General features: G+C 42.9%; 69 protein-coding genes, 15 tRNA genes, 3 rRNA genes and 1 pseudogene (1 of these 88 cut by a window edge). 6 read left to right on the top strand and 82 right to left on the bottom strand.

The genetic code is table 11. From position 1 onward, the window contains the following. From galT to LRC_RS03900, 51 genes and pseudogenes are all read right to left on the bottom strand, one after another. Positions 1-500: the 5' end (the start) of a UDP-glucose--hexose-1-phosphate uridylyltransferase gene (gene galT / locus LRC_RS04125; RefSeq protein WP_014073258.1), read on the bottom strand. It extends 967 nt beyond the left edge of the window; only the first 500 of its 1467 coding nucleotides appear in the window; it begins with the start codon at positions 498-500; the stop codon falls past the left edge of the window. 27 nt (positions 501-527) lie between these two features. After that, entirely contained in the window at positions 528-1694 is a 1167-nt protein-coding gene (locus LRC_RS04120; protein WP_014073257.1) for a galactokinase, read from the bottom strand. A gap of 83 nt (positions 1695-1777) precedes the next feature. Next, positions 1778-2056: a hypothetical protein gene (locus LRC_RS04115; RefSeq protein WP_167317013.1), complete on the bottom strand. Its 279-nt coding sequence runs from the start codon at positions 2054-2056 to the stop codon at positions 1778-1780. A gap of 756 nt (positions 2057-2812) precedes the next feature. Next, positions 2813-3016 carry a hypothetical protein gene (locus LRC_RS11560; RefSeq protein WP_041819940.1) on the bottom strand — a complete coding sequence of 68 codons (204 nt, stop codon included), beginning with the start codon at positions 3014-3016 and terminating at the stop codon, positions 2813-2815. Between the two features lie 122 nt (positions 3017-3138). Then, complete coding sequence (locus LRC_RS04105) at positions 3139-3339, bottom strand: CPCC family cysteine-rich protein (protein WP_035171032.1); 201 nt, start codon at positions 3337-3339, stop codon at positions 3139-3141. Next, positions 3308-3691, bottom strand: a complete 384-nt coding sequence (locus tag LRC_RS04100) for a hypothetical protein (protein WP_014073256.1) — start codon at positions 3689-3691, stop codon at positions 3308-3310. Before LRC_RS04100 ends, LRC_RS04105 begins: the two co-directional genes overlap by 32 nt. Positions 3692-3798: 107 nt before the next feature. Then, entirely contained in the window at positions 3799-4002 is a 204-nt protein-coding gene (locus LRC_RS04095) for a hypothetical protein (RefSeq protein WP_022281017.1), read from the bottom strand. A gap of 191 nt (positions 4003-4193) precedes the next feature. Beyond that, on the bottom strand, positions 4194-4400 hold the full coding sequence (locus tag LRC_RS04090) for a hypothetical protein (protein WP_014073255.1): 207 nt from the start codon (positions 4398-4400) through the stop codon (positions 4194-4196). A 119-nt stretch (positions 4401-4519) separates the two neighbouring features. Continuing rightward, a pseudogene (locus tag LRC_RS12265) lies at positions 4520-4945 on the bottom strand (phage tail tape measure protein); the annotation flags it as partial. Positions 4946-5213: 268 nt separating this feature from the next. After that, positions 5214-5339 (bottom strand): transposase domain-containing protein, encoded by a 126-nt coding sequence (locus LRC_RS12195; protein ID WP_022281020.1) that lies wholly within the window; start codon positions 5337-5339, stop codon positions 5214-5216. Further along, positions 5311-5484, bottom strand: coding sequence for an IS66 family transposase (locus tag LRC_RS12190; protein ID WP_167317012.1), 174 nt, complete (start codon positions 5482-5484; stop codon positions 5311-5313). The genes LRC_RS12195 and LRC_RS12190 overlap by 29 nt, the downstream gene beginning before the upstream one ends. 8 nt (positions 5485-5492) lie before the next feature. Then, positions 5493-5660 (bottom strand): hypothetical protein, encoded by a 168-nt coding sequence (locus LRC_RS11555; RefSeq protein WP_014073254.1) that lies wholly within the window; start codon positions 5658-5660, stop codon positions 5493-5495. A gap of 435 nt (positions 5661-6095) precedes the next feature. After that, complete coding sequence (locus LRC_RS04075) at positions 6096-6833, bottom strand: hypothetical protein (protein ID WP_041819939.1); 738 nt, start codon at positions 6831-6833, stop codon at positions 6096-6098. After that, complete coding sequence (locus tag LRC_RS10240) at positions 6830-7342, bottom strand: Panacea domain-containing protein (protein ID WP_014073253.1); 513 nt, start codon at positions 7340-7342, stop codon at positions 6830-6832. The genes LRC_RS04075 and LRC_RS10240 overlap by 4 nt, the downstream gene beginning before the upstream one ends. Before the next feature lie 129 nt (positions 7343-7471). Further along, complete coding sequence (locus LRC_RS04065) at positions 7472-8695, bottom strand: LysM peptidoglycan-binding domain-containing protein (protein WP_014073252.1); 1224 nt, start codon at positions 8693-8695, stop codon at positions 7472-7474. Continuing rightward, on the bottom strand, positions 8685-9068 hold the full coding sequence (locus LRC_RS04060) for a phage holin family protein (RefSeq protein WP_014073251.1): 384 nt from the start codon (positions 9066-9068) through the stop codon (positions 8685-8687). The genes LRC_RS04065 and LRC_RS04060 overlap by 11 nt, the downstream gene beginning before the upstream one ends. Before the next feature lie 47 nt (positions 9069-9115). Continuing rightward, positions 9116-9361 carry a hypothetical protein gene (locus LRC_RS04055; RefSeq protein WP_003698230.1) on the bottom strand — a complete coding sequence of 82 codons (246 nt, stop codon included), beginning with the start codon at positions 9359-9361 and terminating at the stop codon, positions 9116-9118. A gap of 2 nt (positions 9362-9363) precedes the next feature. After that, positions 9364-9510: a hypothetical protein gene (locus tag LRC_RS11550; RefSeq protein ID WP_014073250.1), complete on the bottom strand. Its 147-nt coding sequence runs from the start codon at positions 9508-9510 to the stop codon at positions 9364-9366. Further along, positions 9510-9824 (bottom strand): hypothetical protein, encoded by a 315-nt coding sequence (locus LRC_RS04050; RefSeq protein ID WP_014073249.1) that lies wholly within the window; start codon positions 9822-9824, stop codon positions 9510-9512. The genes LRC_RS11550 and LRC_RS04050 overlap by 1 nt, the downstream gene beginning before the upstream one ends. A gap of 16 nt (positions 9825-9840) precedes the next feature. Then, positions 9841-14364, bottom strand: coding sequence for a phage tail spike protein (locus LRC_RS04045; protein ID WP_014073248.1), 4524 nt, complete (start codon positions 14362-14364; stop codon positions 9841-9843). Next, a complete protein-coding gene (locus LRC_RS04040; RefSeq protein WP_014073247.1) occupies positions 14361-15101 on the bottom strand; it encodes a distal tail protein Dit in 741 nt (246 codons plus the stop codon). Before LRC_RS04040 ends, LRC_RS04045 begins: the two co-directional genes overlap by 4 nt. Positions 15102-15114: 13 nt before the next feature. Then, the gene (locus LRC_RS04035) at positions 15115-17322 is read right to left on the bottom strand and encodes a phage tail protein (protein ID WP_014073246.1); all 2208 of its coding nucleotides are present in this window, start codon (positions 17320-17322) and stop codon (positions 15115-15117) included. Then, positions 17312-17692, bottom strand: coding sequence for a DUF5361 domain-containing protein (locus LRC_RS04030; protein WP_338034092.1), 381 nt, complete (start codon positions 17690-17692; stop codon positions 17312-17314). Before LRC_RS04030 ends, LRC_RS04035 begins: the two co-directional genes overlap by 11 nt. Before the next feature lie 17 nt (positions 17693-17709). After that, positions 17710-17967 carry a hypothetical protein gene (locus LRC_RS04025; protein WP_014073244.1) on the bottom strand — a complete coding sequence of 86 codons (258 nt, stop codon included), beginning with the start codon at positions 17965-17967 and terminating at the stop codon, positions 17710-17712. Beyond that, the gene (locus LRC_RS04020) at positions 17967-18548 is read right to left on the bottom strand and encodes a phage tail tube protein (RefSeq protein WP_014073243.1); all 582 of its coding nucleotides are present in this window, start codon (positions 18546-18548) and stop codon (positions 17967-17969) included. Before LRC_RS04020 ends, LRC_RS04025 begins: the two co-directional genes overlap by 1 nt. A 1-nt stretch (position 18549) precedes the next feature. After that, complete coding sequence (locus LRC_RS04015) at positions 18550-18894, bottom strand: hypothetical protein (RefSeq protein ID WP_014073242.1); 345 nt, start codon at positions 18892-18894, stop codon at positions 18550-18552. Continuing rightward, entirely contained in the window at positions 18887-19135 is a 249-nt protein-coding gene (locus tag LRC_RS04010; protein WP_014073241.1) for a hypothetical protein, read from the bottom strand. The genes LRC_RS04015 and LRC_RS04010 overlap by 8 nt, the downstream gene beginning before the upstream one ends. Continuing rightward, positions 19128-19469 carry a hypothetical protein gene (locus LRC_RS04005; RefSeq protein ID WP_014073240.1) on the bottom strand — a complete coding sequence of 114 codons (342 nt, stop codon included), beginning with the start codon at positions 19467-19469 and terminating at the stop codon, positions 19128-19130. Before LRC_RS04005 ends, LRC_RS04010 begins: the two co-directional genes overlap by 8 nt. Then, positions 19459-19851, bottom strand: coding sequence for a phage Gp19/Gp15/Gp42 family protein (locus LRC_RS04000; protein ID WP_003693353.1), 393 nt, complete (start codon positions 19849-19851; stop codon positions 19459-19461). Before LRC_RS04000 ends, LRC_RS04005 begins: the two co-directional genes overlap by 11 nt. A gap of 32 nt (positions 19852-19883) precedes the next feature. Further along, positions 19884-20783, bottom strand: a complete 900-nt coding sequence (locus LRC_RS03995; RefSeq protein WP_014073239.1) for a phage major capsid family protein — start codon at positions 20781-20783, stop codon at positions 19884-19886. A 20-nt stretch (positions 20784-20803) separates the two neighbouring features. Further along, complete coding sequence (locus LRC_RS03990; RefSeq protein ID WP_014073238.1) at positions 20804-21256, bottom strand: capsid assembly scaffolding protein Gp46 family protein; 453 nt, start codon at positions 21254-21256, stop codon at positions 20804-20806. 78 nt (positions 21257-21334) lie between these two features. Continuing rightward, the gene (locus LRC_RS03985; protein WP_014073237.1) at positions 21335-22747 is read right to left on the bottom strand and encodes a DEAD/DEAH box helicase family protein; all 1413 of its coding nucleotides are present in this window, start codon (positions 22745-22747) and stop codon (positions 21335-21337) included. Between the two features lie 83 nt (positions 22748-22830). Beyond that, the gene (locus tag LRC_RS03980) at positions 22831-23121 is read right to left on the bottom strand and encodes a hypothetical protein (RefSeq protein WP_041819938.1); all 291 of its coding nucleotides are present in this window, start codon (positions 23119-23121) and stop codon (positions 22831-22833) included. Beyond that, the gene (locus tag LRC_RS03975) at positions 23099-24343 is read right to left on the bottom strand and encodes a hypothetical protein (RefSeq protein WP_014073236.1); all 1245 of its coding nucleotides are present in this window, start codon (positions 24341-24343) and stop codon (positions 23099-23101) included. Before LRC_RS03975 ends, LRC_RS03980 begins: the two co-directional genes overlap by 23 nt. Continuing rightward, positions 24336-25622 (bottom strand): hypothetical protein, encoded by a 1287-nt coding sequence (locus LRC_RS03970; RefSeq protein WP_041819937.1) that lies wholly within the window; start codon positions 25620-25622, stop codon positions 24336-24338. The genes LRC_RS03975 and LRC_RS03970 overlap by 8 nt, the downstream gene beginning before the upstream one ends. Positions 25623-25683: 61 nt before the next feature. Then, positions 25684-26031: an HNH endonuclease gene (locus tag LRC_RS03965; protein ID WP_014073234.1), complete on the bottom strand. Its 348-nt coding sequence runs from the start codon at positions 26029-26031 to the stop codon at positions 25684-25686. Between the two features lie 196 nt (positions 26032-26227). Then, positions 26228-26641 carry a hypothetical protein gene (locus LRC_RS03960; protein ID WP_014073233.1) on the bottom strand — a complete coding sequence of 138 codons (414 nt, stop codon included), beginning with the start codon at positions 26639-26641 and terminating at the stop codon, positions 26228-26230. Between the two features lie 23 nt (positions 26642-26664). Continuing rightward, a complete protein-coding gene (locus LRC_RS03955; protein WP_014073232.1) occupies positions 26665-27198 on the bottom strand; it encodes a transposase in 534 nt (177 codons plus the stop codon). 83 nt (positions 27199-27281) lie between these two features. Next, the gene (locus LRC_RS03950) at positions 27282-27572 is read right to left on the bottom strand and encodes a hypothetical protein (RefSeq protein WP_041819936.1); all 291 of its coding nucleotides are present in this window, start codon (positions 27570-27572) and stop codon (positions 27282-27284) included. Positions 27573-27730: 158 nt separating this feature from the next. Next, positions 27731-27871, bottom strand: coding sequence for a hypothetical protein (locus LRC_RS11545; RefSeq protein ID WP_154236503.1), 141 nt, complete (start codon positions 27869-27871; stop codon positions 27731-27733). A 343-nt stretch (positions 27872-28214) separates the two neighbouring features. Next, positions 28215-28287, bottom strand: a tRNA-Ile gene (locus LRC_RS03945). 41 nt (positions 28288-28328) lie between these two features. Next, positions 28329-28784: a DUF1064 domain-containing protein gene (locus LRC_RS03940; RefSeq protein WP_014073231.1), complete on the bottom strand. Its 456-nt coding sequence runs from the start codon at positions 28782-28784 to the stop codon at positions 28329-28331. Between the two features lie 9 nt (positions 28785-28793). Further along, on the bottom strand, positions 28794-29240 hold the full coding sequence (locus LRC_RS10235; RefSeq protein ID WP_258414848.1) for a DnaD domain-containing protein: 447 nt from the start codon (positions 29238-29240) through the stop codon (positions 28794-28796). A gap of 61 nt (positions 29241-29301) precedes the next feature. Further along, on the bottom strand, positions 29302-29655 hold the full coding sequence (locus LRC_RS12185; protein ID WP_338034090.1) for a helix-turn-helix domain-containing protein: 354 nt from the start codon (positions 29653-29655) through the stop codon (positions 29302-29304). A 114-nt stretch (positions 29656-29769) separates the two neighbouring features. Further along, complete coding sequence (locus tag LRC_RS03925; RefSeq protein WP_014073229.1) at positions 29770-30135, bottom strand: PD-(D/E)XK nuclease-like domain-containing protein; 366 nt, start codon at positions 30133-30135, stop codon at positions 29770-29772. A gap of 73 nt (positions 30136-30208) precedes the next feature. Further along, positions 30209-30445 carry a hypothetical protein gene (locus LRC_RS03920; protein ID WP_014073228.1) on the bottom strand — a complete coding sequence of 79 codons (237 nt, stop codon included), beginning with the start codon at positions 30443-30445 and terminating at the stop codon, positions 30209-30211. Between the two features lie 4 nt (positions 30446-30449). Beyond that, complete coding sequence (locus LRC_RS11540) at positions 30450-30608, bottom strand: hypothetical protein (RefSeq protein WP_014073227.1); 159 nt, start codon at positions 30606-30608, stop codon at positions 30450-30452. Further along, positions 30605-30817, bottom strand: coding sequence for a hypothetical protein (locus LRC_RS03915; RefSeq protein ID WP_041819935.1), 213 nt, complete (start codon positions 30815-30817; stop codon positions 30605-30607). Before LRC_RS03915 ends, LRC_RS11540 begins: the two co-directional genes overlap by 4 nt. 94 nt (positions 30818-30911) lie before the next feature. Further along, positions 30912-31229 carry a hypothetical protein gene (locus LRC_RS03910; protein ID WP_014073226.1) on the bottom strand — a complete coding sequence of 106 codons (318 nt, stop codon included), beginning with the start codon at positions 31227-31229 and terminating at the stop codon, positions 30912-30914. Positions 31230-31240: 11 nt separating this feature from the next. Continuing rightward, positions 31241-31564 (bottom strand): DUF771 domain-containing protein, encoded by a 324-nt coding sequence (locus LRC_RS03905; RefSeq protein WP_014073225.1) that lies wholly within the window; start codon positions 31562-31564, stop codon positions 31241-31243. Between the two features lie 11 nt (positions 31565-31575). Next, a complete protein-coding gene (locus LRC_RS03900; RefSeq protein WP_014073224.1) occupies positions 31576-31773 on the bottom strand; it encodes a helix-turn-helix domain-containing protein in 198 nt (65 codons plus the stop codon). 130 nt (positions 31774-31903) lie between these two features. On the opposite strand from LRC_RS03900, the gene LRC_RS03895 reads away from it, so the two are divergent. Beyond that, a complete protein-coding gene (locus LRC_RS03895) occupies positions 31904-32134 on the top strand; it encodes a DUF2188 domain-containing protein (protein WP_041819934.1) in 231 nt (76 codons plus the stop codon). Here LRC_RS03895 and LRC_RS03890 read toward each other — a convergent pair. From LRC_RS03890 to LRC_RS03880, 3 genes are read right to left on the bottom strand one after another with little or no spacing between them, the layout of a single operon-like run. Continuing rightward, positions 32131-32310 carry a hypothetical protein gene (locus LRC_RS03890; protein ID WP_014073223.1) on the bottom strand — a complete coding sequence of 60 codons (180 nt, stop codon included), beginning with the start codon at positions 32308-32310 and terminating at the stop codon, positions 32131-32133. The genes LRC_RS03895 and LRC_RS03890 overlap by 4 nt on opposite strands. Positions 32311-32321: 11 nt before the next feature. Then, the gene (locus LRC_RS03885) at positions 32322-33110 is read right to left on the bottom strand and encodes a phage antirepressor KilAC domain-containing protein (protein ID WP_014073222.1); all 789 of its coding nucleotides are present in this window, start codon (positions 33108-33110) and stop codon (positions 32322-32324) included. Between the two features lie 14 nt (positions 33111-33124). Continuing rightward, on the bottom strand, positions 33125-33316 hold the full coding sequence (locus LRC_RS03880; RefSeq protein ID WP_041819933.1) for an antirepressor: 192 nt from the start codon (positions 33314-33316) through the stop codon (positions 33125-33127). A 301-nt stretch (positions 33317-33617) separates the two neighbouring features. On the opposite strand from LRC_RS03880, the gene LRC_RS03875 reads away from it, so the two are divergent. The 5 genes from LRC_RS03875 (at position 33618) to LRC_RS03855 (ending at position 36831) form a co-directional block, all read left to right on the top strand. Further along, positions 33618-33944 (top strand): helix-turn-helix domain-containing protein, encoded by a 327-nt coding sequence (locus LRC_RS03875; protein WP_003698194.1) that lies wholly within the window; start codon positions 33618-33620, stop codon positions 33942-33944. A 15-nt stretch (positions 33945-33959) separates the two neighbouring features. Beyond that, on the top strand, positions 33960-34337 hold the full coding sequence (locus tag LRC_RS03870; RefSeq protein WP_041819930.1) for a DUF6782 family putative metallopeptidase: 378 nt from the start codon (positions 33960-33962) through the stop codon (positions 34335-34337). 13 nt (positions 34338-34350) lie between these two features. Beyond that, the gene (locus LRC_RS03865; RefSeq protein ID WP_041819929.1) at positions 34351-34791 is read left to right on the top strand and encodes a DUF6978 family protein; all 441 of its coding nucleotides are present in this window, start codon (positions 34351-34353) and stop codon (positions 34789-34791) included. Between the two features lie 29 nt (positions 34792-34820). After that, positions 34821-35609, top strand: a complete 789-nt coding sequence (locus LRC_RS03860; protein ID WP_014073220.1) for a DUF1828 domain-containing protein — start codon at positions 34821-34823, stop codon at positions 35607-35609. 124 nt (positions 35610-35733) lie between these two features. Then, positions 35734-36831 (top strand): site-specific integrase, encoded by a 1098-nt coding sequence (locus tag LRC_RS03855; protein WP_014073219.1) that lies wholly within the window; start codon positions 35734-35736, stop codon positions 36829-36831. A gap of 57 nt (positions 36832-36888) precedes the next feature. Here the strand turns inward: LRC_RS03855 and LRC_RS11880 are convergent, their stop codons facing one another. From LRC_RS11880 to LRC_RS03715, 28 genes are all read right to left on the bottom strand, one after another. Then, the gene (locus LRC_RS11880; RefSeq protein ID WP_041819927.1) at positions 36889-37344 is read right to left on the bottom strand and encodes an IS66 family transposase; all 456 of its coding nucleotides are present in this window, start codon (positions 37342-37344) and stop codon (positions 36889-36891) included. Positions 37345-37370: 26 nt separating this feature from the next. Further along, entirely contained in the window at positions 37371-38447 is a 1077-nt protein-coding gene (gene tnpC, locus LRC_RS10510) for an IS66 family transposase (protein WP_258414672.1), read from the bottom strand. Between the two features lie 118 nt (positions 38448-38565). Continuing rightward, a complete protein-coding gene (gene tnpB / locus LRC_RS03840; protein WP_014073218.1) occupies positions 38566-38808 on the bottom strand; it encodes an IS66 family insertion sequence element accessory protein TnpB in 243 nt (80 codons plus the stop codon). Between the two features lies 1 nt (position 38809). Beyond that, a complete protein-coding gene (locus LRC_RS03835) occupies positions 38810-39010 on the bottom strand; it encodes a hypothetical protein (RefSeq protein WP_014073217.1) in 201 nt (66 codons plus the stop codon). A 189-nt stretch (positions 39011-39199) separates the two neighbouring features. Beyond that, a tRNA-Leu gene (locus tag LRC_RS03830) sits at positions 39200-39284 on the bottom strand. 52 nt (positions 39285-39336) lie between these two features. Beyond that, positions 39337-39407, bottom strand: a tRNA-Cys gene (locus tag LRC_RS03825). A 32-nt stretch (positions 39408-39439) separates the two neighbouring features. After that, positions 39440-39511: transfer RNA gene (locus LRC_RS03820), tRNA-Gln, on the bottom strand. Between the two features lie 6 nt (positions 39512-39517). Beyond that, positions 39518-39590: transfer RNA gene (locus LRC_RS03815), tRNA-His, on the bottom strand. Between the two features lie 5 nt (positions 39591-39595). Further along, positions 39596-39669 (bottom strand) — tRNA-Trp (locus LRC_RS03810). A gap of 9 nt (positions 39670-39678) precedes the next feature. Continuing rightward, positions 39679-39761 (bottom strand) — tRNA-Tyr (locus LRC_RS03805). Between the two features lies 1 nt (position 39762). Continuing rightward, a tRNA-Phe gene (locus tag LRC_RS03800) sits at positions 39763-39838 on the bottom strand. Positions 39839-39883: 45 nt separating this feature from the next. Continuing rightward, a tRNA-Asp gene (locus LRC_RS03795) sits at positions 39884-39956 on the bottom strand. A 12-nt stretch (positions 39957-39968) separates the two neighbouring features. Beyond that, a tRNA-Val gene (locus LRC_RS03790) sits at positions 39969-40041 on the bottom strand. A 5-nt stretch (positions 40042-40046) separates the two neighbouring features. Then, positions 40047-40118: transfer RNA gene (locus tag LRC_RS03785), tRNA-Glu, on the bottom strand. A 14-nt stretch (positions 40119-40132) separates the two neighbouring features. Next, positions 40133-40223: transfer RNA gene (locus tag LRC_RS03780), tRNA-Ser, on the bottom strand. Between the two features lie 9 nt (positions 40224-40232). Continuing rightward, positions 40233-40305, bottom strand: a tRNA-Asn gene (locus LRC_RS03775). 8 nt (positions 40306-40313) lie between these two features. Next, a 5S ribosomal RNA gene (gene rrf, locus LRC_RS03770) occupies positions 40314-40430 on the bottom strand. A 74-nt stretch (positions 40431-40504) separates the two neighbouring features. Further along, a 23S ribosomal RNA gene (locus LRC_RS03765) occupies positions 40505-43421 on the bottom strand. A gap of 167 nt (positions 43422-43588) precedes the next feature. Beyond that, positions 43589-43662 (bottom strand) — tRNA-Gln (locus tag LRC_RS03760). 9 nt (positions 43663-43671) lie between these two features. Beyond that, positions 43672-43745: transfer RNA gene (locus tag LRC_RS03755), tRNA-Ile, on the bottom strand. A 90-nt stretch (positions 43746-43835) separates the two neighbouring features. Then, positions 43836-45398: ribosomal RNA gene (locus tag LRC_RS03750) — 16S ribosomal RNA — on the bottom strand. The 16S, 23S and 5S rRNA genes sit together here with 14 tRNA genes alongside, the layout of an rRNA operon. A 1466-nt stretch (positions 45399-46864) precedes the next feature. After that, positions 46865-48925 (bottom strand): LTA synthase family protein, encoded by a 2061-nt coding sequence (locus LRC_RS03745; RefSeq protein ID WP_014073216.1) that lies wholly within the window; start codon positions 48923-48925, stop codon positions 46865-46867. Positions 48926-49044: 119 nt separating this feature from the next. Then, positions 49045-49278 (bottom strand): YkuJ family protein, encoded by a 234-nt coding sequence (locus tag LRC_RS03740; RefSeq protein ID WP_003692695.1) that lies wholly within the window; start codon positions 49276-49278, stop codon positions 49045-49047. Positions 49279-49441: 163 nt separating this feature from the next. After that, entirely contained in the window at positions 49442-50461 is a 1020-nt protein-coding gene (locus LRC_RS03735) for a lysylphosphatidylglycerol synthase transmembrane domain-containing protein (RefSeq protein WP_014073215.1), read from the bottom strand. Continuing rightward, positions 50458-51486, bottom strand: a complete 1029-nt coding sequence (locus LRC_RS03730; RefSeq protein ID WP_014073214.1) for a glycosyltransferase family 4 protein — start codon at positions 51484-51486, stop codon at positions 50458-50460. Before LRC_RS03730 ends, LRC_RS03735 begins: the two co-directional genes overlap by 4 nt. 11 nt (positions 51487-51497) lie before the next feature. Next, positions 51498-52673 (bottom strand): glycosyltransferase family 4 protein, encoded by a 1176-nt coding sequence (locus tag LRC_RS03725; RefSeq protein ID WP_014073213.1) that lies wholly within the window; start codon positions 52671-52673, stop codon positions 51498-51500. 171 nt (positions 52674-52844) lie between these two features. Further along, entirely contained in the window at positions 52845-54566 is a 1722-nt protein-coding gene (gene ptsP, locus LRC_RS03720) for a phosphoenolpyruvate--protein phosphotransferase (protein ID WP_014073212.1), read from the bottom strand. Continuing rightward, positions 54566-54832: a phosphocarrier protein HPr gene (locus LRC_RS03715; protein ID WP_014073211.1), complete on the bottom strand. Its 267-nt coding sequence runs from the start codon at positions 54830-54832 to the stop codon at positions 54566-54568. Before LRC_RS03715 ends, ptsP begins: the two co-directional genes overlap by 1 nt. Between the last annotated feature and the right edge of the window lie 189 nt (positions 54833-55021).

The following is a 55021-nucleotide window of genomic DNA, read 5'->3' as shown; positions in this document are numbered from 1 at the left end:
TGACACAAAGGATATCCTGACGGCGCGAGTTTTTTAGCCAACGCGATCTGTTTTGGATCCTTTTCCGGCTTGGAAAGGTTGATCGTAATTTCAAGATTGCCGTAGTCAGTCGGCGTCTTGAAATAGATATTTTTAGCAATTGCCTTCGTCTTGACGTAATCATTTGCTTTGCTGAGCTCGTAAAAATCAGCGATTGCTCGTTTTTTGTCCTGAGCATACATTTCATTAAAACGCTGATTCAAAACGCTTGGAATCGGCGTTATCAGATTCATCAGCTCGCATCCCAAAGAATCCTTTGAAGAAGACAAGTCATCAATTTTTTGATTCAAAACAGCCTGTTCGACCAAAGCATCCTTTACATCGATAATGCTTGCTTCCTGACACTCTTTCTCGCATTTGCCAACCAGATGCAAAACGTGATTATACAAATAATACTTATCAAGTTCAGTATAATCAGACTTATCAATTACTTGTTCAACAAATTTTCTAATCAAATCCATTTCAATTCACCGCACTTTTCACTCTGATTAATCAAGCACCTTTGTTCCGTCAGCAACTTCTGCAATGTAAAACGACGGCGCATACCCGATTTTTTCCTCATATACCTTGCCGACATTTTCTTTGAAATCTTCAACACAATCCTTATCAACGATTGTAATGCCGCATCCGCCAAAGCCTGCGCCGGTCATTCTTGCGCCAAGCACGCCCTTTTGCTTCCAGGCCTCATGTGCCAGCGTATCAAGTTCAACACCGGTTACTTCATAATCGTGTTCGAGTGAAACATGAGATGCGTTGATAAGCCGGCCAAAACGCTCAAGATCACCGGCTTCAAGGGCCTTTTCAGCCTTTAAAGTGCGTTGGTTTTCAAGCACGGCATGACGAGCGCGCTTCAAACGTGCTTCATCTTCAATCAGATAACAGTATTCGTCAAACGTTGACTCGTCAAGTTCACCCAAAGACTTGACATCAAGTTTTGTTTGAAGCTCTGCCAAGGCTTTCTCACATTCTGCGCGACGTTCATTATATTTGGAATCCGCAAGTTCACGACGCTTGTTCGTATTCATGATTACGATGACGTTGTTTTTCAAATCAAGCGGAACCGGCGTATATTCAAGCGTATTCGTATCAAGCAATAATGCTTTGCCTGCTTGACCCATTCCAATTGCAAACTGGTCCATGATGCCGGAATTTACGCCGATAAACTTGTTTTCAGTCTTTTGTCCAAGCTTTACGAGATCGATTCGCTCCGTATCAAGTTCAAAAAGTTCCTGACAGATGATGCCGATTAAAAGTTCAAGCGAGGAAGAAGAGGAAAGACCTGATCCGTTTGGAATATTGCCTTCAATAAAAATGTCCATTCCGGCATCAATGTCATAACCGTCTTCCTTCAAGAACTTGATCATGCCTTTTGCATAATTTGTCCAATTGTCTTTTTCATCATAAACAAGATTATTTAAATCGACTTCGATTATGCCCTTGTCTTCAAAATTGGCCGAATAAAAATTAAGCTTTCTGTCATCACGCTTCGAAGCTGCACCGTACGTTCCAAGCGTAATTGCGCAGGGAAAAACATGACCACCGTTATAATCCGTGTGTTCTCCGATCAAATTGATGCGACCCGGGGAAAAGAACGTCTTTTCCGGTTTTGCTCCAAAAACTTTTTCAAATTTTGTTTCTAATTCTGCCTTTTCCATAATTCATGCACCTCATTAAGTAAATACGTTATTTTCTACTCTTTCAGTTTACTATATTTTACTAAATTATGCAAGCGCTGTTTTTACTGATTTTTTATTTTTTTAGTAAAACTTGGATGTTCACCACTGTCTATAAATCCATCGAAAGCAAATCCCACTACTAGCGAAAATGAGTTCCTGCCGCCGCATTTCTCAAAAGCGGTTTTTGTTCCATGAAAATACGGTAAAGATAATCGTTCGAACAAAATTTTATCTTCGTTTAGCGATTTAACTTGCCTCAAATCATTTTCCTCATAAATTATCGTGCCGTCAACGACCAAACGTTTTTCCGTTCGCTGATAATATATTTTGCTGAAATACAAAACAGAGGCTTGGAAAAACTATGCCTCAAATTAAAACCCGGATGATTTGCATCTGCGTGACAATCGCCTACTACGGTGGAAACAGCCTGAGAAAGTCTGTCGGCAAATTTGACTGAGACCTTTGCGCGCCGATTTAGTAAGCACTGCATTTGGCAAAAAGAGTAATTTCCTGCGTGTCAAAATTGAAAAAATGCCGAACAAAGTCAGTCGCAAGTCGACCGCATTTATTCGGCATTCAATTTAACGCAAAAGGGAAACGGGACTTTTTTCCCGCCGCACAGAACCAAATCATGCTGTTTTCAGCATCTAAAAATTCTTAATTTTTTGCTGTTAATTGCTTAAAATAAGAGTTACAATGCATTTGACCTCTTGGAAGGATGAGGCACGGGTAATCCAGCGTTTACACTAAAGGGGCGAGAATGCCCCACTTCTCTAAGTGGGGGGATGAATCGCCTCTTTTGAAGCGCTCAGTGCTTCTTTTTTCTTGATTTATTTTAAATCAGATATAATTAGTGTATAAATTGTAATCAGAAAATCTAGTTTAATAATAAACGGGTATGGGACGTACCTTGGTAAAATAGCGGTGACCTCTACCAACTTAGTGAAGAACTAGACTGGCAAGTTTGCCGTGTTCCTGGAATCCCCAACTTCAAACCGTTAAAAAATGAAGTTTTAGGTTAAGTTGGGGTAGTTCAATCCATATCCTTCCGTACATAATATTAATGATGCATACATAGACAAGCGGTAAGCATCACGCTACCCTTGATTGTCGCGTATGCGTTTTTTGTTTTCTAAAAAAGGAGAACGGTTTTCGATTTTTAACGGAAAAACATTAAAACAGCCGCCTGCCAATCTCGAAAAAGGTGTAGGCGGTGTACCACTTACCGTTCCGTCGCGGAATGGAAGAATTGCCGATTGAGTAGGATCCTGATTGCCAAGCCGTTTTTCTTTTTCGACCATAACATTTTTCCTTTCAATCTGTAATCGCATGATAACCCTATCGCTGGAAGGTGTTAATCATTTTTTACTCCTATTTTTGGGTATAAAAAAGCACCCTAACCTATTTGTTTGTTAGTGTGCTTTTAATAAATTTCTAAGCCTTTAGCATAAGCCTCTTTAGCTTCTGCTAACGTCATTTTATTGGGACCACCATCAATATTTGTTTCACCTGTATTTTCCCAATTGCATTCACAGACGTCGAACAATTGAACTAGTCTTCCACAAACAGGGCAATGGATACATTCTTCTCCATCAACCATTATAATCTCTGTCGTAATTTTCATTGTAGTATTCTTCTCCTTTTTCTGGTCGCAGCATTGTATTGATTCTGATTTTACCACTAGTGGTGCAATTCCCGATAGCCATGATATTGTTCTTTTTATCATATCTTACTCTCCGACCTTCCTCGGTTTCGTAACCGACAGTAGCATCATCAACTGGTTGTGACAACAGACTTGCAGCAGCTTTCTGGTAATCTTCCTTGGTCATACTTTGTACAAATTCTTTAGCATGTTTCTCAAAATGCCCATTTAAAGATTTTTCGCTTGGAAACTTAGCTTCACTCCAAACGACACGGTCTTTTAACTCCTTGTATCTTTCAACGTCATTATACTTCAAATCTTGAAATTCATCCAACGAAATGGGTGATTTTTCTACCCCTAAAACATCAACGATTTTCCTGTATTCCAGAATATCGCTTTTCCTATGGTACTAAAAAAGCGAGTCTGTAAGGACTCGCAAAATTATTTGAACAACCAACCGATAAATGAAATAAATCCACCAATAGAGAAAATAATAAAAACAAAGAAAATACTACCAATGCCATCTATTATTTGACTAATAGACGGTACACCCAGCGCAACTAGGATGACTGCTACCACTGCACTTCCAAGGATATCGATAAACATTTTTTTGACTTCACCCTTTTGCGGCTTATATAATTTCATCTTTATCACTCACCTCAGTAGTTTTTTCATTATATCTATCGTTATTATACCATTTTCAAGGAGCTTTGCTTTCGCGGAAATTTCCGCATGAAAAAAGCGAGCCTTCAGAGACTCGCTTGATTTTTAGCTTACTTTTTCTAGTCGTTACACCTTCCCGCCGTTTCTGACGGGCTTGGCTCGGGATCAACATGTCATTTGAATAACCTATTTATAAACGAAATTACGCCGGAGACAGCAAGAAAAATGAATATTAATGCAAATTCAGCAGCTCTTTTAAAAATATCATCAATCGACGGTAAATCGCATATGTCCCAAATAAAGCCTGCGACTGAACCAATTACGCAGGCGACTACAAGAGCCACCATTGTCTTACCATCGCCCTTCTTCCACTTGTACATGCTATCACCTCCGTAAAAACGTTTATCATCTCGAGATTATTATATCATGATTTAGCCTTCCCCAAATTAACAAGGTTGTTTTGCAAAGCAATTTCTCGCTAAGCGGCCAGTTTTACCAAAGCCTTGTCCGCTTCCAAACCATTGTTTCTCAAAACGCCCATTGCACTTGCCGTTTCCGTCAAACTGAATCCGGTTTGATGTGCAGTTGATGAAAACGTAAGACATTCCTATGCCTAGAGACTGAAACGATGTTGATGTTACGTCAGATGAATATGCTAACGAATTGACCGCCTTTTTAGTTCTAGCCGTCATTTGTGTAGTATCCCGTTCTTGTTAACCGTCATTCCAAAGCCTTCAAAGATTTGCGACGCAATTTCAACAACATCAGAAAACTCATCACTTGAAGCAATCGAGCCTTGCAACTCAGTATTCATTGAACCTATTGCCTGCTTGCTTGTATATCCGCGTTTCACAAGTTCAAGATAAGCATCAGCAATGTCTTTTTGTGATTTGCCGTATTTTAAAGAGTATTTCTCACCATCAGCTTACATAATAGCAACTGCTTTAGCTTTCTGATTCTGATATTCACGAGATGTTTCACCAGACACTATAGCAGTTGCTTGAAGAAGTGCTTTCTCTTGCTACAACTGTATTCCTAAAGAGCCAGACTTTTTAGTTCAGCAACGGCTGCTTCGTGGTAAGCGGTCGTTAAAACAGCGGTATGTACACAAATAACCCGAGATAGTATCATTATCTCAGGTTATTGCGTATGCATCGTTTTTATTTTCTTATTTACGAGTTAAGATTGATGTTTCATGGGAGAAGATGGCGTAACCTTTCAGGATCAAATACCTCAATGTTGGTAATCTTCGTTAATACTTTTCTCAAGTATTTTTCAGGATCCAACTGATTAAGTTTGGCCGTGTATACCAGCGGCATTAGCCCTTGCGCCTTCAAAAGTTGATGAAAACAGCCAGTTTTTTCTCCCCATCACGCTCTCTTTGACAGCGCGCTCTGCGCTGTTGTTGGACAATTCAAAATATCCTTTTTCAAAGATGTTCAGAATATTCATTTCTTGGCCCAAGGCGTAGTTTAAAGATAGTTATTCAAATTTTTGAGAATCTCTCTCGAAGCTCCGTTGTAAATTCGGATTTCAACATCTTCTATAATAATTTTCGCAGCCATTTCACTGACCGATAGATATGTTTCTTTATGGCTTCGGTCAACAAGGTTGACTTCCACGACGTCATCCAATTTCATATTTAAACCTCCGATATACTTGATGTCTAAAGCATACTAAGATATCGGAGGTTTATGAAGAACGCTTATTTAATGACCGCTTACGGACAACAATTGGCCAACAACTTCACGATTTTTAACGAAAATTAACGCTAACTATAAAACAAAAACCCCGTCAAAACGGGGTTTAAGCAATTTAACGATAAATTTTGATACCGGTGATCGGGGTTATCATTGCTATAATACCGCCGCTTTTGACGACCGATTGCAACATCATTGCAACAACCGTTTCAATTGCAACAACAGCGCTTTTGACCGATTCTCAAAAAGAATTTTTATGCAACGTTTTGAATACAAGGCTCTGTCAAAATGCAGAGCCTTTATTTTTTTACACAAAAAACACCCTCACAAAAGTGAGGGTGAATAATTAATACATATTAACTTTAGTAGCCAAAGTTAAAGCACAACCATCCAAAAGCCAGAAATTATTAATATAGCTGATACTGAAATGACAACACGAGTGAAAGTGTCGTTCAAATCATATTTACTATTGCCTTCAAAAACTTTTTTCATACCTATAAAAAGCATCGATACCACTAAGTAAATCAAAAGAAGGTACGCTCCTGCTACAACCAGTACATAACCTATTGTCCTTATATTAGGATTGCTTACATTGCTCAAAAGGTTTCCAAAAACCTGGACAGATCCCATCAATGCAAATGACAAGGCTGTAAAGACCCCAAGAATACCAACGAACTCAGAATAAACTTTTTTAATTCTATCACTTGCTTCGTTAGATTCTTTCTTAGCGATTGCGGCTTCTTTTCTAGCCCCACTTGCAACTTTATCCATATAATCCCTTTGCTGACAACTCAACCTTACGTGACGTTCAAAACGCACAAGGTTATCAATTCTCTTAGAATCATCAATCCAATCAAAAGACTGAATCATATTTTCAAATACATTATCGTGATTGTTCTCAGATACTCCAAAAAATATTTTCAACGATTCAAATCTTAAATAATCCATATTATATATTTTATTGCTTATCTCAGGATAGTCTCTGCATTCTTTTCCAAATCTACTAAATTTTTCGAAAAAACATAATAACTCTTGTATATCAATTTCACCACTAACATGATAGATAATTTTATCAATGGCAGCATCTGTTAAGCTTTTCTTATCCTCTTTCAACTGGTTATCAATTCCTTTTGGTTATATTCATAACAACTTCGTATTTCATCCAAAGAATAATCGTCAGCCGAATGAGTATAAATATCACTCTTGTACATGTCCCAACTGTGATGCTCATGAGTTAATTCGACTAAACGCCATACCTGCATATCAAGTAAATGATCGATGAACTTTTTAATTTCTCGAAGTGCATCATCATCAAAATCATCAGGATTGATTTCATCCACTACAATCTTATCCTTCAAAATACTATAATATGCTATTTTATCTTCAATGGGAGCTGAGCCTAAATTCTTTAAGCTATCGTATACTACCTTTTCTACTGGACCGTATTTCCATTTCGAAAAATTACCGTCAATTATAGGCCCTCCGTAATATTTCAAACAATATCCTTGCAGGAAAAACATTACTTTTTGCAACTTAAGATTGGTAATAGACTTTTTTTCTTTATTTGCAATGTCAATTACAAAATTAGCAACGGCAATAGGGCTTTGACTAACTATTTCCATAAAATACACCTCCCCTGATAAAATCTTAACCGTATGCTATACAAAATTACAAGCCCTTTTTGACAATTTTATAAAAAATATCATTAATTTATTAAATTTACTTGTTGCGAAATTCAATATATTTAATTTTTAGTATGTTAAATTATCACCTAAATAAATTCTGTTAGGGTTGATGATACTATTTTTACGCGCCAGATAACCGACCGATACACCCAGTCTGCATGCGATGGCGCTCAGCGTGTCTCCGCGTTTAACTGTGTAGGCACATGTGGCAGTGGCAGTTCGTCCGCTGATGGTCAGACGGTCGCCCGGGTGGATAACAGTATAGATAGTCTTGCCGTTGCGCTGCGCCAACGCATACATAGACAGTCCATGCTTAGCCGCGATGCTCCACCACGAATCGCCAGGCTTAACAAGATAAGAGCTAGTATTGTTATTTTTAATTGGTTTTGCACCGTTTTTGATCGTGCCCTTAACTTTAATTTTTTGACCCGGATGAATAACGTTGTTAATCGACATGCCATTAAGCTGTGCCAACTGATACATGTCCATACCAAAACGATTTGCGATTGACCACCACGAATCACCGAACTTAATGGTATAGTAGCTCCCAGAAACAGTAACAGTTGGCTTAACCGCCACGTTGTTTTTAACATCTCCTTTAATAACAGAAACAAGTTCCACGTTTCCATCAGTACCATGCCAATTATCCGCAAATTGCCACATCGCTACATAGTTCATTGACGGGAAATAAGCAAAATCCGGAGCTAACTGTAATCCGGTTGTCTTATAGCTAGCAACCCACAGACACGTTCCAAACTGCTTACCAATACGCTCAATATCTACATATCTTTTCATATAATAGGCACCGCTATATAGTAGCGGTTTATACCCCGCGCTTTTAACGGCTGACATAAACTCAATAATTGCATCGGTATTGGCTGTTCTTGACATCGATGCACCCTGCTCGTAATCCAGCGCAATAGCAGCGCCCTGTTTTAACCCTGTCCTGTGCGCATCCGCTACTGCATAGCCGGCCATCTTTTGCGCCATCAATCTATCTGATCCAAACTGTCCCCAGAAGTAGCCTGCAACGTCCTGACCACTTTTTGACGCATTGGTCAACTGTGCCGAAGCTTTTGGATTTTGATAATGTTCTCCTTCAAAGCCGCCGGAACCGCCTAACTTGACAATGGTAAATTCAGACCCTAGCTGTTTACGTTGTAGCATGTAACCGAAATCACTCAATTGATAGCTAGATACGTCCTGACCTAATCGATTTGCCTGCACGTTTTGACCGCATAAAAAAAGCCCTGCACATACTGCAAAGCCTAGTATAATTTTATTTTTCATCGCTATCCCCCTTGTTGTACTCGTCTGATAGCTTGTAGATATACTTTTTAAGCCAAGTCGGGATTGGGATCCCCATTTGACCTAGATTCTCGATGATGGAAATTCCGTAAAAAAGAATATAGAAAATCAGAAGAGTATCGGCCATCCCGCTTGCTCCATAGATGTCACAGAACGGATATAGCATACATACGATCAACAACAAAGTCGAGTGCTTGATAAGTCCACCGATCCCCTTACTAGACGTTGTCTTTTTGTTGACCAGTGATTTGACGAACCCCGTCATGACGTCGATTAGAACTGCTAGGAAAAACGCGAAGAAAACAGGGTTATCAATCAGCGCCGACAGATGTTTAATGTATTCTATATGCAACATTTAATCACTCCTTTTTTTATCCTCCCACCCTCCCGCAGCTATAGTTATTATTCTGTTTCAGTTTCTGAGTAAACCTGGTCTTGCACAGCGTAAACAAATTCTCTGAACGAATTTGCATCATCTCTTACAGCTTTGGAATTTTTGCGATAAAGATCAACGTTGGCAATTGTTGTAACGATATCTTGACTCAACGCATCATTAGATGATACTTGCGCCGAAAAACGTGCCACCAATTCATCTCCTATTTTTGATTCTCCAGAAAGGTTGACTGTCTTCTGTTTTGTAAGTGCCATTGCTACTCCTCTTCTTTCTTTTGATTTGCTTCTGCTACCATTTGTTGCAATTTTTCATTTTCAACTGCCAAGTTAGCTAATTTGATATTAAGATTACCAATTTCAGCAGCAAGGTTGCTGATGATTTTTTGTAATTTTTCAGTATCCATTACTTATCCTCCTTATTTTCTGCGCCAATGATGTTAACTAATGACGGATCTACACCGTTTTGTTTGCAGAAGTCCTTTTGCTCTGCAATCGCGGCTGCCATAAATTCCTGTTGACGTTTCTCAATAACCTTATCATCTTGCTCAGGCAAAATAGCCCTGCCATCATCAGAATAACCGATTGGCTCTGATAACCCCATTGTTCTAACGACAGGTGTACTACCATCACCCGTTAAGTATGTTTGCATTTCAGCAATTTCGTCACCGTTAGCATTTTCGATTGTATCCGTAAGAATGATTGTTTTCTTCAAAGTCATATTATTTCCTCCTATTTTATAAATCGCGAACCTTGGACCCGGCAAACTCTCGGATTCCGCCTGAAGCAAAGGCAATCCCGGATGTTGGCGACGTCCGATTGGAAATCGCAGGTATCTTCCATTGCTGATACCAGTTGGACCACTGACACCACGTAAATCTCAGCTTGTTAGAAGCGCCACAGGAAATTTCCACATTTTCCATGTTCATAGTTCCCCACGGCTTTATGTCATCCCAACGAAACGCGATTCCTGATGATGATTTAGTATTTTCGTTGTAACCAACCTGTATAGATGGATAATAGTAGCCACTGTTACCCCAGCGTATGTTCCTGATATAGAAGGGATCCTTTCCTCCCGTATAAATTGTGCGTGCTTTGTCATTTTCCAATGTACACGTATCGTACCAGTGAAAGCCTGAGCCGAAACCTCCATAACCTGTCGCAGACCACTTCATCGAAGCGTTCCATTCATAACCGCCGTCAAAATTACCTTTAACAACCTTGCCAATCGAGATTTCATCCCCATTACCGCCGCTGCTACTTGGGCAGACTATCAATCCTAATCCGTTCAAATTAGTGTTTGCCGTATTTTGACTATAAACTAATCCACCCGTCCAACGATAATCGCCCGATTTTGGTTCTTGGCACTTAATACGATACCCTGTGCTGCCAAGATCAAATGTCCACTGATCCTTGTTGGCGGCTGTGCCGCCCTCAGCGTGTATTCCTGACCCGTCTAAGCTCATCCACGAATTGTTGCTACCTATCAGCTTTGCGATTTTAGCCGTCAGCGTACCGGTGGTGATTTTAGATGCATCAATGTTGATGACGTTGATTTTGGCTGCATCGATAGTGCCAGCCAGCATCATGTCGGCCGTAATACCAGATGCTTTGATTTTTTTTGCAAAAGTCGTCCCGTCAATCGCAACATCGCCATTCAGCAGGATATGCTTTGAATCAATCTTGACTGCCGCACTAGTCATGTCGAATTTCGAAATATCTGATCCACCGACTAGTTGGGCAACTTTTAATCCAATGCCATCTGATGACTGTTTGATTGACGTCATGTTTGACTGAGTGTAATCATCAAGCTTTTTAAAACTAGCATATGCTACATAACTTGCGCCACTTTTGCCATTCTTATCTTTAGTTGCTATGCATGGCAGAACTCGCGTGACATTATCCGGCACCGTTACGATGCCCTTTACCCATCCCCAGTGGTCTGGAGTGATAGTGGCACTTGGCCCCATCGCCCAGCGCCTTTTTCCACCTTGTTCATAGTGCAAATACGCGGCAACTGTAATGTTCAGCCCGTTATATACACTCTTCATATTGGGGCACAGTGCCTCAACGTAGAATTTAGTGCCCGGTTTGACAGGTATCCATGAGGTTCCATAGTATAAGTCACCACCGGTCGAGGAGTACACCCAGTTATAGAATCCGTTAACCGGCCCGCCTTTCTGAAGGGTTGCCGGCGTTTTAAAATCAGCACAGCGCCAATTCCCAACTGCCGAATCCTCAAAACTCTTCTTTCCGATAAGCTCACTGCTCGAATCCAGATTGTATTTCCACGCTTGTTGTTGGAAACCCGTTGCGTCTTGGATCCAGCTTGAGTTTTGATTAATCTTAATCAACTTTTTCCAATCATCAGTAGCCTTCAAGTCATTGATCGTCGAGTTCTTAAGCGCATTCTCTCTAGTTTGCGTTTCCGTTTTGGTATAAACCGACGATGATAAAGCATAAGTCCGCTTTACTTCGGCTTGATAAGCCGTGAGTGCATCGGCCTGAGTCTGTATGCGCTTGTTAATGTCCCCGTCCGACATGCACCAGTCGGTGGCTTTGTTGCCTTTTTCGAGTTTGACATGGCGGATGGCAACTTGGCCCACAAAATCACTTTTTATGAGGAACTGCACTAACACTTGCATAGGCGACTCTTTAGAAAAAGTGGCAACGCTAGAGGTTATAGCAGTTAGTCTTACCGCTTCCCCAACTTTTAGCAACTGCTCACCACTGGACGCGTAAGCTCTATAGTCTTTGCCACTCCGTATCATAAGCTCAGCAAGCGGTGTTCCGGACGTACAACTAAGCAGCTTGACATCCATGCTGAGGGTATATAATCCATCTGCTAGTGCATCAACAGGCATAAAGTATGCCCAGTTTGGGCGACCCGTTGAAGCTTTATCTTGTGTACAAATCGTCCATCCGTCCTTGGTTCCCCTGTGATTAAAATACACGTCACCCAAAAGGTTAGTGTCTCCCGAGCTGTCATCCAGTAAGTTTGTCCCCCCAATCTGCAACCCGTCAATCTTGCCGTTCAGCGATTTATACGCTTCTGTCGTACCATAGGCATCAGCAACTTTTTTGGCAAATCCGCTGCCGAAAGATCCAGTCGATGTGTTGTAGTCAAGCGCACTGATTAGATTGGTTGTTTGCTTTTTTGTTTGACTGGTTTCATTGCTGTAGGCAGATACTAACGTGTTCAAGTCACCGGTCGTACCATCCTTGCCAATCAGCTTTCTAATAGTAGTATCATAACCGGCTACTTTCATATCAATTCCGCTTGCCTTAACCACGCTGTTGGCGAAACTTGTCGAATTCATAGTCGTTTCAATAGTGTCAGCTTTGGTCTTTACAGACTTGACATCGCTTGCGAGCGTGTCAACTTTATCTGCCGTCTGTTTAAATTGTGTCCCTGTTACATATCCGTTCAGGTCAGTCTTATTGGCTTTTTGACCAAGTTCGGTTGACGTTTGTCGCTTAAACGTGTTGTACTCACTGTCATCGACTTTAGAATCAACGAGGGATTCAATACGATTATTTTCAGCTTTAACACTGATCAATCCGCCTTTCCCGTCGCTCAGTGCTGCTTCCAGAGCACCCGCTCGGGCCGATGCTGATGTAACTTTGCCATCGAGCGTGGCAAACGTGGCTTTAACACCATCGACATCGGTTTTAATTTCCCCGATTGCTTTGCCGTTTGCTTTAGCGGTCTTGGCAACGTCATCAACTTTAGCACGCGCTTCGCTTGCACTGTTATTTGCCTCTGTTGCGCTTTCAACCGCTCCATCAGCTGCACTTTTTGCCGCCCTCGCTGTTTCAGAAGCTTTATCAAGAGAGGTGGTCAGTGCTTGTTTTTCTGTCTGATAAGTTTCGTTTGGTACGTACTTGTCATCGATTTCTTTGAAATGCGCGTTGACGTCTTTGATAACCTGATTAACTTCTTTCTGCACATTATGCAGTTCGGCGGTTGATGTGATTAGCTCCCAGTTTCCGTTTTTGTACTGGTACATTTCAGTTTCGCCGTTGCCCAGATCTTTGTACCATAAATCACCTTCGACGGCATACAATGGTTGACTAGTGCCATAGAAGTTGGTGTTCTTGCCGTTTGCCGATTGCAGGGCAGACTGTGAATACTCTTTAGCTGATTGCACCGTATCTTGAACTGCGCTGATTGTTGACGTTATGCTGGCGGCTTGAAAATCATCCCCCAGTTCGATCGTGTTGTTCTGCGCATTGAGCAAATCGTGAGTGACCTTATATACACGCGTCAGGTACTCTATTTTTAAATCATGTCTGATAATTGCAACGGTATCGCCCAAATTTAAACTACCAACGTCTGTAACAGATGCTTTAAACGACACTTTAGGCCGCTTGAGTTCTTGCAGCTTATCGTATGTTGCCTTTATCAATAAATTTTTATCATCGATTTTGTCAAATTCGACAAAGCCGATTCGAGGTTTACCATCGGAAAAGCCATATACGGCCGTTGCGGACGGGTCTTCAAGATATTCTTGCCCAGCCGGTTTATCAAGCGGGTCCCCTGCAGATTTCTTCCATACAACGTCGGCAAAGGTAATTTTCCGACTGTATCCATCAGGACTTCCATCAGTACCTTCGCTGACTTGAACGCTCGAACCTCGACCAACCAATGCAGTTACCAGTTCATCGCTAGATTGTTCACGTGTTACGCTCAACAGTTTGTCGCCGTACTCAAACCGCCGCCCCGTCCTAGCTCCTTGTTGCTGATACAGGTTGACCATGCGCCTTTTGACCTGATTGTCAATCGGATCAAAAACAACGTCAAAAGTGACTTCAAGGTTAAACAAGTTGACCACGCTCTGCAGACTGGCTAACACGGTCGTGTAGTAAAAATTGGTTGTTTGCACGCCTGTGTCAGCAACGTAACCAACCGAATATCGTGTTTGTGCAAGAATTTGCTGCAGCATTTCCTTGGCAGTACGATTCTGTGGTCGCATGTCCTTGATGTATGAGTATGCGCCCAGTTCGTCATATGCCGATTCAACTGCAGTATAACTGACCTGATTGTCTTCTTGAGTTTCAGTCAGAATCTTAAAACACATATACGTTGTTGCACTTGGTCGTTGGAACAGTACGTACAGACAGTCATCACGCAATTTTTTAGCAACGGTAAACTTCAGACTGCCGGCCGTGTTGATCTGCTCTTCAAATGTTGCACTTAAAATATCTGATGATGATATGCCGATAACATCCTGTTTTTTGTTCAGCTGATACAAAATCACAATTTTTTCACCTCGAATCTGACCGTATATTCACCGCTTGAGTTAAACGTCAGTGCCGTATTCTTATCGATCGTAAAATCGGCAAAGTTGCTGTTAAGCGATACGCTCGACAATACGTTTGCACCATTGACGGTGCATGACAACGTTCTAAAATCAACCACTATCTTTTTGCCGACTGAAACTGACTGATTTAACGTAAACTGTTTGCCTTGATTGCTCGTCATCTGAAAAGTAGAGATGGCTGAACTAGGCGTAAATTCAACCGAAAGAGGGGTATTAGAAAATTCACTATCGTAATCGGCAAAAGCAACCGTTTTGCCAGTGCCTGTTTTTTGCCGTGCGATTGAATAGCAGTATGGGTCGCTCAACATCACTTCGATTGAACCTGTCGGGTGTAGCGTAGTATCGTCAAGCGTAACCGATGTCACTGTGCCCACATATTTATACAGTGGATCATCGGCAAATGAAACGACAGTATTCTTAGCTGCAGTAATTTGTTTGAGTTTACCCATCTTGGCCATCAAATCGGCTAGGCTGACAGATTTAAGGAAAAACTTAATCGTCAGCTTTTTTGACTCTAGACGTGAACTCAGATACTTGGCACCATCGCTGGCCAAATCCGTAGCAGTTACCGCACGGGTAAACCCGCCTCTGCCAGATACAGAAAGCGTGGTGAACCCATCTACGCTACTATCCAAGCATTGCCCATTATAGCTAAATGCCACCTGTGATCTCATCTAACCCCTCCTTCTAAAATTTGTAGTTGCGTTGGAACTGTGCTTTAGTCCCCTGTGCTTTGGAAATGTCATCAACAAATGCAGAAAAATCACTGTTTCCAAGCGTCAAATTGATTACAACAGGTGTAGCACCACCCGGGGCAGTACCTGTTTCAACGTTCCCGGAGGTAGCTAATGTAGCAACCGGATTGCACGTCAACGTGTCTGCGATAGTGCTGCTCATGCCTAAAACGGTTGATTTGACGTTTTCAAAACCGGAAACCAGTCCGCCGTTCAAACCGGACATGATTGCATTACCGGCCGGAATCAGCAGTTTTTTATCGTAACTGATAGGCCCCTTATGCCTCTTAATCCACTTGGCGATACCGCCGACAAAATGCTTGACGCTTCCCCAAGCTGATTTGAGACCGCTCAGAAGACCGTTCATGATAGCTGCACCGGCATGCCATAAATTGATGTTCCGCAATCCGTTAAATGCAGACCTAACACCACCCAAAACACCCTTGACGCCGCCAGACACGTTGGAGACGCCACGGCCGAATGCGCTAAATGCTGCCTTAGCGCCACTGACGGCTCCGCGTACACCGCCGGATACGCTGGAAACAACGCTGCCTAATCCATGCCATGCTCCTGATACTGCACTCCGCAAGGCATTACCGGCAGACTTCAAACTGTTCCATGCGATTTTCAAACCGTTGACTACACCCTTGACGCCTTCACCAGCGAGCTTTACACCATCCTTGATTCCGTTCCACGCAGTGCTGACAACGTTCTTCATCGTTTTAGCCGCACCGCCCAGACCACCGAACTGACCGACTAACTGACCAATAAACGAAGCAAGAGCTGTCAAAACCGGTGAAAATGCCTTAAAAGCTGCAACAACGACATTGACAATCGGCGTCAACACTTGAATGGCAACTTTAACAGCATTAACCGCAAACGTGATTGTGCTAAGAACGCCCTTGAAAACACCGCCAAGAAATGCACCCAGAACTTTAAAAGCCGGGGTCAGCGCTCCAGCGATTGTTTTAAGCAGCGGCTGGCATGCGTTCCATAAGCTGGTTACTGCTTTGATCAGCGGGCTGACTGCCGGCAATGCGACGCTCGCAAATGTTTCAAACCCTGCCTGAACTGCCGGAAGTACAGCAGAAGCCAGTGATTTCAAGCCGCTGAAATCAAGATTGTTTATACACGTCTTAATCGTGTTTATTACGGGCGTCAATGCCTGCTGAACTTTGCTAATGCTGCCCGAAACGCTGCCGAAATCTATTTCAATGCCAAGATTCGAAAACATCCCTTGAAGTCCCTTTTTCAGTTCCGGAATGGCAGCCTGTATAAATGTCGAAAGAGCACTCGGCAACGTCGAAATCAAGCGGCCTAGCATTGGTACAAAATTGCCAAAGAAGAATGTTGATGTAGTCTTCGCCAGCGCGTTCAATGACGGAGTTATGTCTAACTCGCCGTCAGATAGATTGCCAAGAACATCCTGAAACGAAGCCTTCATCGAGTTGAACGACCCCTGAAGCGTAGTTGATGCTTCCTTGGCCGTTGTACCTGTAATCTTAAGATGTTCCTGAACCGCATGGATTGCCTTGACAGTATCGCCAAAATCGCCGACAGTGTAGTGTTCCCCCGTCAGCTTTTCAGCGTCCTTCATCAGTCGTTCCATTTCGGATTTAGTACCACCGTAGCCGAGTTTCAAGTTATCCAACATTTCATAGTTGCCACGGGCAAGAGATTGATACGTTTCTTGAACTAGTTCCATGTCAGTGCCCATTTTATTCGCATTATCGCCCATGTCAGTCATTGCGGTATTGGCCAGTTTTGCGGCCTTTTTCGTGTTACCACCGCACGACGACACAAGGGACGCCGCAAAACTGGTTACGTTTTCCATGTATGAGTTAGCCGACACGCCAGTTGTCCGGTACGCTTCCTGCGCATACTGCTTAACCATACCCGCCGAGCTCTTGAAAAGCGTCTCTACACCACCGATTGACTGCTGCAGCTTGCCGCCTTCTTCAATCGAAGCTGCGATTGCCTTACCGATACCGGCAGCCGCAATTGCAGCTGTTGCAACCGCAGCTAATCTTTTACCGAGGTGCAGTCCACCAGTGGAGCCGGCTTCGTCAGCAGCAGGAACAACTTGATTTGTGATTCCGCCTGAAATTCCTTTGGCGGAAGGCACGATTTGCACATAAGCTTTGCCGAGCTCAATCGCCATCATCTTCCATCCCTTTCAAAATTCTGTTGCGCGTTTCTTCAAACTCCTTGCCGCTCGCAAACGATACATTTTCGGTTTCAGATTCTTGTGCGTTGCCTATCAGCAAATCCACTATGCTCGTTGGCCTGTTCTTGCCGGTTTGCGCATCCTCCGTTTTTTGCCAAATGAGAATGCTCAGCCTGTCAAGTATGCCGGCTTGTAACAGTGTGTTTAACGGCAATGTTGTATCGGCCATTGCCATTTTTATCCTAGAATCATCCCTCAGCCCATACGCAAAAACAGCTACCCGGTGCGCAGGTAGCTGTCTGTAATTGTAAATGCCGTACGTTTCAGCCAGGTCGCACGTCAAAGCATCTTCATCAGCGCTGATTGCGGCGGCAAGGAAAACTATTTTTTTAACTCGGCTTGAGTTGAGAAAATATCTTGAAACTCAGTCAACATCTTCTCGATATCAACAACCCCGTCTGCATCTCTGACATGATCTTTAAGTTCCTCAACTCGATCACCTAGTAACATCTTAAAGATTTTAGGCAAGACGAGTGGGTCATCGTCAACTTCTGCCAGTAACTCGACAAGTTCATAGTTTTTCAAGATTTTTTCATCAAATTCGTACTGGAAACCAGTCTTGGTTTTACCCTTCAGCATTAGTGACCACCTCCTGAAACTGCCGTTTTAGGCTTAACAATGTATTCATAGTGCGTATTTGAGTTGTCATCGGGGAAGCAGGTAACGGTGGTTTCGTAACCAACGTTATCTCCGTCCTTATATTTAATTTCGCCGACGTCCGTAACCTTTGCGGACGGGAGAACAATGCGTTTAAGCACGTCGTTACGCAATACCATTTCGATTACAATTACGTGTTCATCGAGTTCTGTTGAGTTCGATTTGACCGTGATGCCCGTATCGAGATTGCCCGTTACATTAGAATCACCATAAATTTCTTTGAGAACGTCAACGTTCAACGCTTCAATCAACGTATATTTAAACGTGTCTGTTTTTTCCGTTTGAACCGAGTTAACGATGTCACCGCCCCAGCTCTTGATGTCAGTAGTTTTGCGGTCATCCGAGTTCTGCACGCCATCGTCGGACACGTACCCCAAGCATTTAAAAGCCGTATTAAGTGCGGTGGTTGCATCAGTCGGCAGTGCCGTGCCGATTGGTGCGCTATAGATACTGCCGCCTACCTTTGGTTTGGCAGACGTAACATATTTAGGTTGATTTGCCATGTTATACCTCCTGTAAATAATTAATGTCAAAAACCGCTTGATAGCGATAATTCTTTGTTTCTGTATCAGAATAGTTATAGTTACTATTTAGATGCGCGCCAGTGATGTTTTCGATTTCGTCGAATTTATCCATTGCCTGCACAACTTGATTGTTTAGCAAAGCTGCATTATACAACGATGCGGCATATGATTGGATAGCAATGGTCGCTTTATGCAAATGGTTATTGCTACTGCCGCCCGTCTTTTCGATAATGACAAACGGGACATCCGTGCCTGCTTTATGCTCAAACAAAACGGGGACATCTAACGCGCCATTCAGATACTGTTTCAAAATGAGTTCAATCACGTGCCGCATTCACCGCCTTTAATAGCACATTATGCTTCGCATTACTGCGTTTTGCCTTGATGGAATCGGCATATACCATAGTGTTTGCGCGATTCTTGCCGACATATATATCCTGTTCGTATCCATCGCCGCACCGTTCCCGAATAATTGTAGCCTTAGCCTTGAGTGCCGACTGCATTTCGTTAGATTTAAGCAGCTGTGCAACACCTGAACGTTTTAGTACAAAACGGTTCTTACTCATATCGTTCCACCATCACTTTCTTATTCCAATCAAGCGGTATCAGGTCCTCAATGCCTTCTTGCGGGATTCCGACCGTTTTCCACTTTTCGCCAAAAAATTTGACTGTTTTATTAGTCCAGTCATGGATATCTCCCTTGGGGATTGCCAATTCATATACGATTTTCTTGCCGGTCAAACTCAGCTCTGCGGTAACATCATCCGTCGATGCCGGTGCAACCAACACGTTTTCAATCGGAATTTCGTTTTTTTCAACAACCGGTTGACCAAACGGATCTTCACCTGTGTTTGTTTCGTCAACAAGCATAACCGTAATTCCGTGTAATCTACTCGTCATATAAATTCATCACCCCGTATCGTTGCCTTTTTAAGCCTAAGCGTCTAAGTTCACTGTCTTTAATAAACAAGCCACCACCTGGCACCAGGAATGACCCGCTATACGAATATCCAAGCGCGCTTTCAGTTACTTGCGTCATCGGTTCCTGGTCAGTTGCAGTCATAAGTGTTCTAGCTACCACATCGACCGTTACCGATTTAGCAACGTTGGCATACGATACGCTTTCAGCGACCATTGCATCTAAATCCTTGCCGACCTTGTTCGCCTCGACGCGCAAAGAATCGGACACTGTTTCTAACAGATTCTGCGCCCGTTCGCGTTCAGTCGGCTTTAATACGCGCCATAAATTTTCAACATCTTCAACGGTTGCAAAGTTTGCCACCCCCTACCACCCCCTAAACTAATCTATAGTGACTAAGCTGCCGGTGCTTTGATACGTGCAAACGCCTTCGCGTCAAGCACGCCCCAACCGATAAACGACTCGGCACGAAGCAGCACTTCGTTGTTTGCCTTGAGGTCACGGCCTGTCTGATCAGGGTCACCGTATTCGATAACTTCAAGCGGGATTTCTTCTGAATATCCCCACTTGAACGCATTCTGAAAATCGCCTGCAATCACGTAGTCGTTTTCGGACGTAGCGCCTTTTGTTGCTAGCGTTTTGTTGACATCAGACGTCATACCGTAAAATGCATCAGGGTTTTGTCCGAAACGGAATTCTGGATATTGCACTACACCGTTGACCTTGACCTGTGCCAAAGCTTGACCTGCGGCTGGAGAAAGTGCAAGACCGGTTACATCATAGTCATTTGCAACAACCGTTTGAACAATTGCGTCAATCTGGTCATCGAGCTGTTTCTTAGCGTCAAAATCAACGCCCGTTACCAAACCGTCAAGAGAATTTGTCGCCTTGAATGAAGCATCAGTGAGCGTTTTCGGTTCAAGGCCATGGATTGCCGCTAAGTCAAAAGCAACCGCAATCTTCTTCGCAAAGCCATCAGAAAAGGCCTGAAGGTAATCTACCTGCTTGGCCTCAGAGCAGTATTTGAACTCGTCAGTAATGCGAGCCTGGTAAACAAACTTCAACGGGCGAATAACCTTAGATTCAAGAGTTGCCTTGCCCGGCTTTTTTGTTTCGCCTTCGCCGACAATTTGAGCGTTGCCTTCGAGGTTAAAAACAAACTGCTGCGACCCGTTGAACGGAATTGGCGTCTGAGCGCTCAGCTTGGCAAGGGTTGAATAGCCCTTGACCTTGTTCATGAGTTCTGTGACGAGTTCCGGCGAAAATGTTGTGCCGCCTTTTAATGTGTCAACCATAATATCAATCTCCTTTTAAATTAATGTTCTGTAAGCTGGCGCGTCATCTGCGCCCAGCCTTTATCATCAGTTACTGTCGGCTCCGTTGATTTTAGCGGAGCTTTTGGCTCATTTGCGTGCATGAGCCCCGCCAAATTTTCCGCATCCTGTTTCAATGCTTCTTCATCATCTCCGCGCAAACGACTGGCCAGGTCGAGGGGCAAACCATATTGCAGAGCCACGCGTGTTCTCGTCTTTTCCGTTTCATAGTCGGAAATTTTGGATTGCAATTCGGCAATTTGGCTTTCCTGCGCGGTTTTATCTTTAGCAGAAACATCAGCAGCAGTATGCAGTTCTGCGTTTTCATCTTCCAATTCCTTCACGCGCGATTTCAATGCATCGTAATCCGCGTATTTCTCTTTTTGGCGAGCTAAACGCTCTTTTACAATACGATCCAATTCTTCTTGCGTTTCAATTGTTTTAAATTCTGACATATCAAAATGTCTCCTTTCTCCGCGATTTCCCGTGCGTTCGGTAATTTTGAGCATAAAAAAAGCACCAAAACGGTGCATTTAATAGCTTATTTTCTGCTTTTTCTTGGGTTTGAGCGTTGCGCAAGCCCAGTGCGCCAGCAGAGCGCTATCCATCAAACTAATATCCATATCGTCAAATTGCGATTGATAACCAAAACCGCCGCTTGAGCCGATATTACGCTTGTCACAGTTTGTCGCAACCTTTCTAAGCGACGCCTGCCCCGCGTGGCACAACGTTTTCTGATAAATCGCCTGTTCCCACATCGAATTGGCCATGATGATTTCCTTGACGGTCGGCAGTACCACGTTTTTGACGTGATAGTCCTTGAGTTCGTCGGCTAAAATTTTCTGACGGCTAGCTCCATCAATCACGATTTGCTCCACATCAGCAGTTTTTAGGAAATTAACAATCCACTGATTGCCATTGCGAACCGATTGACAGTCGATAGTTTCGACAAACACCCGCTTGTCTGCGGTATGCACCGCAATGCTCAACGCAGCGTTTGCCCCGTCTTGACCATATTTGACACCGGCAAAAAGTTTGCCTTGGAAGGTTGGCAAACTGTCAACTTTTAGTGCATCCCATTCGGTTGCTGCAATTGCAGATTTCTGATTGTACGATGGCCAAAAACCTAAACGCTGAACATTGTGGTCAAGCTTGTCTTCACCCAGTTCGGCTTCGATTTTGCGTTCAGTCAGGTGGAAACCGAGTGACGGATTTGAGTTGTACCAGGCATCGATGTCGTCGATTTCCTTTTCCTCAGACACCGACCACTCCGCCCAACCGGAATATTTGGCCTTACCGAAAAGGCAAGTTTCACGGTATTTTGTGAACACGGTACCGCTTGAAACGGGCGTAGGCGGTGTACCACACATCACGGTCATCGGATTTTCACTGTCGGTAACAGTATACTTGAGCGCCGATTCTTGCTCCGTGGTGTATTCCTGAGCTTCGTCGATGATCAGCAAATCAAAGCCTTCGCCGAGACCACCGTTAGAAGTTCTGGTGCGGAATTGAACCACTCCGCCTGTTTCATACAGTTCAATGCGTTCTTGACCTTTTGCTCTGATTGAGTTGAAATCCTCGCCATCAGCCAACCCCATCTTTTCAAGATATTTCTTGACCTTCTCAAAAGATGAATGAGAAGTGCTGATTCTGTGCGCCGTATGCAGCATGTTAAGCCCGTGCTTAAGTCCCCAAAGTTCAAGAATGTATATGATTTCCGTTTTGCCGTTACGACGCGGAATAGAGTAGCCAAACTTTTGGTGAACCCACAAACCGTCCTCATCGACCGCCATAATGTCTTTGACAAGATTTTTTTGCCAAGGATAACTCTGCAGACCGGTTTTTTCATAAATCGTAATCGCTTCATCAGATAAGGATTTAGAAAATGGAAGAATTACCGATTGAGTAGGATCCTGATTGCCAAGCCGTTTTTCTTTTTCGACCATAACATTTTTCCTTTCAATCTGTAATCGCCCAGTTTAACGTCATGTGACAGGACAAAAAAAGCACTCTGATGAGCGCTTAGATTTTATTTTTGGCTTTCTTTATATAAAAAAGGTTCAACTTTGTTAATCTCCTTAGATATAGCATTCTTAAAATCAAGAATTTTATCAACCGACATACCAGGTTCTGCCGTTGCACAAATATCTGGGACTTCTTGACTTAAACGATAAGTTACTTCGGGGTTTTCTTTATATAGTTTATCATAATCGTCCACAAGTTTATCTTCAAGCCAAATAGAAAATTCATAAGTATTTCTAGCATCAGTTTTCGGTGTTGAAATAAAATCACTAATTTTATTCATCATCTCTAACAACATCTGACCATCCTTCTTTCATGTATTTTCTTCTGACAATTGAAACAATATCATTTGTCTCCTTATTCTGAATAATTGCCAATTGTTTTTCAGGATTAAAATAAATATTTTTATTAGTACCTTCTACGTAGTTCGGACCACTTTTTATAAAATCAATAACCTCATTGTCTGTAATAAGAACATTCTTCCCATTATTCAGCCTAGGAAGTCTTGAAACTGCATGAACAGATATAGAAATGTCATTTTTTTTGAATTTATTAAACGCTTCAATAACACGCTCCTTGAAAACATTTGACCACTCTTTAACAGCCAATTCTTTCATAAATCTTTCTTCGCGTTTCAGCCAACTATATCTTTCACTGTCATTATACTTCAAATCTTGAAATTCAGCCAACGAAATGGGTGATTTTTCTACCCCTAAAACATCAACGATTTTCCTGTATTCCAGAATATCGCTTTTCCTGTTGTTATCTCGAATATCAATATTCATTTTGCGACGCCGTTCAAGTTCAGAACGATCTGACCGGTACCACTTCTTTGACCATGAATTTTGCTTTTTGCCGTTTTTCGGGTCATATTCAATAGTGCATCGACAACGTTGGTGACGATGATAAAAATCCTCGGGAACATGCGGATAGTTATATGTTCCCGATAAGCTTTCGCACCACTTGCAGCACTGGCCAAAAGTTCGTCGTTCGATGGTCGGATTAAGCCCGGCGCTGTACTGAAATTCAGCATTGATTTTGATAGTATCATCAATAACTGCCTGCGTAAAATTGACCACCGGCTCATCAAGGATCCATTTCACTTTATTAAAGTCATCTTCAGAAGATAATCGATTAATCAAGCCATCAATTCTGTCTTGATTCAAGACAGGCTTTTTTACGTTCAAACCGATTTTTGCTTTCTTGTTTAGATCAGACTGCACTTTGACCGCATAATCGGCAACTGTTTTATAATTGTTGCCTAAAACCGGTTCCAACAAACGCTTTGCAATGTTGTAATACATCTTGCCATCAGGCAATCTATCCGCCGTCACTACCGATTGCAGCGCTCGCGCGAGTATTTCGCCAACTTCAATCGCAAAATTGTTTGCGGTAGAATAGGTTGCCTTTTTGGCTTTCAACTTTTTAAAAGTATCTTCAACGACCTTGCTTTTTCCAAATTCGGCTTCAAATTTCGCCTGAACTTCCTTAAGCAGTCCTGGCAAAACATCATCATTCATCACTCGCCGCCTCGCTTTCAGCAGGCACAGCAGAAGGATTGCCGGCTACACCGGTCAAATCACGAATTGTTTCGCCGGTCACATAGCCCGGCAATGCTTGATTGAGTTTGATTGCGCCATCACCGATCAACGTCAGCGTGTTTGCGTCAGCCTCGAATAACGGCTCCCATTTAACCGTAGTATTGACAAATTGCTTGCGCAGATAATGGAAACCGTCTCTTAAACAAGCCGATACGTAAGCCACGTTAAGCAATCCACTGCCAAATGATCGTTGCGCTTTTCTGCCGGCCAACCTTAAGTTTTCGTGGCTTGCTTTGATTGCTTCAACTGAAGCCGGATTGTCGGACGCAAAGCCCAAATCATCTAACGTCAGCCCCATTTCGCCCGCAAATCCGGCGGCGGCAGTTTTAAGCTGCTCGGTAAACGGCGACATGCTAGCGGTGGTAAACTGACCGACTACCGGATGACCACCCTCATCATCTTTGTCGATTCTAAGCAACGACGAAACAGTCGCTTTCCAGGTATCCATCTGTTCGGCATCCGGATCCATACCCAGAATGTATTTTTGTGGATAACTATAGAACTCTGCGGTGATGTCGGCACGTTCAAGCGTGCGTTTAGCGTACAACTGATAGTACATCCCCGACCGCGTGATTCGGCTGCGGCCAAAAGGACGAACCGCATCAGGCCTGTGAATAACCGGAACGAGCAATGGAACGCCAACCGGATTAGCGATACTGTATGGCTCACCGCCCTTAGGATAGTACCATGTTTCGTCGGGGGTGAAATACGCTTCCAAAACAGGCGAATCGGTATCGTTGTCACGTTGTAAAACCGCGTAACCTTCGGTAAGAAGGCCTGTAATCGGGTCGATAATGCCTGTTGCGTTGCTGGCCTCGATGACCTGCAAGCGGACCGAATCGTCTGCGCTCGAAACATACACGAAGCAGCAGGAGCCGATGAGTGCCGACAGAACCGCACTGTCAAAAAAGACGTCGGGGTTATTCTGCTTAAAAATTTCATTAACGTTAAAATCGTCGTTGCCAAACTCACGAAACACCAATCTGTCGGCCAGACTGTCAACTCCCTTTGCGTTCCAACCCAAGACAGCACGATATCTGTCGCGAATCTGTGGCGGAATGGTCAACCCGACTGGCGGATCATAGTGCTTCATCGCATACTGCTTATATCTCATCAAAACGCGCGGCCGGACCGTTGCCAGCTTACGCTTGAGATAAGCAATGCCTTTCAATTCATTCAATTCATCTACTCCTTTCATTCCTCACGAGAAAAAACGTGCAGTGACGGCGGGAAACTCCGCGTGACGCGAGGGTAGGGGGTTATCCCCCCTCTCTGTACGCTGCCCAGTTGATTGACTGAGGAAGATTGCGATTGCCGATTACTTGAGGCTTCTTTTTGAAACCGTCAGCATAAAGCTTGTCAGACTTCTGCCGATTGCACGTCCAATGTGCCAGCTGCAGATTGTCTATACTTGACGGATGCCCACCTTTGCTGATTGGTACGATGTGATCAACAACCGGTGACATTGGATCAGGTGGCTTTAGTGATTTGTCAATCGGCATACCACAAATTCCGCATGTGTTCTGTGTCATCAACAAGCGTTTCTTGTTCTTCTCAAACGCTGTCCTGTGTTGTCCTTGCCTATCCGCTCTAACCGTACTGACCACCTCCCCAGGGGGATTAAAAAAACATAGGGGGGGGATGCTGAAAACCGTATCGACCCCAGGGTATTAAAAAAGACAAGGTAACAGGGGGGACTGTTCCTTGCCTTCTTTTCAACGATACTATAATAGCATGGTCCAATGGTTACTATCAGTACACTGTTTATATACTCTTTGTACACTGTTTGTATACTGTTGGTTACTACACCACGATGACTGACTGTACCCCTTGGACGTACAGTTTAGTTACGTAGCTGCGACTATATCCGATGTCATCTGCAATGTACTCCAAGGATTGAGCACTGATGAAATAACGGTCCAGTACCAATGCCTGCTTCTGATTGTCAAGAGCGTCAATGCATCGGGATATATCCGACCGGTTTTTTCTGGCATGCGTCAACAGAGTGTTGATTTTGCCTTCCAGCTCGTCGCGCTGTATCAGCTTATCGTCAAGCGTGATACGGATGGATGCCTTCGGCATACCATCGCTTACCGGCGATTTGAGCGATATGATGTCACCATCGATTTGCGCCAGCTTATCTTCCAACCGCCGAATTTTTTCCATCTTCTTTCGATACTGAAAAAGATATGCTTTATTTGTCTTAAAGTCATTCACTGTCAATCACCCCCTCCTGCTTATTATCTGAACCTTCCGGTTGCGATAATATGCTTCCTACGCCCTAGATTCCATTCCCTAATCCAGTACTTGACCCGACTGACGGTCATTCCTAATTCCGCACCTATAGCGGCATCGGTGGCTCCGTGATCAATCAAAGACTTCAGCTCAGCTTTCCTCTGCTCAACTAACTTGCGATAGGGATCTGATTTGATGAGATTGTACATGCCATGCGCAAACCAGTATCTTTCTGACAACCCATACCTCCTGACAGTCTTGCTTGCCGCTTCGGGAGTGGAGCCGATTGCCTCTCCAATCTCGGCATAAGTCATTCCCTTATCAACCATTTTCTCGATTTTCTCGCGTGGCGGACGTGCATGGCGCAAGTTTGCACCAGTTTTATTCGCATGTATATCGTCCTTTTTCTTCCTGACCTTCCGAACCATTTCAACATCCTTGCCAAGATCCGGATCATTAATTGCACTCAAGTTGTCAAATGCACTCCAGCCATATCTTTCCACAATCATCGTAACCGCTTTTCCAAACTTCAATGCCATCGTCTCACCCCTCTAACCACTTGCAAAACAGATACATAACAACACACCAGGCAAAGAATGCTGCAGAAGCAATGCATCCTAATTTATTCATCTCTTTCATCGGAATTTTCCTTCCCCTTCCTCTTCTGATCTTTTAACTTTTGTCTGATTTTTTCATCATGTTCTTCGGCTTTTTTGTCCCATAAATATTCAAGCATTCCTAAATTGGTCATTACGTCTTGGCCAGATATTCTTGCTAGTCCTATTGCTGTTTTATAACTCCAACTTAAATGCTGATCTTTATCATCTTTATACTCTTTAAAGATACGTCTGTAATCTTTAGCAAATATCACCAAATTGTGTTTCAGTTGTCTGAGTAATTCTTCCTCATTCATTTTGTTTCATCTCCCATAATTTCATTTTCGTCCTCCTAAACTCTGACCATGCCACGCATGACTGTACTTTCTTCCAGGTCTTACCACCGACACTTTCTTCCTGCGTTTTCTGGCATCAGCCCTCATGCTTTTGTCGATGCTCGCGAGCAGGTCATGCTCTAGCTTGGAGCTTGTAAGTCCGTAGTCTCTTGTGATGCGCATCTAAGCGCCTCCTTCTCTGCTTCTTCAGCAGTTTCAGCTTTGACCAACTTGTTTGTGATGACCTTGCCGATTTTAATGGTCACTAAGTAGTTTTTCATCTTCTTCCCTCCTTACAATGCGCCGGCGGAGGACTCGAACCTCCTCATCATGAGATGGACCGTTTCCGGCACACTTGAGCCTGATTATCCGTACGTTACAACTAATTTCTTAAAGGAGTTATGCCTAGCAACGGCTAACCAACCAATTATCGACTCAAGAACAATCAGTCGGCTATGCACGCGTTACGCTTTGAGCGCTGACCATGATGCCCGCGTGCTATCTATGACCCGATTTGCGCTACACTTCAGGTTTTCAATTGTGAGTATCCAAACCCGTCAATGCTTGCGTTCTCAAAGTCAAAGACTAATATCTTTTTTTTCGCCCCGGAGCATATAGGGGCGATGGACCCTGCAGGGCTCGAACCTGCGACCGGACGGTTATGAGCCGTCTGCTCTGCCGACTGAGCTAAGGGTCCGTGCCCATGGCAAATACAGTGTTTGGTTTGCCATGGTGTGATTATCTGATAATGTCTTGCCAGTCATAATCGATGTTGACCATCGGCACTGGCTTGACTTTTTTCGTAGTGCCCAGAATGGCGACATTGAAGTAGTTCTTACGCATGACAACCACTTCAACCGGAACACCGTACTTTCTCGCAAACAACGAGAACTTGAGCTTGGACTTCGGGTCTATGGCATACTCGGTATATCCGTTCTTGACGTCATATACATGCTTGATTGAGCCGTTCTTGTCATACACCACGAAATCGCTCTTATATACCGTCTGACGAAGCTTGACTAATTCCAGGGGGAATGTCTCAAGCAACGTAAATCGTTCCTGTGTGGTAAACTGGTAGCCACTAGGCTTGATATATCGTTGGTAGAACGTCGCTTCTTTTAGAGAGTCAAACTTGAATCCGTCAAGCACGACTTTTTTTCCAAAGTGAGAAGCAGCATGCGTTCTTTTGTACATAACAATCTCCTATCCGTAAAGTTGATTCTTGAGAGATTCGATATCCGACAAGGTTTCGCTCATGTCAATGCCTGCGTTCTGCTTGTTCGCCAGGTCATCGAAGTTCTCCATCGTTTTCTGTTTTTCTGGTTTAGCGTGTTTTGATTTAGCAGTTCTGTTGTTTTTGTGCTCCGCCTCTAGCGCTTCGACATCTGATAAACTTTGCGGTCGCTTATCCTCCCAGGTTCGCAGAACGGCGCATGCGTATTTCCAGTTGCGCACGTTATTGCTCAAGGCTATCTGCATCGCCTTGATGATGATAAGATCAGGCTCCTTTGATTGTTGCTGCCATTCGTTATACGTCTGCCTGATGTCATCGTAAAGATAGCTGCTGAGCATCCCAAAATTATCTTGATAAAATTGGGTTACTTTGGCGAAGCCGCCGCAGTCGGTTGTCTGTTTCTGCTGATCCTCTATGTTAACTACATTTGGTTCAACGGCTTTCTCCTGCGTACTTGCTCTTTCAGTATTTAATTCTTTAGTATTTAATTGTGGCTGGTTTTTCCGTGCACGGTTCCACTGTAGACGGTGATACCGTGCACGGTTCTACCGTGAACGGTTTTTCCGGTCGCGGTAAAGTGTGTTGCGGTTGCTCGTATACATCGTAGTTATATCCGATATGTCCACTTGAGTCTCTGGTCATGGTTCGAACTAAATAGCCGTTTTTCTCAAGTTCCTTAAGTGCTCCTTGTATGATGTTCTTGCTTTCCTGGCAGATAGCAACCAACCCAGGAACTGAGTAATCCCAGTCATCAGGCAACGACAGCATCTTAGATAAGAGCCCTATCGCTCTAAGCGACAAGTTCCTGTCCCTTAGATGATGGTTACTCATGACCGTGTAGTCTCGGTTCTTATTAACTCTGAAATATGCCATGATTATCTCTCCTTCCTTTCCGATTCGGGCATCCCACCCGTCCGGTGTCATAAGGCCACTGCCCAAGCTTCCTTACTCAACTTCAATATCCGCAGCACTTGTGAACGCCGTGATTTGCTTCGTCGCCCTGCAGTATTCGCAATGACCGCACCGCTCCGGTTCAGCTCTGCCGGCAATCAGGTCAGCTATATGATCCTGATGTTCCTTGACGTCTTCCAAAGCCTCCTTGAGATATTCCTGATCCTGTTCGGAATTGAAACTGAAAGCGTCATGGTCGCATGGTGTCTGCTTTGACACCGCAAAGATGAACGGCTGGCACTCAACGCCAAACGTCTGCTTGATGAGCTCGGTGTATATCGCCATCTGAAGGTAATATCCGTATGCCTTGAATGTAATGCTTCTTTGTGTTTGTTGCTTCTGCAATTGATTTATTTCCATTTTTATTTCCTCCCAAAGTGTGCTATACTTAGCACGTGCTAATTTTGTGCCGCCCTTATATCGGGCGGTTTTTTTAATATCCGAGCTTGTCTAGCTCGTTTAACGCATCCCATAATTTTTGCCTTGCCGGGTCCCATTTCCGCCAGTCTTTATAAGCCAGCTTATCCAAGGCCCAAAGCAAACTATTAGGTTCCTTGGCTTTCTTAAAGAAAGCCTTCACGATTTGCTCCGGTTCTTTAGGCTGTTCGACCAGCTTTGTAGCTCCTGTCACAGGGTCAATCACCAGAAAGGCATCCCTCTTACAATCCATAACATCACCCCCTTACAATGGCATCTTTTTCGCCATCTAACTCTTCCAGAAAAGCGGCAATGCAGGCAACTCTTTCCGGTGCCCAGTTTTCCGTGATGTCTCCGACAGTCCAGTATGTCAGGACATCTTTGCGTTCTTTTCTGATATCCAGTAAGTTTTTCATTTGTTCTCCTCCTCGATTCGCTCGATTTTATACACCAAATTAGCATTGATGGCCATATCAGGTGTAGCGCCTTTGTGGCTATCATCAATCCAAATGCCAACAAAGCCTTCGTCAATTTCGATATCATAAACGTCTAAAATGGTAAGCCGACTTTCGAGAGGATAATGCTCCTCATTGAGTTCTTTGTACGTAATTTTGAATTTTCTCATTTGATTTTCGCCTCCAATTGTTTGTTTTTGATCTTCATCAAAACTTTGTGGTTATGCTGTGTTAACCTCAATGCGATTAACAATTCCTTTTCAGTCATTTTCTCTTTCTCCTTACTATTTCGATTTCTTCGAGCTTTGTAGATGTCGCTTCAAGTCCGTCAGCACCAAATTCTTGCGTCAGAACATCTATGATCTTTCCAGTGTCTCCACCGCGCTTACGCACTTCTCGCAACTGGAATGCGGCAACATAGCCAATTAGGTCAAGGCCTGCTTTATAGCCGTATTCTTTAAACGTTTTTGCCATGCAATAAGTGGCGACGTTCTCTTCGTTTTCTGTCTCCCAGTCAGCGTCTGTCACCATGGCTAGCAACAGTCCCAACATGTCCAGGCTGATGGTGATTCCCTTTTCCATTCCGATTCCTCCTATCTTGGTAACTTGGCCCGCCAGTCAATCCGCTGACGGTTCTCTTCCATCCACTCTTTGGCAGCCTTGGCAAAGATTATGTTTTGCTGACCACGGGCGTTGGCACGGATCAGCCAGCCATCAGGCCCGGTAATTTCGTCGTTAAACCGTGAGAAGATGTAGAGCGCTACCCACGCTCGGCTTTTGTTTCCGCAGCACTTTTTGCGGAATTCGTCAAGCGACCACGTAATGCCCAACAAATCTTGATTAAGCAGATCATCAATTCTGCTGTTGACCAAGTTTTCGACATATTTTTGGTCAACAGTTATTTCTATTGGTGACATATTAAATCCTCCTATTCTTTGAAAATATCTAAACTGACATCCAACGCATCTGCTATTTTGCACATGAGCTCAAAACTAGGCTTTTTTATCTTCCCGTTCCGCAACTGATACATTGTCCTGTTGTTTTTAGACAGCCCCATCTTCAATGACAGCTGATTAATACTCATTTTCTTTTCCGACAATATCTTTTGTATCTTATCCCACAACATATTGTGTTCCTCCTTGCTTAATTGTCTATATATTGACATAAATTGTTATTTCTGATATATTGTTTTTTAGCAAATAAGCAGCCTCCTAAAATTGTTTATTTGCAATATTTATCAAGAAAGGAGTGATTTTATGAGAAGAAATCAACACGTCGTTCCTGCCAAAGACGGCGGTTGGAACGTAAAAGGAGCCGGTTCAAAAAGAGCTACAGTCCATACTGAAACAAAACAAGAAGCTATCAAAATTGCTCGTAGCATTTCTCAGAATCAGCATTCCGAACTCATTGTCCATGGTAAAAATGGTCAAATTCAAAGCCGCGATAGCCATGGACACGATCCTTTCCCTCCTAGGGATAAGAATTAATTTTCGCTAGGCAATAATCGTATTCTGAATCCTTTTGCCAATTCAAAATTATCGTTAGTGATAACTGCTATTGGCTTAGGATTCTTTTCTTCTGTTTCGATAATTACTCTTGTCCAATTGTCCATTGGATTTTTTTCGTCACGTGTTTCAGATATGAATTTTTCCAGATTGTTCATAAGAAAACCTCCTATGCAATATCTTCACGTTCAATCAAAGGCAGGATACCATTAGCTTTGAGCAGTTCGTACAGGAACAAACGCCCTTTTTGTGTCCAAACTGTGTTGATCTTTGCGTGGTTCTTGCCGGTTGAATCTGTGTAGGTGAAGGTCTTGCTTGCAATGTAGCCCTTACCTTGGTACTTGGCGTATAAAATCCATTGTTCGTTGACCTTGCGTTGAACTCCTAATGCGTTAAGCAAAGCGTTGAACTTCTTAGCCGACAACCCGTAGTCTTGAGCAACCTGTGTAGCTGTCATACCGTCCTTGGTTTCCACAATCAAGTCCAGGTAAGTGGCTTTCTTGTTTGAAACCTCCAATTCAGCTGTTAGACGTTCAATCTTAACGTCCTTTTCTTTGAGCTGATCTGCCGCTTGTTGAAGCAAGTCAGCCAGTGCATTCTTGTCAGTCACAATTGCCACCGCCTTTTGGTCCGTCATGTATGCTCCGTGTTTGCGGATTGTTGGAAGCACCTCCGACGTGACCCAGTGTTTGAATTTTTTGGCATCCGGTAATTTGCTTGATAAAATCAAGCTGTAAAGACCTGATTCATTGATAATGATAGTTTCTTTATCTTGGTTACCATCAAAGATCATGGCTTTGCGTCTGTCCTCTTCATCTACATGGCGGTTAATATCTCGGCTACCGTTTCGGTACCCGAGAATGTCTACTACATCTTTGCCGACAAAATAAGGCTTCTCTTCAATTGTCAAGGCTCTGATTTGTCGGCCTTCAAAACTAAAATTCTTTAATTCATTCATTTAAAACATCCTTTCTAGGAAAGCTTAAAGTCAGAGATGATCTTTAAAATCACCTGATTTGCCTTAGGATTCTTTTTCCTGCCTGCTAAATAGTCTGACAAATCTTGTTTAGACATCCCGTACATCGTTGCCAACGATGCAATGGAGATATCGTTGGCACTGAGATATGCTTTGATTTTCTCTCTGCCGTTAATTGTTTCTGGCATTTTAATCGCCTCCTTGTATATTCCTCCCTCCCACCCGTAAGCAATTTCGATAGAAAAAATCATATAAAATTATTGACTATTTTTATACGAAGGTATAAAATAAAATCGTACTTAATTAAACAAAAACAAGCGATTACTCTTAATTTCTTGGCGGAGATTAAATGTTTTGCCTTTGTTTTTGTCTTTTGATTTTTCTTTTGAATTAACTTACAAGGATATCTTATTACGTTTCGTATAAACTGTCAACAGATTTTTTATACTTTCGTATAAATTTCTTGTAGAAAGCGTGAGGAATGTTGATATGACAACGTTTGAGATAATAAAAAAACTTGCCCAAAGACATGATAAGTCTTTGCAACAAGTTGCTGAAGATTTAGGCTTTAGCAAAAATCTATTTTATAGATGGAAAACTGCGGACCCTAAAGCTAAAGATTTGGAAAAAGTCGCCGACTATTTCGGCGTGACAATTGATTATTTGCTAGACAGGAAACCCGCGGCTCAGACAAACGCTACCATCGAAGAAGCGCTCGATTCTGTTATGAGCTATGATGGCAAGCCTATCACGGACAACGATCGCGAAGTGCTGCGCGGCATAATTGAGGGATATCTCAAGAACAAGAAAGATTAGTGGTGATGCGCTCTGTTGAAAAGTATAGAAAAAGAGTATGGCGTTAAAATAGTCTACTCTGATTGCATAGATGGCAAAGGGTATTATGTCCCCGCATGCAGAATTATCGTAATCAATAATGCGTTGCCTGAATCAGAACAAACCAAAGTGTTGCTGCATGAGCTGGGCCATGTCCCGCAAACTGATTATGCGGGTTTGTACAATTGCTCTAAACCGTCGCACTACAAGATGGAAGCTGAGGCTACCGAGTACATGCTTAAAGAAGAAGTAGAAACCTATTTGATGGAAAATGATTTGGATTGTAAAAGCATTAATCCGGTTGTTTTCTTAGAAAACAGGCACTTATCGCTACGTTATGCCCCGGTGGTCGAAAAAATATTATCGGAAATATAAAAAGGAGAAACAAATGGATTTAGATGATTTAACGGACGACCAAGTCAATATTTTAATTGATTCAATCAAGAGCAGTTTGGATGAATTGCCTAAATTTTTTCCAACCATAACACTTTATAAGGTTGATGGCGATTATAAGATTGTCGATGAAAAATATGAAATAGAGTATGTCTTGCATGTTTACAGAGGTAAACATGATCTTCATCGCTACTCCATGCACATTAGGTTTAAGCAAAATAATTTACATCTTGTCAGGTTATGTATAAATGCAAACAATAATCACATTAACAAATCTGATGGTACAAACGTTGGAAGAAATCATATTCATATTTACAAGAGTAGTGAACCAGATGGTCTTTACGCTTACGAGTTAGAAAATCATATTTTCGAAGCATCTGATGAGCTTATCGAATCTTTTCAAAAATTTATCAAGTTTTTGAATATAAAGGAATAAAATAACATACAAGGAAGGAGGGATTTATCATGATTACCGCAAAAATTCTAAAAAAAAGACACCTTGATTGGGTAAAAGAAGAATTTCAGTATAGTCAATTAGAGAACGGTATCATTAGAATTGATACGCCTTTTATCGATAGCTCTTCTGATGGTGTCGTTATATACGCTATTGCCAATAATAATGATGAAATTACGCTAACAGATGATGGTTGGACTTTAGATGGTTTGAAGTCTCATGGCATTTTTCTTAATCGTTCAAAACAAAGGCTTGATTTATTCAAACGTCAGCTCAAAATTTATGGAGTAAGCGAAGACGACGGAGAACTATATATCGTCACCGATTTAAAAAAATACGGTGAATCGAAACACCGTTTGCTGCAAGCAATCTTGTTTGTTAACGATATGTTTATGTTGTCTAAAAAGACTACTTCCAGCCTTTTTCTAGAGGATGTTAATGATTTCTTCATCAAAAACAAAATTCGTGTTATCAGAGACGCTTCTTACATCGGCAATAGCGGATTAACTCACAAATTTGAGTATAGCATCCCAGGTTTCGGTAATGACATCCCACAAAGATTGATTAAAGTTATGACATCTCCAAATAACCAAATATACGCTCAGTCGATTGTAACAGATGTCGCACAAACTAGGGAAACACTTGGATCTGACAATACAGATTTTTATGTTTTCATCAACGATAAGGATAAAGACATAAATAGTATTAACAATGATATCTTGCATCTTTATGAAAATTCATCGATCAATTCCATCCTATTCTCCCAGAGAGATAACTATGTTCCTGAATTTCAAAGGTAATCTTCAAAAAAATCGCATCCCCTCCACCAACGCCAATCGGATAGGGAATGCGAATCAAAAAAACAACGCCTAAAAGGTGCGCTATTTGTATACTCTATTTTATCATTTAAAAGGAGGAAATACCATGGCTAGTTACAAAAAAACCAAAACTGGTTGGTCAGTACGTGTCTCCAGACGCGAAAACGGAAAACTGAAACAAGTTTACAAAGCGGGGTTTGCAACAAAAAACGAAGCCAAAGCTTTTGCCCAAGAAATTGAATCTGAGAATTCAATCGAGAAAAAAGGAAAACTGTTCGCAGACTATTTTACTGAATGGCATGAGACGTATAAAATCGGCAAAGTTGCCCCTAGCACTTATCGTAAATATCTGCATGTCGATAAAATTCTGCATGACCACTTCCCTGATACCGAGCTGGCTGACATGAACCGTCAAAAATACCAACGGTTTTTAAACGATTTTGGGGCTGACCATAGCAAAGAGATGATGTCGGAAATAAACATTTATGTACGAGGATGCGTTAAATCTGCATTGTACGATGAATTGATAAAAAAAGATTTCACTATTGGCGCAGAACTGGCATATGATCGCACCAAAACAAGACAGATAGAATATCTTAATTTCAACGAAATCCAAACGCTGATTCAGACGGCAACCGAAAATTTGGACCCACGCTATACCAGCTTGTACATGATTATAACTGCTATTTATACCGGAGCAAGATTAGGTGAAATAGCAGGACTAACGTGGAAAGACATTGATTTCATGCATCAAACCATCAGCATTAACAAATCCTATAGCTATGTGCAGCGCGAACTTAAAGAAACGAAAAGCAAGGCATCTAACCGCGTTATAGCAGTTAATTCAGGCTTATTGACAATCCTTAAGCAACTTAGATCTAACGGAAACATTATGGTATTTGCAAATCAACGTGGAGAAATCCCTACTAGCAATGCCGTAAACAAAGCATTGCGCAAATTGATGTCTAAATCGGGCTTAAACAAAGCAGGATATCATTTTCACAGTTTGCGCCATTCACACGTTGCTTATCTGCTTTATCAGGGAGTGGATCTATACGCAATCAGCAAACGGCTCGGACACAGTGATTTGACCATCACGATGAAGAAATATGCATACCTTATGCAAGAATACGAAGCGGAGCAAAATAAATCCATTCCGGACACAAGTAAGCGGTCGTTAAAACAGCGGTGTGTACACAAATAGCCCGAGATAGTATTATTATCTCAGGTTATTGCGTATGCATCGTTTTTATTTTCTTATTTATGAGGTAAGATCGATGTTCCATGGGAGAAGTTGGCGGAACCTTTCAGGATCAAATACCTCAATGTTGGTAATCTCCGTTAATACTTTTCTCAAGTATTTTTCAGGATCCAACTGATTAAGTTTGGCCGTATATATCAGCGACAACGCAACGGCATTAGCCCTTGCGCCTTCAAAAGTTGATGAAAACAGCCAGTTTTTTCTCCCCATCACGCTCTCTTTGACAGCACGTTCTGCGCTGTTGTTGGACAATTCAAAATATCCTTTTTCAAAGATGTTCAGAATATTCATTTCTTGACCCAGGGCGTAGTTTTTGGCTCTTCCCAATGCTGACTTGGCAGATGCGGTAACTGAAGCTATCTTGGAAAATACCCGCTTGACTACAGGAAGGAGTTTTCTTCTTCGATAGTTCAAGCGTTCGTCATCATTGAATTTGGTTGAGAGTTTTCTTTCCAATTCAAAGACTTCATCGATGTCTTTGACTATTCTCCGCTAAAAGATTTTGAGGCTTTGTAGCTGCTGTTTTTCAAAGAATCGACAAAATAGCGACGAACATGAGCCAGGCACCCCAGGTGTCTGGTCCTGTCGAGAAAATTATATCCGGCATAGCCGTCAGTTTGGACATAACCATTAAAATCGCTCAACAATTTCTTGGCAGTATCGGATGATCTTCCGTCACTGTGAGTAAATGCGGCAATATTTTTTTCTTCAAATTTTCCACTTGTGACAACCCAATAATAAGTGTTTGCTTTTTCTGAAGCCAAAGTATTATAAGGTGTTTCATCCACATGAAGAAATCGCTGCCTTTTCAGCTCTTTCAATAAAAGATCATACAGCGGCGAAAGCTGATTGTTGAAGACGTCGATCATCCATTTTGACATTTGTTGACGAGTCAACGGCAATCCCCTAAGCTTCCACATTGCCTCCTGGCGATAGCAAGGAACTTTGTAGACGTACTTCATCGCGGCAATATGCGCAATGATCGAAGGAGATCCTGTCTTACTGTGACTGATGAGCGAACGGGGCATCGGAGCTTTTGAAATTTTCGAATGATCGTCCGAAGAACATTCAGGGCACTTGTATACTGCCTGATGATGTTCGAGAAGCCTGAGTTTTGCCGGTATGAACTTCACCTCTTCACGAATCTTAGGATTCGCGACCTGAACGAGACGGGCACAACACTTAGGGCAGGAACATTTTTCATCAGGCATCACATGATTCACAATTTCGACCGGAATTTTTGAAGTATCAATCTTCCGGTTTTTTTTGCGAATCTTTTTGGTATACGATTTTACCGAAGCCTCTTTGGAATCTTCAGTCTTTTCGCTTTGTTCTTCTTCCAGATCAAACAGGTCTAATTGTCTGTCATCTTCTTGAAGACGGCGCGTTTTTTCAGTTTTTTTTCCAAAAAGTTTGCTTGTCAGAAAAGCAATTCGTTCATTCAGTTCAGCGACTTGTTGTTCCAGCTCTTTGATACGCTTATCTTTTTCGTCCATCTCGTTCACCTCCGTTCCGTATGCATGAATTGAATTATACATGAAAACTCCTGCCAAATCCATATAAAAATGTAAGGCAGGAGTATCAATATTTAACAAAGCAGCCCTTTTTCACAAGGAAGAATGGTTTTCTTTTCCTCTACGGAAAATCCGGCCAAGAGTCTGCGCAATTGATGCGCGTTTATCTTTTTGACCTCGCTCTGATTTCTCGGCCACTGAAAGCGTCCGTTTCGATGCGCTTGTAATACAGCACGAATCCTGTTTTGTCCCAGTAAAGAGCCTTGAAACGATCGGAACGTGTACCGCAAAACAGAAAAATCGCATTATCATAGGCGTCCAAACTGAACGCCTCGGTAACAAGAGCAGCCAATCCGTCTATCCCTTTGCGAAGATCGGTCTTACCGCAAATGAGATAGATTTTCATATTATTTATATTTGGAAACATTTTGATCACGATACCAAAGATAGTTGTTCAAATTTTTGAGAATCTCTCTCGAAGCTCCGTTGTAGATTCGGATTTCAACATCTTCCGTAATAATTTTCGCAGCCATTTCCCTGACCGGTCGATATGTTTCTTTAGGGCTTAGGTCAACAAGGTTGACTTCCACGACGTCATCCAATTTCATAATTAAACCTCCGATATACTTGATGTCTAAAGCATGCCAAGATATCGGAGGTTTATGAGGAACGCTATTTTAACGACCGCTTACCAACAAAATTGCAACAACTTCAAGATTTTTAACTCTTTTTAGTTACAACTGCAAAGAAAAAAGCCCGTCAAACGGGCTTTTAACACATTTAAAAATTACTTAGAATACCGGTGATCGGGGTCGAACCGATACGTCCTCAACGGACACTGGATTTTGAGTCCAGCGCGTCTGCCAATTCCGCCACACCGGCATAACAACAAAATATATTTTACCAAGTCTGGCCGCATTTGTCAAGCGACCGAAGGCGGTAACCGGAATCGAACCGGTGATGAAGGTTTTGCAGACCTCTGCCTTACCGCTTGGCTATACCGCCATTCTTTTTTTACGAGATATAAAATATCTCAATTGGGGTAACTGGATTCGAACCAGTGCATGACGGTACCAAAAACCGTTGCCTTACCGCTTGGCTATACCCCAATAAAGGGCGGTAGGTGGGAATCGAACCCACGCGTGCCGGAGCCACAATCCGGTGCGTTAACCACTTCGCCACTACCGCCATCATGGCAGGGATAGTAGGAATCGAACCCACACCGACGGTTTTGGAGACCGTAGTTCTACCTTTAAACTATATCCCTATCATGCAATGGAAGGGAGTGGATTCGAACCACCGAACCCGAAGGAGCGGATTTACAGTCCGCCGCGTTTAGCCAGACTTCGCTACCCTTCCATGGTGGCGCGGGACGGAATCGAACCGCCGACACAAGGAGCTTCAATCCTTTGCTCTACCGACTGAGCTACCGAGCCACAATGTTGATAATACAATATTAATTAAATTGTTAATTAATACTACGGTCCTAACCGGATTTGAACCGGTGATCTCCTGCGTGACAGGCAGGCGTGATAACCCCTACACCATAGGACCATTCGTATTTAGTGGAGGATACAGGGCTCGAACCTGTGACCCTCTGCTTGTAAGGCAGACGCTCTCCCAACTGAGCTAATCCTCCATAAAAGGTCCGTACGGGATTTGAACCCATGTTACCGCCGTGAAAGGGCGGTGTCTTAACCACTTGACCAACGGGCCATAAAACAATAAAACGGAGAGTGAGGGATTCGAACCCTCGAAGGAGGTCATTACCCCCTTACATGATTTCCAATCATGCTCCTTCGGCCTCTCGGACAACTCTCCATCCAAGAACTCCGGCAGGCGGACTCGAACCGTCGACAGCCTGATTAACAGTCAGGTGCTCTACCAACTGAGCTATGCCGGAATAATAAAGCATGGCAACGTCCTACCCTCACAGGGGGCGATCCCCCAACTACTCTCGGCGCTATGGAGCTTGACTTCTGTGTTCGGAATGGGAACAGGTATATCCTCCATGCCATCATCACCACACTATTTTCCTTGAGAAAACCTTGTTCTCTCAAAACTAGACAATATTCACTTCTCTTTTCAAGAACTTGCGTTTTTTGGTTAAGTCCTCGACCGATTAGTAATGGTCCGCTCCATGCGTCGCCGCACTTCCACTTCCATCCTATCTACCTGATCATCTCTCAGGGGTCTTAACTCCATAAAGGAGTGGGAAATCTTATCTCGAGGTGAGTTTCGCACTTAGATGCTTTCAGCGTTTATCTCATCCATACATAGCTACCCAGCGATGCCCTTGGCAGAACAACTGGTACACCAGCGGTATGTCCATCCCGGTCCTCTCGTACTAAGGACAGATCCTCTCAAATTTCCTGCGCCCGCGACGGATAGGGACCGAACTGTCTCACGACGTTCTGAACCCAGCTCGCGTACCGCTTTAATGGGCGAACAGCCCAACCCTTGGGACCGACTACAGCCCCAGGATGCGATGAGCCGACATCGAGGTGCCAAACCTCCCCGTCGATGTGGACTCTTGGGGGAGATAAGCCTGTTATCCCCAGGGTAGCTTTTATCCGTTGAGCGATGGCCCTTCCATGCGGAACCACCGGATCACTAAGCCCGACTTTCGTCCCTGCTCGACTTGTAGGTCTCGCAGTCAAGCTCCCTTATGCCTTTACACTCTGCGAATGATTTCCAACCATTCTGAGGGAACCTTTGGGCGCCTCCGTTACCTTTTAGGAGGCGACCGCCCCAGTCAAACTGCCCACCTGACACTGTCTCCCGCCGTGATTGCCGGCGTGGGTTAGAGTGTTCATACAACGAGGGTAGTATCCCACCGATGCCTCCGTCGAAACTAGCGTCCCGACTTCTACGGCTCCTACCTATCCTGTACAAGTTGTACAAACACCCAATATCAAGCTACAGTAAAGCTCCATGGGGTCCTTCCGTCCTGTCGCGGGTACCGGCATCTTCCACGGGTATTTATAATTTCACCGAGTGTCTCTCGTTGAGACAGTGCCCAGATCGTTACGCCTTTCGTGCGGGTCGGAACTTACCCGACAAGGAATTTCGCTACCTTAGGACCGTTATAGTTACGGCCGCCGTTTACTGGGGCTTCAATTCTGAGCTTCGCTTGCGCTAACCCATCCTCTTAACCTTCCAGCACCGGGCAGGCGTCAGCCCCTATACTTCATCTTACGATTTTGCAGAAACCTGTGTTTTTGATAAACAGTCGCCTGGGCCTATTCACTGCGGCTGATCTTGCGATCAGCACCCCTTCTCCCGAAGTTACGGGGTCATTTTGCCGAGTTCCTTAACGAGAGTTCTCTCGCTCACCTTGGTCTTCTCGACCCGACTACCTGTGTCGGTTTGCGGTACGGGCGGTCTGATTCTAACTAGAAGCTTTTCTTGGCAGTGTGACGTCGCTCACTTAGAACGATAAATCGTTCATCCCCGTCACAGCTTGTCCTTGAGTCGGCAAGCATTTGACTCGCCGACAGACTTGCTGCTTGGACGCACATCCGATAGTGCGCATCGTTAGCCTCCTGCGTCCCTCCGTTGCTCAAACAAATCAGACCGGTACGGGAATATCAACCCGTTGTCCATCGCCTACGCCTCTCGGCCTCAGCTTAGGTCCCGACTAACCCTGGGAGGACGAGCCTTCCCCAGGAAACCTTAGTCATTCGGTGGACAGGATTCTCACCTGTCTTTCGCTACTCATACCGGCATTCTCACTTCTAAGCGCTCCACCGGTCCTTACGGTCCGGCTTCACCGCCCTTAGAACGCTCTCCTACCATGCAGCAAAGCTGCATCCACGATTTCGGTAATGTGTTTAGCCCCGTTACATTTTCGGCGCAGGATCACTCGACTAGTGAGCTATTACGCACTCTTTAAATGGTGGCTGCTTCTGAGCCAACATCCTAGTTGTCTGTGCAATTCCACATCCTTTTCCACTTAACACATATTTAGGGACCTTAATCGGTGGTCTGGGCTGTTTCCCTTTCGACTACGGATCTTATCACTCGCAGTCTGACTCCCGGATATAAATCAGTGGCATTCGGAGTTTATCTGAATTCAGTAACCCAAGACGGGCCCCTAGTCCAAACAGTGCTCTACCTCCACGATTCTCAACTCCGAGGCTAGCCCTAAAGCTATTTCGGAGAGAACCAGCTATCTCCAAGTTCGATTGGAATTTCACCGCTACCCACACCTCATCCCAGCATTTTTCAACATACACGGGTTCGGTCCTCCAGTGCGTTTTACCGCACCTTCAACCTGGACATGGGTAGGTCACCTGGTTTCGGGTTTACACCAACGTACTCGTTCGCCCTGTTCAGACTCGCTTTCGCTGCGGCTCCGGCCTTTCCGCCTTAACCTCGCACGTTAGCATAACTCGCCGGTTCATTCTACAAAAGGCACGCCATCACCCGTTAACGGGCTCTGACTACTTGTAGGCACATGGTTTCAGGTACTCTTTCACTCCCCTCCCGGGGTGCTTTTCACCTTTCCCTCACGGTACTGGTTCACTATCGGTCACTAGGGAGTATTTAGCCTTGGGAGATGGTCCTCCCGGATTCCGACGGAGTTTCACGTGTTCCGCCGTACTCAGGATCCTGGACTGAGGAAACAACGTTTCGTTTACAGGGCTGTTACCTTCTCTGGCTGATCTTCCCATATCATTCGACTACGTTATTTCTTGGTAACTCAGATGTCCAGTCCTACAACCCCAGAGAGCAAGCTCTCTGGTTTGGGCTGTTCCCCGTTCGCTCGCCGCTACTTAGGGAATCGAATTTTCTTTCTCTTCCTGCGGGTACTTAGATGTTTCAGTTCCCCGCGTCTACCTTCAGCTCAACTATGAATTCATTGAGCGATAACAGGCAAAGCCTGCTGGGTTTCCCCATTCGGAAATCTCCGGATCACAGTCTACTTACGACTTCCCGAAGCATATCGCAGTTAGTCACGTCCTTCATCGGCTCCTAGTGCCAAGGCATCCACCATGCGCCCTTAATAACTTAACCTATAATATTTATCTTGCGATAAACGGTTATGAGTTTTGCGATTAAGAACTAATTTCTTGTTTTAAACTCTTTAAAACGCGGTGTTCTCGGTTATAAAAATTAACAAAGAAATAAAATATTATCTAGTTTTCAAAGAACAAGTTTTGCCGGCAACTTGATGCCGACAATGGAGCTTAACGGGATCGAACCGTTGACCTCCTGCGTGCAAAAGCAGGCGCTCTCCCAGCTGAGCTAAAGCCCCATAAAAGGATGGGCCTAAATGGACTCGAACCATCGACCTCACGCTTATCAGGCGTGCGCTCTAACCAGCTGAGCTATAGGCCCATAAGACATCCTAAAAGTTTTGAGGAAACAAATCCCTCAAAACTAAACAAAGTTTCGAATCATGTGCAGATTCCGTAATTTATTCCTTAGAAAGGAGGTGATCCAGCCGCAGGTTCTCCTACGGCTACCTTGTTACGACTTCACCCCAATCATCTGTCCCACCTTAGGCGGCTGGCTCCAAAAGGTTACCCCACCGACTTTGGGTGTTACAAACTCTCATGGTGTGACGGGCGGTGTGTACAAGGCCCGGGAACGTATTCACCGCGACATGCTGATTCGCGATTACTAGCGATTCCGACTTCATGCAGGCGAGTTGCAGCCTGCAATCCGAACTGAGAACGGCTTTAAGAGATTAGCTTGCCCTCGCGAGTTAGCGACTCGTTGTACCGTCCATTGTAGCACGTGTGTAGCCCAGGTCATAAGGGGCATGATGATTTGACGTCATCCCCACCTTCCTCCGGTTTGTCACCGGCAGTCTCGCCAGAGTGCCCAACTTAATGATGGCAACTGACAATAAGGGTTGCGCTCGTTGCGGGACTTAACCCAACATCTCACGACACGAGCTGACGACAACCATGCACCACCTGTCATTCTGTCCCCGAAGGGAACGTTCCATCTCTGGAATTGTCAGAAGATGTCAAGACCTGGTAAGGTTCTTCGCGTTGCTTCGAATTAAACCACATGCTCCACCGCTTGTGCGGGCCCCCGTCAATTCCTTTGAGTTTCAGTCTTGCGACCGTACTCCCCAGGCGGAGTGCTTAATGCGTTAGCTGCAGCACTGAAGGGCGGAAACCCTCCAACACTTAGCACTCATCGTTTACGGCGTGGACTACCAGGGTATCTAATCCTGTTTGCTACCCACGCTTTCGAACCTCAGCGTCAGTTACAGACCAGAGAGCCGCTTTCGCCACTGGTGTTCTTCCATATATCTACGCATTTCACCGCTACACATGGAGTTCCACTCTCCTCTTCTGCACTCAAGTCTTCCAGTTTCCAATGCACTACTTCGGTTAAGCCGAAGGCTTTCACATCAGACTTAAAAGACCGCCTGCGTTCCCTTTACGCCCAATAAATCCGGACAACGCTTGCCACCTACGTATTACCGCGGCTGCTGGCACGTAGTTAGCCGTGGCTTTCTGGTCAGATACCGTCAATACGTGAACAGTTACTCTCACGCACGTTCTTCTCTGACAACAGAATTTTACGACCCGAAGGCCTTCTTCATTCACGCGGCGTTGCTCCATCAGACTTTCGTCCATTGTGGAAGATTCCCTACTGCTGCCTCCCGTAGGAGTTTGGGCCGTGTCTCAGTCCCAATGTGGCCGATCAACCTCTCAGTTCGGCTACGTATCATCACCTTGGTAGGCCATTACCCCACCAACAAGTTAATACGCCGCAGGCCCATCCAAAAGTGACAGCAAAAGCCGTCTTTTACATGAACATCATGCGGTGTTCATGGTTATGCGGTATTAGCACCTGTTTCCAAGTGTTATCCCCCTCTTTTGGGCAGGTTGCCTACGTGTTACTCACCCGTTCGCCACTAAGCTTCTTTCGGTGAATGCAAGCATTCGGTGAAAGAAAGCTTCGTTCGACTTGCATGTATTAGGCACGCCGCCAGCGTTCGTCCTGAGCCAGGATCAAACTCTCAATTTATAGTTTGTGACTCAAAATTTACTAGCGAATTGACTTCGCAAATATTGTTGCTCTCGTTTAAAACAAGAAGCCCTGCACATTTGCTTATCGAAACTTTGTTCAGTTTTCAAAGATCCGTTTCATAAGTCACTCGTTGCGACTTCTTAAGTATATCATCAACAAATTATCTTGTCAATAACTTTTTAGAAGTTATTTTCAATTCGATTTAATAAAATCGATTTGCCGACCAAATCATTATCGCATCTTCCGAAAGAAATGTCAATAACAATTTCGATAATTAAATTTTTAGTTGCTAAATGTGACAACTTGATAATCATAACATACAAACAACGTTGAGTCAACAACTTTTATATACTTGATTTCGAGTTACTTTTTTGCATCAGCAACGAATATAATCATACCAACTATATCCATTTACGTCAATGCTTTTTTCTAATTTTTTTCAGAAATTTTCCCGTATCCAACTTATAAACTGATCAAACCAAAACATATCCATATCTGTATTTGAGATTAACAGCGATTTAAAAACGTCAGTCGCTTTTTTCGTATCACCACTTGTTATTTCTCTAATAATTAACTGTTCCAGTTCAAAGATCAAAAATCATAGCAAAAATATCGTCTCTATGACATGACTCGCATAGAGACGTTAATGCATAGCAATGACTTATATGCCGACTTACAATATATCATATCTGTACAGTGGACAAACTAACTTCTAAATTCTGTTCTAACGACTAATTCCTTTAAGTTTTCAACCAGGATATCTATGCCGCAAAGTTTAAAACAAACTGATTACCTTCGCGTTTAACGTTGTTCTCTATCGTTGCTAATATCACAATGCCATACGCTTTAAGTTCGTTATCAATCTTTTAACGTTTTTTATCCCTTCAATAACATTTTGACTCCTTAAAACTTGCGTATGATATATTCAAAATTATTGATTGTGTTTCATCTCCCGCAAAATAGTCTCCGGACACATTAAAATAATCCAAGCGCGATTATTCTCAACTTTTCCGATTCCATAAATCATTGTTATCGCATAAATGAATCAAAGTCAATCATTAAGCTGTTTTTGCACATATTAATAATCCGTCATACAATTTAGTTGTTGATTAACTTTATGTTTCCCCCAAGATTCATTTCCTTATTTTATAATTTATATTTTCTTATTTTATTCATTTAGCTCATTGCATGCTGAATGAAATGGATGAATTCTGTCATTGCAGCGAAACCAAATCCTTTTCTGCTCCAAATATTAAATAAACGATTCCGCTCGTTCAAAATTAGATAACTTCATCGTTCCCTCTGTAATTGCTTTGTTTTAAAGAAAAATCAATAATGTTTTATTGCATTTACGTTTACTTATTCTTCGCACTCATCTTTCATTAAACATTTTTGAAAATGACCAGCATGTATTTTATAAAAAACAAGAAAGACGGCCTTCTTTCAAGCCGTCTTTCTTTATTTTATTTGAGTTCAGGAGCATCCGTAACAAACATGCTCTGCGTGCTCTTTCCACCATGCTTTTGCAAAACGCTTGTCTTCTTAGACTGAGAATCATTGAGGAGCTTCATGCCGTCACGATACTTATAGCTGAAATCTGCTCGGTTAACCTTCTTAAAGTTCTCAGGCGTATAGAAACGAAGCAGATCACCAGTTACAATCTTATCAGACAAGGACAAAACTTCGTCAGTTCTTTCAGTTTGCTTCTTAACTTCTTCTTTTTGCGTCTGGGTCAAATCTTCCGTGACATCTTCACCCTTATTATTATAAACCTTGCTTCCGATTTTGCTGAATCCAGGCGAAACGAAATCACCGTTTCTGAATGCAACGGTCTGATTCCGATTTGGCGAAAGCAAATCATTACCAAGTTGAATGGTATCCTTGTTTTCGATTCCCAACAAATCAAGCAGCGTTGGCATGACGTCAATTTCACCGCCATACGTATGATTAATGCCGCCCTTAAGCCCGTTCAAATGAATCATGAACGGAACCTTTTGGAATTGTGCCAAATCGTAGCTCGTCACCGTATCAAGGTTCAAAAGCTGTGAAATGGCCTTCTTATGGTTGTTTGAAATACCATAGTGATCACCATAAACAACAATCATCGAATTATCATACAAACCTGATTTCTTAAGATAATCCACAAACTGACCAAAAGACTCATCAAGGTATTTGGCAGTCTGTACATATCCATCGACAGTATTGTCGCCTGTCTCTGTTTTTTCGATATGTTGATTTTGCTTGTCAAGTTCATACGGATAGTGATTGGTAACCGTAATCACCTTGGCATAGAACGGCTGCGGAAGTTTTTCGATATACTTAATCGACTGCTTCAGAAAGATTTTGTCCTTCAGCCCATACCCAACGCTATAGTTGGTCTTGTTTTTATAATAATCTTCACTAAAGAAGTAATTATACCCCCAAGATTTGTAAGTATTGTCACGATTCCAAAAACTGCCGACGTCACCGTGAAATGCAGCGGTCGAATATCCGCGCTGATCTAAGATGGCGGGCATTGCCTGGAAAGTGTTTGAAGTACCATAAGAGGTCATAACAGAACCTGATGGCAATCCGAACAGCGAGTTTTCAAGCATTGTCTCAGCATCGGACGTTTTTCCCTGACCAACTTGATTGTAAAAGTTATCAAAAGACAAAGTATTTTGATCAGCATAAAACTTATTGATGTTAGGCGTTACTTCCTTACCGTTGACTTTATAGTTGATCAAAAACTGCTGAAAACTTTCCAAATGAAAAATAAAGACGTTTTTGCCGGCAGCTTTGCCAAAATACTCTGGGTTTGCAACACTTCTGTTATTCTTCAAAAATTTAAGTACTCCATCCATGTCGCTGCTGCTTGCGCTTGCACGCGTAGCACTTTCTTTGTGCGTCTGGTAAGCATTGTAGCCGGCATAAAAATTCATGCCCAAATATTTGACGATATAGTTATTATCAAAAGTACGCGTTAAAAGCTGCGGACGATCTTTATCAGCCAATCCCAAATTTCCGACAAACAGCAACGCCGAAATAATCGTAATCGCAATCGGATACCTCATCTTCATCGTTCTTGAATCAACTTTAATGACCTTTGTCGCCAAAAGCAACGCCAAAACAATCACGTCTGCAAAAATCAACAAATCGCTTGCATGCAAAATTTCACCGATGCTGAGCGTCAAATTGTTTGAAACTGAACCTGATGATTTGATAATCCCCATTGATAGGAAATCTGAGAACTCACGGTAGTACAAAACATTGGAAAAAAGCCATAGCGACTCGATTAAATCGACAATCATCATTATCCAATATGATTTTTTGCCTTTAAAATACAATGCAATACCGAACAACAGCAGTCCGAACGGCAAAGGGTTGACAATCAGCAGAAACTTCTGTATCGGTCCGGTAATCCCAAGACTGAATTTCGTGACATAAACAACGTATGTCTTAATCCAGAAAATCAAAAATACCAACGCAAAGAAACCTGCACGCGTATCCAGCACATTACGGACTTTATTCAACGTTGAACGCATCAAATTGCCTCCAATTATCAAAATTGTAAAATTATTCTATGAAACAAATTATAGCGGATTTTCATAGAAAGTAAAATCAAATTTCTTGAAATTACATTAATTTAAAAATTATTTATGAATTAGTCATTAAGCAGATCGTAGATTTCCATTGCAGCAAGATCAATATCGTCGAATTCAAATTTTTGCTTTGAAGCAATTTCTTCAAGCGTATATGTTTTGGTAGCAGGATCAAATGTCACAAAACCTCGTTCCTCACCGTCTTTTTCAAAACGACGCGAAGATACCTCGTTTCCTTCGTTATTTGACATTGCATCCAAGCGCTTGATGATTGCTACAAGTTGTGAATTTTCCATAGTAGACTCTCCTCGTTTTCAAATTATCAGCCATCACTTTGGCTTACCGATTATTATTTTAGCAAATTTAAGCCTAACATACACGTATTATCACAAGTTTTATGAAAAACTTTGCTAAAGCTAATTAAAAATGCCCTGAAGCTAAAAAACTTCAGGGCGGTATTTAATCTTCAGTTTTGATTTTGTCAGGCTTGACTGCCAAGGCAACGATTCCAGCAAAAATTACGAGGTAATAAGTGACAGCACGCCACAAAAGCATTGCTAAAACCAATTTTCCATGACTTGAAATAAACGTTGAGAACACCATCGAAAAACTGAGTTCTGCCCCACCGACTCCACCGGGAATCGGAAACAGCGAAATAATCATCACGATCAAAACATGCATCGTCATCACAAGCAAAAAATTGACGTGAGTTACGCCAAGCGAGAGCAAAATAAAGTACGGAATCAAGTAATAGAAGAAAAGCTGCACCAGAGTCAAAAGCGAAATTTTGATCAAAAGTCCCCAGTCCGCCCGAAGCCTCAAACTTTCTTCATAAAATGAGTCAATCTTATCATCAACGCTTTTTTTGATTTTTTCCAAGCGTTCCGTCTTTAAAAACAAACTCAGAGGCTTGATCATTACTCTGACCATTTTTTTCGTAAAATTATACCAATACATGATCATGATCAAACCTGCGATAACTGCAAAATGAATTAAAAATCCAAATATTATCAGCATTGACAACACGTGCAGCTTGTCGGCAATAAAACGGAACCCAATCAGAATACAAACAATAAAATTCACGACGATCATCGATTGATAAACGACAAATTTCATCAGCAGCATGGAAGTCGCACGCCCGCCATCAACGCCTGACTGCATCAACGCAAACAATTGCGCCGGCTGCCCACCGGTTGAAAAAGGCGTAATTCCGTTAAACAACAACTCAATCATCGGAACTCTGATTGCATCCCTCATCGGATAATGAGGAAGATGCTGCTGCACCAAAATTTTAACGACAAGTGCTTCGAAAACAACTGACAGAGCCATCGACAGCACTGCAACCATTGCCCATGACCATTTTAAGGTTTGAAGATCATGAACAAGTTCTTCATAGGAAACGCCCCTCAATGACGCATAGCAGATCAACGCACCGATTGCGAACATGATGCCGATCATAATTTTGTTTTTCCTTGTCATTTCGAACTTTTTCTAGCCTGACACTCATAGTACTTCTGCCAGATCGATGCTAGCCTTTCTTCGGAATATTCTTTTGAAACGTCTCGCGCAAATCCTTTCAACTCAGCTATTCGTTTTGGAGAAGAAACAAGAACAGTCAGCTTTTCATCCATTTCGCTCAAATCCTTGCATGGCTCATACTTGCCTGCGATAATCGAATGATACAGAGAAAGATCTCGCAACATGACGGGCGTGTTAGTGCTGCAAGCTTCAAGAACGCTCATCGGAAAAAGCTCGTTAAACGAAGGAAGCAAGAACAAATCTGCCATATTGTAGTACTTGTTCATTTGGTTTCTGTCGACGATTCCTGGAAAACAAAGATTATCGGGCGGATTTTCAACGACTTTTTTTAATTCTTCGTAACCATCCGTCATCTTTCCAAACGAAAAACCGCCGACCCAAATAAATTTTATTTCGGGATGACGCTTAGCCAGTTCAATGAAATCAAAAACGCCCTTTCTTTCCTGAAGCTGCCCGACTCCGACAACAACGAAATCTTCCTCGGAAATTTTTAGCTTTTTTCTTAAAAGCATTTTCTCAGAAGTCTCCATTTCGTAAAATTCACTTGACGAAACAAAATTCGGGATATAAGTAATTTTATCTTCAGAAATTCCGTATGCGCTCAACTTAGGAATAAAACTGGGATTAACCACGACAATCGCATCCATTTTCTTGTAAAACGCAATTACGTAGTGATAAAAAATGCTTCTGAAAGGTTGCGGAATTTTCAGACTGCCCTCAAGCGTTTCAGGCAAAAAATGCACATATCCGATTCTTGTGCCATGTCCTGGCCGCATCGTCGAAAGATAAAAAAGCGGATCAATCGTATGATAGTGACTGATATCTGCTTTTCCAAATTTATTAATCGAAACTTTCATGCTATCGGCATGATGCTCTTCAAGCAACCGAATCAGCTCAAGGTACGCACTGCCGACTCCTTGTCCTTTGACCTTCGTTGCCGATGAGAACATGTGTATATCAAGCATAGTTTAACCCCTTATCTTGCTTGTGCTTTATATTTTTCAGATTTTGAATACATTTCAAGACATTCATCATAGTATTCAACAATCCTTTTTCCGAACAGGTCAGCTGAAATCTCACGCAATTTATTCAATCTAAGAGTTTCATCACTGTATCTTTCAGGATTCTTTAAATATTCAACCGTTTTCTCAATGCACTCTCCTTGGTCTTCAAACGTCGTTCCGATATTTGGATCATCAAACAAATCATCGGTATAAGGACTATGAGTCGTGACGACTTTAAGTCCGGAAGCTACTGCTTCAATATACGTAAGTCCTTGAGACTCAGAGACCGACGTTGAAACGAACAAGTCAGCGGCATGATAATAATCGGTTACCTTATCGTTAGGAATTTCTCCGGTAAAGATAACGTCTTTTGAGATGCAAAGATCTTCTGCTTGACGCTCAAGACTCGTCCTGGCGGGGCCTTCGCCAACGATCATCAACTTAGCATCAGGAATTCGTTTTTTTATCTCAGGAAAATCGTTCAGCAGACGATCAATATCTTTTTCAAAGGCCAAGCGACTTAACGTCAATATCAGCGGCGTGTCGGGTGAAATACTGTATTTTGCGCGAATTCCAGTTCTGTTTCCTTTTTCAAACCTGGTCAAATCGACCCCGGTCGGAATTATGCTGATCGGTTCCGAAACTCCATATCCGCGCAAGGTGTTTAAAACTCTTTCGCTGGGAGCAACGATGCCGCTCATATTAGAACAAAACGATTTCGTCATGACTTTCACGTGTGATGGTTTCAAAATCTTTCCCTTCGCTACGTAATGAAGGTAATCTTCATACATTGTATGGTACGTATGAAGACAAGGGATTTTTAAGTTCTTGGCAACAAATTTTCCGATCAGCCCCATTGAGAATTCAGTCTGGGTATGAATAATATCCAAATTTAATTCTTTTGCGACCTCATATGCCTGAAACAATCCGCGAACTGCAATTCTCCGATCGGTAAAAGAAACAAATGGAATGCTCGTAAAACGAAACGTGTTTCTTTCATAAATTTTTTTTTCGATTTTAGGATCGGTTGTCGTAAAAATATAAACAGTGTGCCCCATACGCTCAAGCTGATTTCGAAGCGTTGCAATCGATGTTCCAACACCGCTAACTTGCGGATAAAAGGTATCCGTAAATATCCCGATATTCACGTAAGTTCCTCCCTTGCTACTCTCAGTTAGTCATTTTTTATTATATGTTTTTAGATTGCCAATTGCAATCATTCACCGCGGCAAGTCGTGAAATCAGTATAAAATCTTAAAAAACACGCTTGATTTCCAAACAAAAAAGACTGGGTAAAATCCCAGCCTTAAAAAATACCTTTACTTAGTAAATTCTTTTACCAAGGAAACGACTTCATCAACGGTTTCACAATCAGAAACTGCTTTGTCCGCTAATTCTTTCATCTCTTTGGAATCAAGTTTCTTAATCAAACTGCGCGTCTTCAAAATTGAAGTTGCGCTCATTGAGAATTCATCCAAGCCTAAACCAAGCAACAATGGAACAGCGATTTGATCTCCGGCCATTTCACCGCACATACCTGTCCATTTGCCTTCTTTATGAGAAGCATCAATAATGTTCTTAATCAAGCGCAAAATTGACGGGTTGTATGGTTGATAGAGATAAGAAACTCGTTCGTTACCACGATCAGCTGCCATTGAATATTGGATCAAGTCATTCGTTCCAATACTGAAGAAATCAGCGTACTTAGCCAATTTGTCCGCAATCATTGCAGCTGCAGGAATTTCCATCATCATCCCAACTTGGATGTCATCAGAAACTTCCACTCCGGAAGCAACAAGGTTTGCCTTTTCTTCTTCAAAAATTGCCTTGGCATCCTTGAATTCTTGTACGGTTGCAATCATTGGGAACATGATTGCCAAACGTCCGTACTTGGATGCACGAAGCAATGCACGAAGCTGAGTACGGAAAATATCCTGACGGTTAAGACAGATACGAATAGCACGATAGCCCAAGAACGGATTTTGTTCTTCAGGAAGCGGAAGATAAGGAAGCTCTTTATCACCACCGATATCCATCGTACGAACAACGACTTGCTTGCCGCTCATGCCTTCAAGAGCTGCCTTGTAAGCCTCGTATTGTTCATCTTCTGTAGGAAGCTCATTTGAATTCATATAAAGGAATTCCGAACGGAACAAACCAACAGCTTCAGCGCCATTATCGTTTGCACCCAAAACGTCATCAGGTGTACCGATGTTTGCGCCAAGCAAAACTTCCTTGCCATCTGCAGAAACAGACTTGGCATCCTTAAGACGAGCCCACTCTTCCTTTTGTGCGGCAAACTCAGCTGCCTTTTGCTTATAATCAGCAAGTTCGGCATCCGTTGGATCAACCAACGCATCACCATTGATACCATCGATGATGACCATTTCGCCTTCCTGAATGTCAGTCGTCGCAGATCCTGAACCAACCACGGCAGGAATTTCAAGCGTACGCGACATGATTGCCGAGTGAGAAGTACGTCCACCGATATCAGTAATGAACCCTTTGACATAGTTACGATCAAGCTGAGCCGTATCGGAAGGCGTCAAATCATGAGCAACGATTACGACTTCTTCTTGAATAAGCGCAGGATTGGGTAAAGTAACGCCAAGCAAATGACTCATAATGCGCTTTGTGACGTCACGAATGTCGCCTGCGCGCTCTTGCATGTAAGCATTGTCGGTCATAGCTTCGAACATTTCGATAAACATGTCGGTTACGCTCTTTAAAGCTGCTTCGGCATTAACTTTGTCATTCTTGATCTTATCTTTGATCTGACCAAGCAACTCAGGATCGGCCAAAATCATCAAATGGGCCTCAAAAACTTTTGCTTCTTCTTCGCCAAGGTTTTCCGTTGCTTTCTGCTTGATAAGTTCAAGTTCACTCTTAGATGCTTCAACCGCATCGTCTAAACGCTTAATTTCAGCTTCAGGATCGTCAATGCTTGTTTCAGAAAATGATAAATCGGGTTGTACAAGCATATAAGCCTTAGCAGCTGCAATCCCATCACTAGCTGCAATCCCTTTTAACATTTTCGTCATTATTCAGCAAGTCCTTCCTTAGACATTGTATCAGCAATAGCAGCAATTGCCTCTGCTTCGTCACCGCCTTCTGCAGAAATCGTGATGTCAGCGTTTTGACCAACGCCTAATGACATAACACCCATAATTGACTTCAAGTTAACTGACTTGCCTTGATATTCCAAAGTAATGTCAGAGTTGAACTTGCTTGCAGCTTGCACCAAAAGCGTAGCTGGGCGTGCGTGAATACCTGTTTCTGCGATTACGTGAAAATCTTTCTTTTCCATTGTGGATCATGCTCCTTTGAATTATAAAATGAAGGTCGGGCCATACGTCTTGTGAAAACGAATGAAAAACAATGTTGTCGTTCATAATACCGTTTTCATTAATGCTAATAAAAAGCCAACAAGAACATACTGCCCCTACATGCTACATGATATCATGTTTTTAAAAGTTAGACAAGTTTTTGTTGGTAT

This window comes from Ligilactobacillus ruminis ATCC 27782 (assembly GCF_000224985.1).
Classification (GTDB): domain Bacteria; phylum Bacillota; class Bacilli; order Lactobacillales; family Lactobacillaceae; genus Ligilactobacillus; species Ligilactobacillus ruminis.
Note: the sequence above shows the minus strand (reverse complement) of the source record. Positions and strands in the feature narration are given on the sequence as shown.

What these genes read in the sequence shown, in the direction of transcription:
- LRC_RS03860 (WP_014073220.1), top strand. Translation starts at nt 34,821, where the DNA reads ATGATTACCGCAAAAATTCTAAAAAAAAGACACCTTGATTGGGTAAAA.
- tnpC (WP_258414672.1), bottom strand. Translation starts at nt 38,447, where the DNA reads ATGGATTTGGCAGGAGTTTTCATGTATAATTCAATTCATGCATACGGA.
- LRC_RS04035 (WP_014073246.1), bottom strand. Translation starts at nt 17,322, where the DNA reads ATGGCGATTGAGCTCGGCAAAGCTTATGTGCAAATCGTGCCTTCCGCC.
- LRC_RS03740 (WP_003692695.1), bottom strand. Translation starts at nt 49,278, where the DNA reads ATGGAAAATTCACAACTTGTAGCAATCATCAAGCGCTTGGATGCAATG.
- LRC_RS03910 (WP_014073226.1), bottom strand. Translation starts at nt 31,229, where the DNA reads ATGGAAAAGGGAATCACCATCAGCCTGGACATGTTGGGACTGTTGCTA.
- LRC_RS12185 (WP_338034090.1), bottom strand. Translation starts at nt 29,655, where the DNA reads ATGAGTAACCATCATCTAAGGGACAGGAACTTGTCGCTTAGAGCGATA.
- LRC_RS03995 (WP_014073239.1), bottom strand. Translation starts at nt 20,783, where the DNA reads ATGGTTGACACATTAAAAGGCGGCACAACATTTTCGCCGGAACTCGTC.
- LRC_RS03925 (WP_014073229.1), bottom strand. Translation starts at nt 30,135, where the DNA reads ATGGAAATAAATCAATTGCAGAAGCAACAAACACAAAGAAGCATTACA.
- LRC_RS11555 (WP_014073254.1), bottom strand. Translation starts at nt 5,660, where the DNA reads ATGAAATTGGATGACGTCGTGGAAGTCAACCTTGTTGACCGAAGCCAT.
- LRC_RS03715 (WP_014073211.1), bottom strand. Translation starts at nt 54,832, where the DNA reads ATGGAAAAGAAAGATTTTCACGTAATCGCAGAAACAGGTATTCACGCA.
- LRC_RS04055 (WP_003698230.1), bottom strand. Translation starts at nt 9,361, where the DNA reads ATGGCACTTACAAAACAGAAGACAGTCAACCTTTCTGGAGAATCAAAA.
- LRC_RS04020 (WP_014073243.1), bottom strand. Translation starts at nt 18,548, where the DNA reads ATGGCAAATCAACCTAAATATGTTACGTCTGCCAAACCAAAGGTAGGC.
- LRC_RS04105 (WP_035171032.1), bottom strand. Translation starts at nt 3,339, where the DNA reads ATGAAAATTACGACAGAGATTATAATGGTTGATGGAGAAGAATGTATC.
- LRC_RS03735 (WP_014073215.1), bottom strand. Translation starts at nt 50,461, where the DNA reads ATGACAAGGAAAAACAAAATTATGATCGGCATCATGTTCGCAATCGGT.
- LRC_RS03955 (WP_014073232.1), bottom strand. Translation starts at nt 27,198, where the DNA reads ATGGCATTGAAGTTTGGAAAAGCGGTTACGATGATTGTGGAAAGATAT.
- LRC_RS03855 (WP_014073219.1), top strand. Translation starts at nt 35,734, where the DNA reads ATGGCTAGTTACAAAAAAACCAAAACTGGTTGGTCAGTACGTGTCTCC.
- LRC_RS04090 (WP_014073255.1), bottom strand. Translation starts at nt 4,400, where the DNA reads ATGTACAAGTGGAAGAAGGGCGATGGTAAGACAATGGTGGCTCTTGTA.
- LRC_RS03890 (WP_014073223.1), bottom strand. Translation starts at nt 32,310, where the DNA reads ATGAACAATCTGGAAAAATTCATATCTGAAACACGTGACGAAAAAAAT.
- ptsP (WP_014073212.1), bottom strand. Translation starts at nt 54,566, where the DNA reads ATGACGAAAATGTTAAAAGGGATTGCAGCTAGTGATGGGATTGCAGCT.
- LRC_RS03970 (WP_041819937.1), bottom strand. Translation starts at nt 25,622, where the DNA reads ATGAAAGGAGTAGATGAATTGAATGAATTGAAAGGCATTGCTTATCTC.
- LRC_RS03915 (WP_041819935.1), bottom strand. Translation starts at nt 30,817, where the DNA reads ATGAGAAAATTCAAAATTACGTACAAAGAACTCAATGAGGAGCATTAT.
- LRC_RS03835 (WP_014073217.1), bottom strand. Translation starts at nt 39,010, where the DNA reads ATGAAATTGGATGACGTCGTGGAAGTCAACCTTGTTGACCTAAGCCCT.
- LRC_RS03905 (WP_014073225.1), bottom strand. Translation starts at nt 31,564, where the DNA reads ATGTCACCAATAGAAATAACTGTTGACCAAAAATATGTCGAAAACTTG.
- LRC_RS04025 (WP_014073244.1), bottom strand. Translation starts at nt 17,967, where the DNA reads ATGCTGAAGGGTAAAACCAAGACTGGTTTCCAGTACGAATTTGATGAA.
- LRC_RS10240 (WP_014073253.1), bottom strand. Translation starts at nt 7,342, where the DNA reads ATGGAAATAGTTAGTCAAAGCCCTATTGCCGTTGCTAATTTTGTAATT.
- LRC_RS03880 (WP_041819933.1), bottom strand. Translation starts at nt 33,316, where the DNA reads ATGCCAGAAACAATTAACGGCAGAGAGAAAATCAAAGCATATCTCAGT.
- LRC_RS04040 (WP_014073247.1), bottom strand. Translation starts at nt 15,101, where the DNA reads ATGAGATCACAGGTGGCATTTAGCTATAATGGGCAATGCTTGGATAGT.
- LRC_RS04120 (WP_014073257.1), bottom strand. Translation starts at nt 1,694, where the DNA reads ATGGAAAAGGCAGAATTAGAAACAAAATTTGAAAAAGTTTTTGGAGCA.
- LRC_RS04095 (WP_022281017.1), bottom strand. Translation starts at nt 4,002, where the DNA reads ATGAAATTATATAAGCCGCAAAAGGGTGAAGTCAAAAAAATGTTTATC.
- LRC_RS03745 (WP_014073216.1), bottom strand. Translation starts at nt 48,925, where the DNA reads ATGCGTTCAACGTTGAATAAAGTCCGTAATGTGCTGGATACGCGTGCA.
- LRC_RS12195 (WP_022281020.1), bottom strand. Translation starts at nt 5,339, where the DNA reads ATGCCGCTGGTATACACGGCCAAACTTAATCAGTTGGATCCTGAAAAA.
- LRC_RS03980 (WP_041819938.1), bottom strand. Translation starts at nt 23,121, where the DNA reads ATGTTGTTAGAGATGATGAATAAAATTAGTGATTTTATTTCAACACCG.
- LRC_RS04010 (WP_014073241.1), bottom strand. Translation starts at nt 19,135, where the DNA reads ATGAGTAAGAACCGTTTTGTACTAAAACGTTCAGGTGTTGCACAGCTG.
- LRC_RS04065 (WP_014073252.1), bottom strand. Translation starts at nt 8,695, where the DNA reads ATGAAAAATAAAATTATACTAGGCTTTGCAGTATGTGCAGGGCTTTTT.
- LRC_RS03950 (WP_041819936.1), bottom strand. Translation starts at nt 27,572, where the DNA reads ATGAATGAGGAAGAATTACTCAGACAACTGAAACACAATTTGGTGATA.
- LRC_RS03940 (WP_014073231.1), bottom strand. Translation starts at nt 28,784, where the DNA reads ATGTACAAAAGAACGCATGCTGCTTCTCACTTTGGAAAAAAAGTCGTG.
- LRC_RS03920 (WP_014073228.1), bottom strand. Translation starts at nt 30,445, where the DNA reads ATGGATTGTAAGAGGGATGCCTTTCTGGTGATTGACCCTGTGACAGGA.
- tnpB (WP_014073218.1), bottom strand. Translation starts at nt 38,808, where the DNA reads ATGAAAATCTATCTCATTTGCGGTAAGACCGATCTTCGCAAAGGGATA.
- LRC_RS03730 (WP_014073214.1), bottom strand. Translation starts at nt 51,486, where the DNA reads ATGCTTGATATACACATGTTCTCATCGGCAACGAAGGTCAAAGGACAA.
- LRC_RS11560 (WP_041819940.1), bottom strand. Translation starts at nt 3,016, where the DNA reads ATGGTCGAAAAAGAAAAACGGCTTGGCAATCAGGATCCTACTCAATCG.
- LRC_RS04060 (WP_014073251.1), bottom strand. Translation starts at nt 9,068, where the DNA reads ATGTTGCATATAGAATACATTAAACATCTGTCGGCGCTGATTGATAAC.
- LRC_RS03985 (WP_014073237.1), bottom strand. Translation starts at nt 22,747, where the DNA reads ATGGTCGAAAAAGAAAAACGGCTTGGCAATCAGGATCCTACTCAATCG.
- LRC_RS03885 (WP_014073222.1), bottom strand. Translation starts at nt 33,110, where the DNA reads ATGAATGAATTAAAGAATTTTAGTTTTGAAGGCCGACAAATCAGAGCC.
- LRC_RS11550 (WP_014073250.1), bottom strand. Translation starts at nt 9,510, where the DNA reads ATGGATACTGAAAAATTACAAAAAATCATCAGCAACCTTGCTGCTGAA.
- LRC_RS04005 (WP_014073240.1), bottom strand. Translation starts at nt 19,469, where the DNA reads ATGACGAGTAGATTACACGGAATTACGGTTATGCTTGTTGACGAAACA.
- LRC_RS03865 (WP_041819929.1), top strand. Translation starts at nt 34,351, where the DNA reads ATGGATTTAGATGATTTAACGGACGACCAAGTCAATATTTTAATTGAT.
- LRC_RS04050 (WP_014073249.1), bottom strand. Translation starts at nt 9,824, where the DNA reads ATGACTTTGAAGAAAACAATCATTCTTACGGATACAATCGAAAATGCT.
- LRC_RS03875 (WP_003698194.1), top strand. Translation starts at nt 33,618, where the DNA reads ATGACAACGTTTGAGATAATAAAAAAACTTGCCCAAAGACATGATAAG.
- LRC_RS11540 (WP_014073227.1), bottom strand. Translation starts at nt 30,608, where the DNA reads ATGAAAAACTTACTGGATATCAGAAAAGAACGCAAAGATGTCCTGACA.
- LRC_RS03975 (WP_014073236.1), bottom strand. Translation starts at nt 24,343, where the DNA reads ATGAATGATGATGTTTTGCCAGGACTGCTTAAGGAAGTTCAGGCGAAA.
- LRC_RS03895 (WP_041819934.1), top strand. Translation starts at nt 31,904, where the DNA reads ATGAGAAGAAATCAACACGTCGTTCCTGCCAAAGACGGCGGTTGGAAC.
- LRC_RS03990 (WP_014073238.1), bottom strand. Translation starts at nt 21,256, where the DNA reads ATGTCAGAATTTAAAACAATTGAAACGCAAGAAGAATTGGATCGTATT.
- LRC_RS11545 (WP_154236503.1), bottom strand. Translation starts at nt 27,871, where the DNA reads ATGAAAAACTACTTAGTGACCATTAAAATCGGCAAGGTCATCACAAAC.
- LRC_RS03900 (WP_014073224.1), bottom strand. Translation starts at nt 31,773, where the DNA reads ATGTTGTGGGATAAGATACAAAAGATATTGTCGGAAAAGAAAATGAGT.